The organism is Enterococcus sp. 3G1_DIV0629, from assembly GCF_002141285.1.
GTDB lineage: Bacteria > Bacillota > Bacilli > Lactobacillales > Enterococcaceae > Enterococcus_B > Enterococcus_B lactis.
The window spans coordinates 240,683-288,964 of the sequence record NZ_NGLI01000002.1; the positions used below are offsets into that span (position 1 = coordinate 240,683).

At 39.9% G+C, this 48,282-nt stretch carries 42 protein-coding genes and 1 riboswitch (1 of these 43 running past the window's edge); of the genes, 16 read left to right on the forward strand and 26 right to left on the reverse strand.

Annotated features, from left to right (window positions below; genetic code table 11):
* The 4 genes in view from A5816_RS09925 to A5816_RS09940 are tightly spaced (at most 3 nt apart) and all read left to right on the forward strand, a layout consistent with a single transcriptional unit that may run on beyond the window.
* On the forward strand, positions 1-177 hold the end of the coding sequence (locus tag A5816_RS09925; RefSeq protein ID WP_086311257.1) for a betaine/proline/choline family ABC transporter ATP-binding protein. Its footprint begins 999 nt before the window's first position; 177 of the gene's 1,176 nt are visible here — the last part of the coding sequence; its start codon lies off the left edge, out of view; it ends in the stop codon at positions 175-177.
* Positions 178-180: 3 nt separating this feature from the next.
* Positions 181-822, forward strand: a complete 642-nt coding sequence (locus A5816_RS09930; RefSeq protein ID WP_002293405.1) for an ABC transporter permease — start codon at positions 181-183, stop codon at positions 820-822.
* Complete coding sequence (locus A5816_RS09935; RefSeq protein ID WP_086311258.1) at positions 819-1,736, forward strand: osmoprotectant ABC transporter substrate-binding protein; 918 nt, start codon at positions 819-821, stop codon at positions 1,734-1,736. Before A5816_RS09930 ends, A5816_RS09935 begins: the two co-directional genes overlap by 4 nt.
* Positions 1,733-2,410, forward strand: a complete 678-nt coding sequence (locus A5816_RS09940; protein WP_086311259.1) for an ABC transporter permease — start codon at positions 1,733-1,735, stop codon at positions 2,408-2,410. Before A5816_RS09935 ends, A5816_RS09940 begins: the two co-directional genes overlap by 4 nt.
* Before the next feature lie 97 nt (positions 2,411-2,507).
* Here A5816_RS09940 and A5816_RS09945 read toward each other — a convergent pair whose 3' ends face one another.
* From A5816_RS09945 to A5816_RS09955, 3 genes are all read right to left on the reverse strand, one after another.
* Positions 2,508-4,331 carry an APC family permease gene (locus tag A5816_RS09945; RefSeq protein ID WP_002294202.1) on the reverse strand — a complete coding sequence of 608 codons (1,824 nt, stop codon included), beginning with the start codon at positions 4,329-4,331 and terminating at the stop codon, positions 2,508-2,510.
* 414 nt (positions 4,332-4,745) lie between these two features.
* Entirely contained in the window at positions 4,746-7,451 is a 2,706-nt protein-coding gene (locus A5816_RS09950) for a YhgE/Pip domain-containing protein (RefSeq protein ID WP_086311260.1), read from the reverse strand.
* Positions 7,452-7,760: 309 nt separating this feature from the next.
* On the reverse strand, positions 7,761-8,708 hold the full coding sequence (locus A5816_RS09955) for an NADP-dependent oxidoreductase (protein ID WP_086311261.1): 948 nt from the start codon (positions 8,706-8,708) through the stop codon (positions 7,761-7,763).
* A gap of 187 nt (positions 8,709-8,895) precedes the next feature.
* On the opposite strand from A5816_RS09955, the gene rpsN reads away from it, so the two are divergent.
* Positions 8,896-9,165 (forward strand): 30S ribosomal protein S14, encoded by a 270-nt coding sequence (gene rpsN / locus A5816_RS09960; RefSeq protein WP_002293413.1) that lies wholly within the window; start codon positions 8,896-8,898, stop codon positions 9,163-9,165.
* 171 nt (positions 9,166-9,336) lie between these two features.
* Here the strand turns inward: rpsN and A5816_RS09965 are convergent, their stop codons facing one another.
* From A5816_RS09965 to A5816_RS09990, 6 genes are all read right to left on the reverse strand, one after another.
* Entirely contained in the window at positions 9,337-9,699 is a 363-nt protein-coding gene (locus A5816_RS09965) for a type II toxin-antitoxin system PemK/MazF family toxin (protein ID WP_002289874.1), read from the reverse strand.
* A gap of 10 nt (positions 9,700-9,709) precedes the next feature.
* A complete protein-coding gene (gene alr / locus A5816_RS09970; protein WP_024635695.1) occupies positions 9,710-10,831 on the reverse strand; it encodes an alanine racemase in 1,122 nt (373 codons plus the stop codon).
* Between the two features lie 15 nt (positions 10,832-10,846).
* Entirely contained in the window at positions 10,847-11,197 is a 351-nt protein-coding gene (gene acpS / locus A5816_RS09975) for a holo-ACP synthase (protein WP_086311263.1), read from the reverse strand.
* A gap of 129 nt (positions 11,198-11,326) precedes the next feature.
* Positions 11,327-12,838: a DEAD/DEAH box helicase gene (locus A5816_RS09980; RefSeq protein WP_179189712.1), complete on the reverse strand. Its 1,512-nt coding sequence runs from the start codon at positions 12,836-12,838 to the stop codon at positions 11,327-11,329.
* 321 nt (positions 12,839-13,159) lie between these two features.
* A complete protein-coding gene (gene murF, locus A5816_RS09985; protein WP_010731771.1) occupies positions 13,160-14,512 on the reverse strand; it encodes a UDP-N-acetylmuramoyl-tripeptide--D-alanyl-D-alanine ligase in 1,353 nt (450 codons plus the stop codon).
* A 152-nt stretch (positions 14,513-14,664) separates the two neighbouring features.
* Complete coding sequence (locus A5816_RS09990; protein WP_002293424.1) at positions 14,665-15,741, reverse strand: D-alanine--D-alanine ligase; 1,077 nt, start codon at positions 15,739-15,741, stop codon at positions 14,665-14,667.
* 195 nt (positions 15,742-15,936) lie between these two features.
* Here A5816_RS09990 and A5816_RS09995 point away from each other — a divergent pair, with 195 nt between their 5' ends.
* Complete coding sequence (locus A5816_RS09995) at positions 15,937-17,682, forward strand: AarF/ABC1/UbiB kinase family protein (RefSeq protein ID WP_086311265.1); 1,746 nt, start codon at positions 15,937-15,939, stop codon at positions 17,680-17,682.
* 182 nt (positions 17,683-17,864) lie between these two features.
* Here A5816_RS09995 and A5816_RS10000 read toward each other — a convergent pair whose 3' ends face one another.
* From A5816_RS10000 to A5816_RS10030, 7 genes are all read right to left on the reverse strand, one after another.
* Positions 17,865-18,332 (reverse strand): YaiI/YqxD family protein, encoded by a 468-nt coding sequence (locus A5816_RS10000; RefSeq protein WP_086311267.1) that lies wholly within the window; start codon positions 18,330-18,332, stop codon positions 17,865-17,867.
* On the reverse strand, positions 18,316-19,689 hold the full coding sequence (locus A5816_RS10005) for a hypothetical protein (protein ID WP_086311269.1): 1,374 nt from the start codon (positions 19,687-19,689) through the stop codon (positions 18,316-18,318). The genes A5816_RS10000 and A5816_RS10005 overlap by 17 nt, the downstream gene beginning before the upstream one ends.
* Positions 19,690-20,010: 321 nt before the next feature.
* Positions 20,011-20,499 (reverse strand): N-acetyltransferase, encoded by a 489-nt coding sequence (locus A5816_RS10010; RefSeq protein WP_002293430.1) that lies wholly within the window; start codon positions 20,497-20,499, stop codon positions 20,011-20,013.
* Positions 20,500-20,520: 21 nt separating this feature from the next.
* The gene (locus tag A5816_RS10015) at positions 20,521-21,123 is read right to left on the reverse strand and encodes a TVP38/TMEM64 family protein (protein WP_086311270.1); all 603 of its coding nucleotides are present in this window, start codon (positions 21,121-21,123) and stop codon (positions 20,521-20,523) included.
* Positions 21,124-21,585: 462 nt separating this feature from the next.
* On the reverse strand, positions 21,586-22,215 hold the full coding sequence (udk, locus tag A5816_RS10020) for a uridine kinase (protein ID WP_002374207.1): 630 nt from the start codon (positions 22,213-22,215) through the stop codon (positions 21,586-21,588).
* An 83-nt stretch (positions 22,216-22,298) separates the two neighbouring features.
* Positions 22,299-22,994, reverse strand: a complete 696-nt coding sequence (locus tag A5816_RS10025; protein ID WP_086311272.1) for a YjjG family noncanonical pyrimidine nucleotidase — start codon at positions 22,992-22,994, stop codon at positions 22,299-22,301.
* Positions 22,995-23,006: 12 nt separating this feature from the next.
* Entirely contained in the window at positions 23,007-23,723 is a 717-nt protein-coding gene (locus A5816_RS10030) for a 16S rRNA pseudouridine(516) synthase (protein ID WP_086311273.1), read from the reverse strand.
* Positions 23,724-24,051: 328 nt separating this feature from the next.
* Here A5816_RS10030 and A5816_RS10035 point away from each other — a divergent pair, with 328 nt between their 5' ends.
* The 3 genes from A5816_RS10035 (at position 24,052) to A5816_RS10045 (ending at position 26,861) form a co-directional block, all read left to right on the forward strand.
* A complete protein-coding gene (locus A5816_RS10035) occupies positions 24,052-24,660 on the forward strand; it encodes a 50S ribosomal protein L25/general stress protein Ctc (protein ID WP_002374201.1) in 609 nt (202 codons plus the stop codon).
* A 325-nt stretch (positions 24,661-24,985) separates the two neighbouring features.
* Entirely contained in the window at positions 24,986-25,309 is a 324-nt protein-coding gene (locus A5816_RS10040; RefSeq protein WP_002289744.1) for a DUF960 domain-containing protein, read from the forward strand.
* A gap of 181 nt (positions 25,310-25,490) precedes the next feature.
* Positions 25,491-26,861, forward strand: coding sequence for an MATE family efflux transporter (locus A5816_RS10045; RefSeq protein ID WP_086311274.1), 1,371 nt, complete (start codon positions 25,491-25,493; stop codon positions 26,859-26,861).
* 127 nt (positions 26,862-26,988) lie between these two features.
* Here the strand turns inward: A5816_RS10045 and A5816_RS10050 are convergent, their stop codons facing one another.
* From A5816_RS10050 to rpsO, 5 genes are all read right to left on the reverse strand, one after another.
* Positions 26,989-28,290 (reverse strand): hemolysin family protein, encoded by a 1,302-nt coding sequence (locus A5816_RS10050; RefSeq protein ID WP_038398355.1) that lies wholly within the window; start codon positions 28,288-28,290, stop codon positions 26,989-26,991.
* Positions 28,291-28,506: 216 nt separating this feature from the next.
* Entirely contained in the window at positions 28,507-30,498 is a 1,992-nt protein-coding gene (locus tag A5816_RS10055) for a KUP/HAK/KT family potassium transporter (protein ID WP_002315557.1), read from the reverse strand.
* A 143-nt stretch (positions 30,499-30,641) separates the two neighbouring features.
* Positions 30,642-30,908: a GlsB/YeaQ/YmgE family stress response membrane protein gene (locus tag A5816_RS10060; protein ID WP_002293441.1), complete on the reverse strand. Its 267-nt coding sequence runs from the start codon at positions 30,906-30,908 to the stop codon at positions 30,642-30,644.
* Positions 30,909-31,101: 193 nt separating this feature from the next.
* Entirely contained in the window at positions 31,102-33,228 is a 2,127-nt protein-coding gene (gene pnp, locus A5816_RS10065; RefSeq protein WP_002309766.1) for a polyribonucleotide nucleotidyltransferase, read from the reverse strand.
* Between the two features lie 187 nt (positions 33,229-33,415).
* The gene (gene rpsO / locus A5816_RS10070) at positions 33,416-33,685 is read right to left on the reverse strand and encodes a 30S ribosomal protein S15 (RefSeq protein WP_002289282.1); all 270 of its coding nucleotides are present in this window, start codon (positions 33,683-33,685) and stop codon (positions 33,416-33,418) included.
* Positions 33,686-33,934: 249 nt separating this feature from the next.
* On the opposite strand from rpsO, the gene def reads away from it, so the two are divergent.
* Positions 33,935-34,498: a peptide deformylase gene (def, locus tag A5816_RS10075; RefSeq protein WP_002293455.1), complete on the forward strand. Its 564-nt coding sequence runs from the start codon at positions 33,935-33,937 to the stop codon at positions 34,496-34,498.
* Positions 34,499-34,619: 121 nt separating this feature from the next.
* Here def and A5816_RS10080 read toward each other — a convergent pair whose 3' ends face one another.
* From A5816_RS10080 to A5816_RS10095, 4 genes are all read right to left on the reverse strand, one after another.
* Positions 34,620-36,143: a hypothetical protein gene (locus tag A5816_RS10080; protein ID WP_086311275.1), complete on the reverse strand. Its 1,524-nt coding sequence runs from the start codon at positions 36,141-36,143 to the stop codon at positions 34,620-34,622.
* Between the two features lie 140 nt (positions 36,144-36,283).
* On the reverse strand, positions 36,284-36,805 hold the full coding sequence (locus A5816_RS10085; RefSeq protein ID WP_086311276.1) for a transcription repressor NadR: 522 nt from the start codon (positions 36,803-36,805) through the stop codon (positions 36,284-36,286).
* 2 nt (positions 36,806-36,807) lie between these two features.
* The gene (locus tag A5816_RS10090; RefSeq protein WP_002293450.1) at positions 36,808-37,650 is read right to left on the reverse strand and encodes a chorismate mutase; all 843 of its coding nucleotides are present in this window, start codon (positions 37,648-37,650) and stop codon (positions 36,808-36,810) included.
* A complete protein-coding gene (locus A5816_RS10095) occupies positions 37,643-38,368 on the reverse strand; it encodes an NAD-dependent protein deacylase (protein ID WP_002315553.1) in 726 nt (241 codons plus the stop codon). Before A5816_RS10095 ends, A5816_RS10090 begins: the two co-directional genes overlap by 8 nt.
* Before the next feature lie 175 nt (positions 38,369-38,543).
* Here A5816_RS10095 and A5816_RS10100 point away from each other — a divergent pair, with 175 nt between their 5' ends.
* The 4 genes from A5816_RS10100 to A5816_RS10120 all read left to right on the forward strand — a co-directional run bounded on the left by A5816_RS10100 (position 38,544) and on the right by A5816_RS10120 (position 43,270).
* A complete protein-coding gene (locus A5816_RS10100; RefSeq protein ID WP_002293448.1) occupies positions 38,544-38,840 on the forward strand; it encodes a hypothetical protein in 297 nt (98 codons plus the stop codon).
* Between the two features lie 255 nt (positions 38,841-39,095).
* Positions 39,096-39,270: riboswitch (Lysine riboswitch) on the forward strand.
* A 137-nt stretch (positions 39,271-39,407) separates the two neighbouring features.
* The gene (locus A5816_RS10110) at positions 39,408-41,000 is read left to right on the forward strand and encodes an ABC transporter permease subunit (protein WP_002373390.1); all 1,593 of its coding nucleotides are present in this window, start codon (positions 39,408-39,410) and stop codon (positions 40,998-41,000) included.
* Positions 41,001-41,012: 12 nt separating this feature from the next.
* Positions 41,013-41,753 (forward strand): amino acid ABC transporter ATP-binding protein, encoded by a 741-nt coding sequence (locus tag A5816_RS10115; protein ID WP_002293446.1) that lies wholly within the window; start codon positions 41,013-41,015, stop codon positions 41,751-41,753.
* Between the two features lie 167 nt (positions 41,754-41,920).
* Positions 41,921-43,270 (forward strand): amino acid permease, encoded by a 1,350-nt coding sequence (locus tag A5816_RS10120; protein WP_002293445.1) that lies wholly within the window; start codon positions 41,921-41,923, stop codon positions 43,268-43,270.
* Positions 43,271-43,555: 285 nt separating this feature from the next.
* Here A5816_RS10120 and A5816_RS10125 read toward each other — a convergent pair whose 3' ends face one another.
* Positions 43,556-44,146, reverse strand: a complete 591-nt coding sequence (locus A5816_RS10125; RefSeq protein WP_002315551.1) for a TMEM175 family protein — start codon at positions 44,144-44,146, stop codon at positions 43,556-43,558.
* Between the two features lie 146 nt (positions 44,147-44,292).
* Here A5816_RS10125 and brnQ point away from each other — a divergent pair, with 146 nt between their 5' ends.
* Both brnQ and A5816_RS10135 read left to right on the forward strand, forming a co-directional pair.
* Positions 44,293-45,645: a branched-chain amino acid transport system II carrier protein gene (gene brnQ / locus A5816_RS10130; RefSeq protein ID WP_086311278.1), complete on the forward strand. Its 1,353-nt coding sequence runs from the start codon at positions 44,293-44,295 to the stop codon at positions 45,643-45,645.
* Positions 45,646-46,182: 537 nt separating this feature from the next.
* Positions 46,183-48,204 carry an RNase A-like domain-containing protein gene (locus tag A5816_RS10135; protein WP_086311279.1) on the forward strand — a complete coding sequence of 674 codons (2,022 nt, stop codon included), beginning with the start codon at positions 46,183-46,185 and terminating at the stop codon, positions 48,202-48,204.
* Positions 48,205-48,282 lie beyond the last annotated feature (78 nt).

Sequence of the window (48,282 nt, forward strand, 5' to 3'; positions counted from 1 at the left end):
CGTATTTTAAAACGCGGTCTGAAATACGTGCCGGTCGTTGATGAACAGAACAAAGTCGTAGGTATCTTGACTCGCGCATCATTAGTGGATATTGTCTACGATGTGATTTGGGGAGAAGACCCTGCAACTACTGATGCTGCAGAGTCAGCTACTCCTGAAGAATCTAAGGAGGTCTGACCTATGCAGCAGTTTTTTCATCAGCACGGTTCAGAAATTCTCTCAAAAGGTTTTGAACATCTTTATATTTCGGGACTTGCTTTGATCATTGGTATCATCATTGCTGTACCGCTTGGTGTCTTACTGACACGTTTTCCGAAAGCTGCTACGATTGTGATTGGCTTAACCAGTGCCTTGCAGACAATCCCTTCTCTTGCTTTATTGGCATTGATGATCCCGCTATTTGGCGTAGGTAAATTACCTGCGATCATCGCTCTCTTTATTTATTCATTATTGCCAATTCTACGAAATACGTATATCGGGATGAAAAATGTCGATTGGAATTATCGGGATGTGGCAAAAGGGATGGGAATGACTGAGTTCCAATCCATTTTTTCCGTCGAACTGCCTATTGCTATGCCAACGATCATGGCCGGCATTCGTTTAGCTGCCGTTTACGTGATTGCATGGGCTACCCTTGCCTCTTATATCGGGGCTGGTGGTTTAGGTGATTTGATTTTTAGTGGACTGAATAATTACCAACCAGATCTCATTTTGGCAGGTACGATCCCTGTAACGATTTTAGCACTGTTGGCTGATTGGCTTCTAGGTCTCTTGGAACACCGGCTGACACCGATCGCACTTAGAGAGGAGAATGAAGAATGAAACGTATACTAAAAATGGCCATGGTTCTTTTCTCTCTTCTTATACTTGCGAGTTGTTCCTTCCCTGGACTTGCCAGCAATACAGATGAAGACACCATCTCGATCACAGGTGGGATCACTTCTGAAGCTCAGATCTTAGCAAGCCTAGTTGCCGGGATGGTTGAACATTATACAGATAAAAACACAGCGATCATCAACAATCTGGCTACTACAACTATCAACCACCAAGCGATGATGAACGGAGATGCTTCGATTTCAGCAGCTCGCTACACAGGAACAGATTTAACAACTACATTGAATCTTCCTCCTGAAAAAGATCCGAAAAAAGCTTTTGAAATCGTGAAAGATGAATTTGAGAAAAGATATGACCAAACGTGGTTCCCATCCTATGGTTTTGAAAATACGTATGTCTTTCTTGTTCGAAAAGACACCGCAAAAAAATACCATCTATCTAAAGTCAGCGATTTGAAAAATGTAGCGGATGAATTAGTAGCTGGTGTAGATACTTCTTGGATCAATCGTAAAGGAGACGGTTACGACGGCTTCCAGGAAACTTATGGCTTCTCTTTTAATTCGATATTACCCATGCAGATTGGACTTGTTTACGATGCAGTCGAAGCAGGTAAAATGGATATTGTTCTTGGCTACTCTACGGATGGACGGATTGCCAGTTATGATTTAGTCATGTTGGAAGATGATCGTCAATTCTTCCCACCATATGATGCTGCTCCAGTTGTAGACAACAAGGTATTAGCTGATACACCTCATTTAAAAGAAGCCTTAAATAAGTTAGGTCATACCATCAGTACGGAAAAAATGCAGGAATTGAACTACGAAGCAGATAATAATCTAGTGGAACCATCAGTAGTAGCACAACGTTTCTTACAAGAAAACCACTATTTTGAAGGGAAGTGAAGCAATTGGATAAAATGAATGTCTTTCAACAATTTTTCTATTATTTCCAGGAAAATGGCTCCTATATCTTTGCACAATTTATCCGTCACTTCCTGATTTCTATCTATGGTGTCCTCTTTGCAGCAGCTGTCGGGATTCCGGTCGGGATCATGATTTCTAGGAGACGTAAATTAGCAAACTGGGTGATTCGTTTGGCGAATATCATCCAGACGATTCCTTCCTTAGCCATGATCTCCATTCTGATCATTGGATTAGGTCTAGGAGTCAATGTCGTGATTGTTACTGTATTTTTATATTCCCTGTTACCCATTATCAAGAATACGTACACCGGGATGATCCAAGTAGACAAAAATATCCTTGATGTCGGCAAAGGCATGGGGATGACTGCTAGACAACGACTATTCATGGTAGAGTTACCACTCTCTGTTTCTGTTATCATGGCAGGCATAAGAAACGCGTTAGTTGTTGCCATCGGGATAACCGCGATCGGTGCATTCGTCGGTGCTGGTGGTCTTGGAGATATCATTATCCGAGGAACCAATGCAACAGATGGCACATCGATTATTTTAGCCGGTGCATTGCCAACTGCATTAATGGCGATCATCACAGACTGGCTTTTAGGTATTTTGGAAAGACGGCTAGATCCTGCTTCAAAAAAATCGCAGACAGAATGAATCAAGACAAAAAAAGGTCGTGGCGCTTGAGCGCTACGACCTTTTTTATTTAAATGATATTCAATAAACTACTTCGTGTCCCAGATTCTTGATGGACTTATTTCTTCAAATGGTAGCTATAGGTGCTGACAACGATATTTTCACGCCAAGACAATCGCAATCTTAACCGCAAACTTGTTTGGTTATGGAGAATATTCTGCCAACGTCTGTTTGGTACAAATTGAGGAATCAGCACAGTAGTTGTATAGTTTTGTTTCGCTGCATTTTTACTTACGATATCTACATACCGGATAATCGGATTTTCAATCGAGCGATAAGAAGAATGGACGATTGAGAAACGGACATCTGGGAAATGCTTTTTAAATTCTGCTTCGATTTCTTTTTCTTTTTCGACATCTTCGTCTAGCGAAACATGCATCGCAACGACATAATCACCGATCGAACGCGCGTAATTCAATGCACCGATATTTACCCGTGTCACATTCCCAACTAATACAAGAACGGTATTTCCGTCATAATCATGTAGTTTTGCATCATTTTCTAAACGAAGCTGTTCTGCCACTTTTTTATAATGATCATGAATCTTATAAAAAATGAACATAACGATTGGCATGATGATGAAGAAAGGCCAAATGTCCCCTAACCGATAGACGAACAAAATCGCAATGATTGCATATGAGATGAACGCACCTGTAATATTGGCAATCGATTTGCTTAACCATCTTTTTCCTTCTTTTTTCCATTTGACGACCATCCCTGTTTGAGATAAAGCAAATGGAATGAACACGCCGATAGAGTATAAAGGAATCAAGCGTTCTGTTGAGCCATGGAAAATAAACAGCAACACGATCGAACCTAGCGCTAGTGTGATAATCCCATTGGAATAGCCTAGTCGATCCCCACGATCTTGATACATGTGGGGCATGAATTTATCTTTTGCCAAATTGTATGCAAGAACTGGAAAAGCAGAAAAACCGGTATTGGCAGCAACGGCTAAAATCAGCGCTGTAGCAAATTGAAGGACGTAATACAAAATACCATGTCCAAAGACAGCTTTACCGATTTGAGACAAAACAGTGACTTCTTTTTCTGGAACGATTCCATACCAATAATTGATAAATGTGATTCCAACGAAGAAGAAACCTAAGATCAATGCCATCATCGTCAATGTGGCAGCGGCATTTTTGGCTCTTGGCTTTTTGAAGAATGGTACGGCATTACTGATAGCCTCAACCCCAGTTAAAGAGGAGGAACCAGAAGAAAATGCTCGTAAAATCAAGGCGATAGAAACCCCTGGAACAGCCGCCCCTGGAAGCGCAGTAGCTTGCAATGGCACAGCACCTGTCACGATATTATATAACCCAACAACGATTAGCAACGAGATCACAAGGATAAATGTGTACACCGGAAATAACAGGAACGATGCAGATTCTCTCAGACCACGAAGATTCAGCATCATCAGTAGTAAAACGATTGTCACAGAAATAGCAACTTGATGCCCGTATAATGCTGGCACCGCTGATGTGATTGCTTCAGCACCTGCTGAGACAGATACTGCTACCGTCAACATGTAGTCGATCAATAAAGAACCACCGGAAATCAAGCCCGCATTCTTCCCAAGATTCTCACTGCTGACGACATATGCTCCACCGCCATGAGGATAAGCATGGATGATTTGACGATATGATAGCGTTAAGGAAATCAATAAAATAATAACAAAAGCGGCAATGGGCAGCGAATACCAGATAGCTGCAGCAGACAAAGCGACTAAAACAACAACGATTTGTTCCGTACCATATGCAATAGATGATAACGCATCAGACGACAATAATGCCAAAGCAGCAAAACGGGTTAATTTGTGCTCATCATTTTCAGCAGATTTTAAAGGCTTACCTACTAACAACCTTTTTAAGTAATCCAATTTTTAAACTCCTTTACACGCAATTTTACTTCAAGTATTATAGTCGAAAATTTATAGTAAACAAGATGTTATAGTACGCTCACTGACCTTAAAAGTCAATAAACTTTAAGAAAATAATTGGAAAAAAACAGAAAAATATCAAGCGCTTTTTCAAACGCTTTAATACAGCAAAAATCTAACATTTTTTTATGGGCTTTTTCTTTGAATTCTATAATAAAAGGATAGAACTTGACTTAGAAAATCAGGTTCTATCCTTTTTTATATCTTAACTTTTGAAAGAGAAATGTGAAGCTGTTTTTTTGTTTGGTCATTCTTATTACTGCAGAACAGCTTTTTCACAACCTCTTGGTACACGGTGTTCCATCAGCTGATCCTCGGTATTAGCTCAAAACGCTGATTTCACAACCTCTTTTTTTAATGAAAAATATGGCTCTCATGCGCCGCTTCTTTGAATTTCGTCATTTTTTCTTCGATGAACGGATAGACTGCCGTTCCTACGACTCCAAAGACAACAAACAAACCGACCATGATCCAGATTGCATTCGTAGCATTTGGCCAGTAAATGCCTCCTGCAGATTCCCGCAACAAGTTTACCGCATGCGTAAATGGCAAGAACGGATTGATCATTTGGAAGAATTTTCCTGAGACTTGGATCGGATAGTTCCCGCCTCCACCAGAGATCGACAGTACTAAAATGATGATAGCGATCCCTTTACCGACATTATCGAATAATGCAGCCAAGACGTAAACGATCATCATGAACGCTAAGGCGATCAAGACAGCAAATGACACGCTGTAGACTGGATTTTGGACATCTACTCCTAGTAAGAAAATATTTCCTAATGTAACAATCAAGCTTTGCGCGATCGCCATTGTCAAGAATGTCAGCATACGAGCAACGAATTGTTCTCGTTTCGTAAAATTGTTTCGGTCTTTCTTTCCTAAATAGTATTCTGTCGTAGCAACACTTGAAAGAAGAACAGCGCCGACCCACAGACATAGTGCAGTATAAAATGGGGTGCTAGCTGAACCGTTATTTGCGATTGGATAGAGCGCATTGGTTTGCAGCTCAACAGGTTGTGTAAAGAAGTCACTTTCTTTTGTTGCATCTAGTTTCAATAATTTGATGACTTCGCCTAGATCAACTTCCTGTTCGCCTTTTCGGATCGCATCTGCTGCTTTTTGGATACCAGCTTTGATATTTGGCCAGTCATTGTTGATCAAGTCCGCAGCAGCATTCACAGCTGTTTCGACTTCTGGCATTTTTTCATTTACTGTTGTCAATGTACCGGTGATTTCATTTTTTAGTGCGGGCCAATCATTTTGGATAAAATCAGCGGCCAACCCTAATTTTTGCTGAAGGATCGGTAATTCATTGTTGTATAGGTCTGCCCCTTCATTGATGCCATTGACGATGGTCTCCATATTGCCATTCAACATTGTATTGGCATCGTGGATTTCTTGTCCAATTGCAGGCATTTCTTTTTGATATTTTTCTAAGATTGCCACTGCATTTGTTACAGTTGCTTTCGTTGAGCTGAGAAGCGAATCAAAGTCGATCTGGTCCGCTTTGCTCAGTGCGCCTTGTGCAGTCCCAATCGTATCGATGACTTGGTCTAGTAGAGAAGTGACAGTGGAACTGATTTGACCTGTATTGATACCAGCAATGATGCCATTGATATTATTAGCAACGGCATCAATTTGATCTAGCAATTCATCAATAGCCTTCGTGTCTTCATTTTGAACAGCTGTGTTCAAAGCAGATAGGCGGTTTTGCAGATTGCTTAGCAACGGTTTTAATTGATTTAGCTGATCAATAATTGGCTGCAATTTCGTATTTCCAGCACTTGTTTGCAATTTAGTCAGGAACTCGACCAGTTTATCGATTGCATTTTGTTGTTGAGATATTCCGTCAATAAAGCCGTTCAATACATTGCTGATGTTTTTCTTTTCATCATCAGTCAGCTTACCATCTTCAATAGCTGTTCTTACAGTATCTATTAACGAACTAGTCGTTGTTGCTACTTGTCCAATTGACTTCAATGTAACATCTACACTGTTTGTGATGCTTGGTATCGCATCTTTCAGCTGAGAGGCCCCTGATTTTGTTTGGTTTGCTAGATCACTTGCCTGGTTTTCTAAATTTTTCACATCTGGCAAGATATCTTGTACTTGTTGGATGATCGTCAAGCCTTGTTTTGCTTCGTCAATTCCTTGATTCATTGTCTCTTGGATCGAAGCAAAATCACCGTCGATCTCTGCTAGTTGTTTACCGGCATTTTGGATCTCTGGGATTTTTTCTTGCAAATCAAGGATGATTTTTGCTTGGTCTTTCAACTCAGGCATTTTGTCATTCAATGCAACGACTTTTTCGCCCATCTCATCTACTTTAGGGATGTAATCCACGAATTCATTTGCTTTATTCAGTTTCTCCTTGATGTCAGGTAGTTGACTTTGTAATTCGAGGACTTGCTTTGTGTAGCCGTCGATCGTGTCCAGATTTTCATCTGTTGATAAAATCATATCTTTGACTTTATTGATACTTACTAGGTTCGTATCGATATCGTAACCTATTTCATTGAATACTTTCAATAAAGTCGAACTGGCTGTTTTGATAAATTCATTTGTGATTTGCGATTGGATCGAACTTGCTCCTTTATCAGTGATTTTCGGTGCAATCGCATTGATTTTTTCATTTACCGTATATTCGATTTTTGGTTTCTTGATGTCACCACTAGTAAAACTCAGCAGATCTTCTGAGAAATCCTTTGGCAGGTAAATACCTGCGTAATACTTTCCGGAACGGACTCCGTCTTCTAATTGTTCTTTTGAATCAACGAATTGCCATCCTAATTGTTTATTTTTATGAAGCGATTCGATGACTTGCTCCCCAATGGCCACTTCTTTACCTTGAAACTCTGCTGGCTTGTCTGCACTGTAAACAGCAATTGGCAGCTCTCCAGTATTTCCATATGGATCCCATAGTGCTTTAATGTTAAACCACGCATATAGCGAAGGGATGATCATGATCGCAATGATCAAAAGTGTAGCAATCGGGTTTTTGAAAATCCGTTTCCAGTCAAGCAAATATAAACGAAGTGTATTTTTGATTGACTGCATAGTTCTCCCCCTTCTTCTTTTTTCAGCTGAATTACTTTACCATGTATTTCATACTTTTTTCAATCGGCTTTTTTCAAAAAAGTCGAATTTTTGGACATATCACGGCAATTGTCTCATTGTAATCTCTTACATATTGAGAAATAATTAAGGATTACAGCCTTTACTTTATCATGAAATAAAAGGGAAAGATAATTTTATGCCAAAATTTTTATCTATTATACGTATACGCAAAAAAAGCTAAAACACTTTTTTTGGTCTTTGCCCCTACAAAAATGTTTCAGCTTTTTTCATTTTTTATTCCTATATTTCTTACTTTTCGAATGACAAAATGATTTTCCCAGCAGGAGGATGCCCTTCAACTTGCTGATGTGCTTGGATGACATGTTCAAGGGAAGCAGACAGATTCATTGAAATAAAAATATGAAAGGCACCTTTTTGATAGGCTTTGATTATGCCAGCAAAGGCTTCTGCATCTTGATATTCCTTTCTTGGAACAAATGATTCATAAAAGCCTTCCTTTTTTTGCCGCAAATCTAGGTCTGGGAGGTCATTTAATGCAACATATCTCCCACCTGGTTTCAGGATCTGGATGCCGGTTTCTCCTTTGATGCTTCCTTTCGTGGCATCAATCACAAGGTCTGCTTGATCAGCAAATTGCATACCTGGGTCTGTTTTATCATAAGCAGCAAATGCTGAAGCTCCTAGTTTCCTTACTTTTTCTTCGTTTTTACTAGAGGCACTGGTTAAGACTCGGATGCCCTTTTCGTGGAGAAGCTGGATCAGACTAGACCCGACCGCACCTGATGCACCTAGAATCATCACTGTATCTGTCGGCTGGATTTCCGTCAAATGATTGATTAGATTGTACGCCGTAATCCCTGGTGTGACCATTCCGGCTGCTTCTTCCCAACTCATTTCATCTGGAATTTTTGCTGCTTTTGCTGATGGCAGTACGACTTCTTCTCCGTAAGTCCCGCCGACTGCATGGACAGCTACTCGATCACCTACATGAACAGTTGTGACATCTGAACCAATCTCTGTCACGATACCAGCACCATCATTACCTAGTACATAAGGGAAATTCAATGTTCTTATCTCTTTCATCTCTCCTGAACGCAAGGCAATATCATACGGATTCACGCTGAATGCTTTTATTTCTACACGAATATGTCCGGAATCGACTTCTCTGGGATGAGCATCGATTTCTTCAAAAACATCTTGCGCTTCTCCGTAACCGTTAATTGCAAATCTTCGCATGGTTACCATCTCCCTTTTTCTTTAAGTTTACGTTGATGCCTTTATTTTGACAAAAAAAATGTCTTTTCAATTTGGAACATGATCCAAAACAAAATAGTTGTTTTTTTTCGCGTATCATGTTAAATTATTCATCTAAAAGCGTAAAGATTACGATTTACGCTAATAAAAAAATTGGAGGAATTTGTTGATGGCTAAAAAATCAAAGATTGCCAAAGCAAAAAAACAGCAAGAAACGATTGAACGCTATGCTGCTTTACGTCAGGAATTAAAAGCGCAAAAAGATTATGAAGGCTTGCGTAAACTTCCTTTAGATGCTCGTCCAGAACGGTTGAAAAATCGTGATCTAATCGATGGACGACCTCGCGGATACATGCGTAAATTCGGGATGTCCCGTATAAAATTCCGTGAGTTAGCACATAAAGGTTTGATTCCAGGAGTAAAAAAAGCCAGCTGGTAGTCCAAGTCTGGCTGTAAAGGAGGAGGGCGCATGGACCACTCCTTGGATCATCAAAAAAGATACGTTCGCTTCTTCTAGCAGAAATGCTGGTACTAGAAGCGGACGTATCTTTTTTTACGCACAGTTGGTCCTTTTTTTATATGTAAAGGCTGCATGGTTACTTCGCTATACTTATTTAGTAACAGGAGTCAGTGCCTCAATGCCCACACTAATTTTTAATGCTCGGTCAACTTCTGCCATAATTGGTCGATCCAAATGGCAGACTTTTTCTTTCAATCTTGATTTATCGATCGTTCTGATCTGCTCCAACAGGATAACGGAGTCTCTTTCTATTCCTGTTCCAGTAGCTTTGATCCCAATGTGAGTCGGAAGCTTAGGCTTAGCCATTTTTGCCGTTATAGCCGCAACAATGATCGTCGGGCTGAAATGGTTACCTAGATTATTTTGAATAACCAAAACTGGACGTGTTCCGCCTTGCTCCGATCCCACGACTGGAGAAAGATCAGCAAAATAAATATCTCCTCTTTTTACCATAGGATCCTCCTTATTCTTGATATTCTCTTGGTATCCGCTGTCCTAATCCGCATGCCACTTCATAGTGGATCGTACCTAATTGATCTGCTACATCTTGCATAGTGATTTCTTTGTCTGCATTTTTGCCGATAAGTGTCACTTTTGTTCCGACCGGAAATTCTTGAGGCAATCGGATCATCAGTTGATCCATACATACACGTCCAATCGTTTCACAATAGTTTCCTTCTACCAATAAAGAAAAACCTTGCATCTTTCGTAGCCAGCCATCTGCATAACCGATCGGTATCGTTCCGATCCATTCTGCTTCAGGAGTGATATATGTTTCCCCGTAGCCGATTCCTTCACCTGCTGGGAGTTTTTTGACTTGGATCAATTCAGAAACCAGTTCAAGCGCTGGCTGTAACGGATAAACTTCCGGAAGTGCATGTCCAGATGGGTTCAGTCCGTACATTGCTACTCCATAACGAATCATATTGCCGATTGTTTCATCATGCCATAAAGCCGTTGCACTGTTACTGACATGTACATATCGAGGAAGTTCAGGAAGTTTTTTTAGCACTTCCATAAAGCGTTCCTTTTGCAGATTCCAATACGTATCATCTGCTTGATCTGCTGTAGAAAAATGGGTAAATAATCCTTCCCATTCTAATACACGACTTTCTCTGATGAATGCAGCTGCCTCTTTTACTTCTTCGGGTGTATAAAAACCGATACGTCCCATCCCAGTATCTGCTTTTAAATGGATCGAAAGAGGCATCTCTAGCTTACTTTCCTCTAAAATAGCAGCTGCTGCCTGCAACCATTCCCGTGTACCTGCAGTTACTGACAAATCATGAGCAACAGCTAAAGCCAGTGCGTCGTAAGGAACCATGTTCAAGATAAGGATAGGCTGAGTAAATCCAGCTTCTCTCAACTCGACTCCTTCATCTAAATTTGAAACACAAAAGCCCGAAGCTCCACCAGCAACTGCTGCTTCAGCTGTCTCAACAGCTCCATGACCGTATCCGTTTGCTTTTACTACTGCAAACAATTCTTTCCCTTGCGGAAGTCTTGCCACTTCATTTGCTACATTTTCAGTTATAGCTTTTTTATGTATCACTGCTTTCGTTGGGCGGTGCCAAGCGACAACCATCATTTTTCCTTCTTTCTAGTCTTCCAAAATAATTTGTGCAAAAGCTGTTTCATTTGTGTGAGTAATACTGACCCATACATTGCCTTCATGAGGTGAACGCGTAACAACGGGCTGACCGTTTTCATTTTTTAAAATCTCGATATCTTGAAAGGTAACTTTCCCGATCCCCGTTCCCCAAGCTTTAGAGAAAGCTTCTTTACAAGCGTAACGCCCGCCTAAAAATTCTACTTGGCGATGAAAAGGCAAGGACTGGAACAGTTTCATTTCATCAAAGGTCAAGATTCGTGCAATGAATTTTGGTTTTTCTTCGATCAGCCGAGTGATCCTAGACAATTCGACTGCATCGATCCCAATTCCTTTTATCATATGCTTTTCTCTTTTCAATAAATTTAGAACACTCTCATTCTACCAAATTATAACCATTTTGCCACAAATAAGTCCACAAATAACAAAAATGAAAGTTTCTCTTAAAACAGAGAAACTTTCATTTTAGGTTTAATCGTTATTTGAACGGATCACAAATCCGCGTTTTTTATCATTGTGACGTTTACCGCCATCTTTTTGGCTGTTATTGTTTTTGCTATAACCGCCTTTTGATTTGTTTCCACGATAATTCCCGCCATCACGACGATTACGGTTGTTTCCGCCGCCACGTTTGCCATTTTTGTTGTATCCTTTTTTCTGCATTGGCAATGGACGTTCTGGTGTGATCTTCACTGGTACTGCATCAGCTGGATCTTTTGCTGTCGTTTTCAGCAGTAATGCAACCAAATCTTGTGCAGAATATTCTTCTAACAATTTATCTGCTGTTTGCAGATATTTATCTAGACCGTTTTCTGCAAGTTTTGTTTCGATTTGTTCAACTGCAGCACCTAATTGCCCTTTGAATGCTTCTTTTTCGGTTGGTGGACGTAAAGTCGTCATCCGTTTTTTCGTCAAGTTTTCAATCACATGCAAGTAGTCCATTTCATTTGGTGTAACGAAAGTCACAGACATACCGCCTTTTCCGGCACGGCCTGTACGTCCGATACGGTGAACGTAGCTTTCTGGATCTTGAGGGATATCATAGTTGTACACATGAGTGACACCAGAGATATCTAATCCACGTGCGGCAACGTCTGTCGCTACAAGGATATCTAAATGACCGCTCTTGAATGAACGCAATACGCTCATCCGTTTTTGTTGAGACAAATCACCATGGATTCCTTCTGCGCGATAACCGCGTGCTTCTAATCCGCGTGCCAATTCGTCTACACGGCGTTTTGTACGTCCGAAGACGATTGTTAGTTCTGGTGTTTGAACATCAAACAAGCGAGTCATGATATCGAATTTTTCGTATTCTTTTGCGCGGACATAGTATTGATCGATCAAGTCAGCTGTCATTTCTTTTGCTTTGATCTTCACATGATGTGGACTTTTCATGAATTTAACGCCGATGTTCTTGATGGCTGGCGGCATTGTTGCTGAGAAAAGTAATGTTTGTCTTTGATCAGGAACTTGGGAAATAATTTTTTCGATATCTTCCAAGAAGCCCATATTCAACATTTCATCTGCTTCATCCAAGACTAATGTTTGAACAGTTCCAAGTTTCAACGTGTGGCGGTTGATGTGGTCAAGCATACGTCCTGGTGTACCCACAACGATATGTGGACGATCTTTCAAACCACGGATCTGACGGCCAATATCTGCTCCACCGTAGACGGCTTGCACACGCACTTTTTTGTCGCGCCCTAAACGATATAGCTCTTCTTGTGTTTGGATAGCTAATTCACGTGTTGGTGCGATAACCAGTCCTTGTAACTCATGACGATCTGGATCGATTTTTTCTAACATTGGTAATCCAAATGCAGCTGTTTTCCCTGTACCTGTCTGTGCTTGTCCAATAACGTCTTTTCCAGCTAATGCTAGCGGAATTGTTTCTGCTTGGATAGGTGTTGCTTCTTCAAAACCAGCGCGTTCGACTGATTTCAACAATTCTGGTGATAATTCTAGTTCTTTAAATTTCAAATGAATCCTCCTATATGGTTGTTAACTGAGGATGTAGCTTTTTTGCTACCCCGTCGATTTGTTCGGTCAAAGTGTATTGTTTCTTTTTGACAGTGGCCACGCACGTTTTTACCCATTCTTAGCCCCTGTGGCACCACCGAAAAATCACTTTGCGAAGTTTAGGCATTAGAAAAGCCAAACGGGTCGCGTTCAGCTTTATCATGATTATGACATCTGGTTTCGACAAGTTGCTTCCATGGCAAAACCAGTCCAATTTCTCTTCATCTTTCGGCAATAGGTTATTCTAACATAGCTTTTCATTTTCTGCAAGTTTACAGATTTTTATTTCATTTGCTGAAGCTGTTCTACTACTTCGAATAAGCCCATGCTATTGCTGCCTTTCAGCATAATGCTGTCTGTGGATTCAAGATTTTGTTTGACAGCCTCAATCAATTTATTCTTTTCTTTTTCAAAATAGAACACAGGCAGTTGCGGATATTTTTGATTCAAGTCTTCTTTTAATGCATGCATTTGTTCCCCGTACAAGAAAATCATGGCAAATTTCTCAGGATCGATATGTTCACTCATTTGCGCATGCATGCTTAAAGAATCTTTCCCTAATTCCAGCATATCTGCTAACACAGCGATTCTGCGTCCTTTTGTTGGCAGATTTTTAAAAGTATCTAATACCAGTCCCATGGCTGTTGGATTTGCATTGTAGACATCGCTCAAAATAGCTGCACCATTTCCTGCCGTTAGCCATTCAGTTCTGTTTTGAGTGATAGAAACATGAGCGAGCCCTTGGCGTATCTCAGGTATGGACAGTCCAAAGAAGCGCCCAATCGTATACGCAATCAAAGCATTCGTTACATTATAACTTCCAGGCAGCGGGATCGTAAATGTTTCTCCTTCTACTACAAAATCGGTTTGTGCTTTTCCTTCTGCTGTCACTTCCGCATGAACATCGCCATTTCCAATACCGAATGTTGTGACTGTTTGTACTAATGTTGCCGTTAAAGGTGTCAGCAACGGTTCATCTGCGGGCACAACGAGTAATCCGTCTGGTACAAGTCCGTCAGTGATTTCCATTTTGGCTTTAGCGATTCCTTCTCGCGACCCAAGATTTTCTATGTGCGCTTCACCGATCATTGTGATTGCTGCAGCTTTTGGTTGAGCCATAAGTGAAAGTTCCGTGATTTCATTGGCGTGATCCATGCCCATTTCCAAAACGATCTTTTCTGTATCTTGGGGCATGTGCAAAATCGTGTAAGGAAGACCAATATTATTATTGTAATTTCCTTGCGTCTTATATGTTTTGTATTTTTCAGACAAGACAGACGCGGTTAGATCTTTCGTGGTGGTTTTACCATTGCTTCCTGTAATTGCAACGACTTCTGCGCCTACTTTTTCCAAGTAATAGGTTGCCAATTGCTGCATGGCTTTCAAAGGATCTGCTACAGGGATAACTGGAAAATCTTTTGGTGCTTGTTCAACAGGCAAGCTCCAAAATGAAGCAGATGCGCCGTTTGTGATCGCTTGCTGGATAAATTCATGTCCATCTCGCGTACCAGCAAGAGGAACGAATAAACTTCCTTCGGTTATCTTCCGGCTGTCAAATTCGACATTGGTAATCTTTGTCAGTGCAGAGCATTCGCTGCCCACGGCTTGTGCAATTTCTTGTATTGTTAGATTCATTGAGATCTCTCCTAAAAAAGGTTGTGAAAAAAGCGTTTGGCCTAAACGGCGGGTTCGCATGACTCTCACTTCCAAGTAAATTTCTCTATTCGTATTTAGAAGCTAGAATGAACGCGGTTACGCAATCACTCCAGCTTCTTCTTTATTTCTCTTTATTCATTTTTTTCAAAAAAAGATTGACGCTGATGGTATCGATTCATTCCTAATTGAATCAGTTCTTCAATCAAATCACCGTATTTCAAGCCCATATTTTCCCATAATAGTGGGTACATACTGAACTCCGTAAATCCTGGCATAGAGTTTAATTCATTCAGGAATAATTCATTTTTATTTGTCAAAAAGAAATCACACCGGCTCAATCCGCTTCCGCCTAACATCGTGTAAGCTAACTTCGCGTACTCTTGCGCTTTTTGATAAACTTCTTCCGGCACTTCGGCTGGAATCTGCATTTCGATTTTATTATTGATATATTTGGCTTCATAATCATAGAATGCTACGTCTTTTACGACTTCACCAGGCAAAGTCGTCCGAACATCTTCATTTCCTAATACAGCAACTTCGATTTCGCGCGCTTCAATTCCTTGTTCAACGATTGCTCGAGAATCATACTGATAGGCTGTTGCTAAAGCATTTTGCAATTCTTCGCGGTTTTCTGCTTTTGTAATGCCGACACTAGAACCCATATTCGCCGGTTTGACAAACATCGGATAAAGCAAAGAACCTTCACATTGATCAAATACTTTCTTAGGATTTTCTTTCCATTGATTCTTAAGTACTGGTACATAAGGAACTTGTGGCACACCAGCAGCTTGTAAAATATATTTGGTCATGATTTTATCCATGGCACATGCACTGGTCAATACGCCTGCGCCGACATAAGGCATATTCAATGTCTCTAAGAAGCCTTGGATCGTTCCATCTTCCCCGTTTGGCCCATGTAAAACTGGAAAAACGATGGCTCCTTCTTCTTTGATTTCGCCCGGATTGATCACTTTTCCTGTAAAGCCTTCCTCTGTCTGTCCACTTGGGTCCCATGAAAGATGCAAGACATCTTTGCTAGCAGGTTTTTCTGTTAGTAATGGACCTTTGACCCATTGTCCTTCTTTTGTAATAAATACGAGTTGAACTTGGTAATAATTATAATAAATGGCATTTAAAACTGAAAATGCGGAAAGAATGGACACTTCATGCTCTGCGCTGCGTCCGCCATATAGTAAAGTAATCTTCAAAAGATTGTCCTCCTGTATTCTAAATCGTTCAGTGATTTACTCTCATATTTTAGCACAAAACAAAAATAAACGAATAACTTATTTATAAAAAAACGAGTTGGTTTCTAAAAGAACAAACGTCATTTATTTTTTGTCAGCTAGATTATTTGTCCCGTTTTTTATAAAAAGTTATGATAAAGAAAAGGAGGGATGATGATGGCGCAAACAAATCCACGCAGCCGCTTGGCAGAAATCATTCGAGTGTTCATCAACTACAATGTAGTGCCAAACTTTGTACAGCAAAAAAATCCCGAACAGGTAAAAAAAGCCTTTGAAGAATTAGGCCCCACTTTCATCAAGATAGGACAGATGCTTTCTGTTCGAGAGGACTTGCTTTCCTCTGCCTTCACTCAGACATTCAAAACATTACAAGACAGTGTACCTAGCGACACATTTTCAACGGTCAAAAAGACGATCGAAACGGAACTTTCTCTTTCAGTATCAGATATATTCGATGATTTTTCCAAATCGCCTTTTGCCTCCGCTTCTATGGGACAGGCTCACCGTGCCAAGCTGAAAAGCGGTGACGCGGTAGTTGTTAAGATCCAACACCCTAACATTGCCGAAGAGATCCGCCTTGATCTTCAACTATTTGAGCGTGCGATCCCTTTGATCAAATACATTCCTGAAACTAGCGTAGTTGATCTAAAAGGGGTACTCCAAGAAGTAAAACGTTCCTTGATCAATGAAATGGACTTCTTAAAAGAAAGTCAAAATGGCGAACAATTCTATCAAAAGAACAATGGCTGGAAAGAGATCCGCAGCCCCAAAATTTATGACGCTTTTTGTTCGAAAAAAGTGATCGTGATGGAAGAAATGTCTGGTAAAAACTTGAATCATTTGATGAATGCCGAAAACGGAACAGAAACTTTTATCACTGGTATTCAAAACAAGCAGCTGAAACAAGAAGTTGCAAAGCTTTTAGTTGAGAACTTTATGAAACAGGTGTTTGATGATGGTTTTTTCCATGCTGATCCTCATCCGGGGAATTTGCTGTTCCATGTGCTAACAAAAGAAGAGCAGACACAAGCTCGCCGAACAGCTGAAACAGTTCATGAAAAAGAGTTCGGTCCCTTTGCTTTTCGAGCTTCTACTTCTATAGAAGACCCTGTTGCGCCATATACGGTCAACTACATTGATTTTGGCATGATGGGGCATCTTTCTGCAGGTCTTAGGCAAAAGCTCACACAAGCCGTTTTAGCGCTGTATACGAAAGATGCTTATCGAATCGAAAAAGCGGTCCTTCGACTTTGTCAGCAGGAAGGCTTATTTGATGAAAGTCGGTTTCACCAAGAACTGACAAGTTTTCTTGAACAATATTATGATTCCCCTATTGATGAAATCAACTTGCAAGAAGTATTCGCACAAGTCGTGATGATCTGTCATCAAAATAATCTGCAGTTCGACCGTGATATCACGCTTTTGCTGAAAGCATTCGGGACATTAGAAGGGGTGATCCGTGTCCTTGACCCTGAAGTTTCCCTCATGGAAGTTGCTTCGCCTTTTGCCCAACATTACTTTCTCACCCATCTGGATGTAGAAGATACATTGAAACAAAGTGGGTTAGATCTATTAGAAGGAATGAAGGCTGCGCCTAAGATTCCACAACAGCTCCATCATCTATTAGAAATGTGGACTTCGGGACAAGGAAAAGTCAATTTGGAATTAAAAAAGCAAGACAAATTATTGAGCAGGATCGAAAGTATGATCAATCGGCTTGTTTTCGGTATGATTTTAGCTGCATTGATCGTAGGATCTTCCCTGCTTGTCCAAGCTGCACCTGTAGAAAACGCAGAGGTCGTTTCCTTATTAGGGATATTTACGTATGCTATTGCAGCATTTGTCATTATTTTTTTAGCAATCGATGCATTGATCCAAATGTATAAGAAGAGGAAGAAGTAGAAAAAAGTTGGGAGAAAGCTGTTCTGTCTCAAGCAATAAAAACGACCAAATAAAAATTGCTCCTCCTATTTTACCGTTTTTTGAGCGAGTACCGAAGAACAACAAAAAAAGGAACAAGGAATCCATTTATCCTGTTTCCCTGTTCCTTTTTGGTGTATTCGCGCACAAGTAAACTACCTTCGTTACCTATTATCTTCTGTACTTGGTAAACCTTGGTCAATTGCCTTTTTCAACGCTTGACGAAAAGACATATGATCTTTCTCCGTAAAGGGTTTTGGACCCTTTGTCCTTATACCAGCTTTTCTTAATTTCCCACTATGGTAACGTTGTTCGAGAAGCGTGCCGATATTCGCTTCGTCAAATTCTTTTCCAGAGTGATGGAACACTCGCACACCCTTTGGCAATACAAGTGAAGCTAAACCATAATCTTGCGTGATCAAAAAGTCATTCTTCTTAACCATACCGACGATTTTATAATCTGCACTATCAGCTCCACGGTCTACGTAAACGATTTGGACATGATTAGCGTATTCTTTGGTCGTATAATGATCTACACTGGTTACGATAATCACGTCGAGATCATAGGATTCTCCTAACTTTATGACATCTTCTTTTACTGGAGAACCGTCCCCATCAATGAATAGCCTCATTCTTTTTCGCCTTCTTCCATAAATGATATACAGTCACCAATCCGCTCATTAAGAGACCGACATTGATCCATTTGGCTAAAATAAGCAGTTGCGTACTCGCTGTCGGCACTGCTCCATGGTTCAGCATGATCAGTAGTAGATGGATTGGCTCTCCCATTTCTTTTGCTAAAATAAACAAAAGCGTCATCAATAAAAACTGGTGGATCACACTTCCTTTATTTTGAGTAGTGTATTTGGCAATAATCCGACGATCCATTGGAATAGCTACATCGGTTTGATAGTATTCCTTATTTAGCCAACTGCCTGTTACTACGTGCCAGAAACTAAGCAGAAAGACACCTATCGCAAAACCATTCGGAATCAAGAGGACCAGCAAAGAAGAACTCAGTCCAAGCAATTGCGTAGCCAATGGAGACCATGATAAACGTTTCAAAATCAATGGTCCGACTATTTTTGCTGCAATCAAACCGGCAGCATAAGGAAAATACATATAAAACGGAAGTTTCTCTAATCCGTACAGTATGCCAACATAAAAACTGCTAAACAAAAAAAGAAAATTCCCTAGCATTCCATTTAGAAAAGTAAACAGATTCAGCCAACTTGGCAACTTCCATTCCTTCTTCTGGTGGCCTAAGACGAACACGAACACAATGAACAACACCAAGAAACCATAAACAGCAAGATCAAAAAGCCTTTCATCGAATAACAATCGGGCATTTCTCAAAAGAAACAATAAGCCAAAGAACACCAAAAATAAAACAAGCTCCCGCGTAGCCACTAAATTTCTTTTAATATCTTTGAAATCCAGTTCATAACGCGGATAATGACTGACCGTATGGTAGGCCATGACGTAAAAAAGTGTATAAATCGTAAAGCTTGCTGCAATCTGAGTCGGTGCAGGCAGTCCGATTGCTTGGTACAGGAGAAATAGCCAGATAGCTGCAAATAAGTACTTTTTCCCATCCATATTGATAAAGCCTTGCGTCTTCTCATGGAAATTGACCGTGATATTAGCAGGTACAAGCCATGCTGCACTTAGCCCTAGAAGAACACTTGAAAAATAAAACAAAGGAAAATAAAATACGCCTAGTATTCCAAGTAATGAACCAGTACCACCTATCAGCAGAGCGATCATCAGCAACGTGTAACTATCTAGACCAAATCGTAGACTATTGACTAAAAACAGCCCAGTCATCCGAAAGGCATAAAACAGCGTAAATGGTAAAATCGTCAGCCAATTATGCGAATCTGTTATTCCCAAAAATAAAAGATAAGGAATCAAAATAACCGTATTGCTTAAGATAAAGGGCGTTGTTTGCGTAAAATTGCGCCCAAATCGTTTGAGTTTTTCGAACATGACAATGGCTCCCTTAAACAGTCTTATAACTAATCTGCTCTTCGATTTTAGCATTAAAGGGGAAATAAACCAATTTTACAGAATATATTCTTGTAAAAAAAATGCAGAAAGAAGCATAAGCTTCTTTCTGCATTTTTACGGTACTTGATTACTCAAGCAGACAAGCCCTTCTCCACAAAAGTCTTGCCCGACACCCCTGCATCCGGCAGGTGATAAAGATAGAAATCAATTATCCTGTGCCTCCAAAATCAATTAGGAACTCTGTAAACCAGAGTCCTTCTCGACCCGTCGCATGAAGTTACTTTAACACAGTTCCTAAGATTATGCGAGAGCTTTTTTCATTTTATAATCGACCATTTGAAATCCTTGACCGATATCTGAAACAAGTTCTTCTGTAATCTCAAACCCTTCATGCTTATAAACCTCGATTGCTTGATGATTTCCCTGGTTCACTCGTAAAAAAATCTCTTTTTCCTTTGTTTGCGCAGCAAGTTCTTCATACCAGCGAAAAACCGAAGAAGTCAATCCTTGGCCACGGGCTTTATTCAGCAAATATAATTTACTTAAATAGATTTTACCTTTTATCTCTTCATAAGCAGTGTAACCGACAGTCTTCCCTTCACTTTTTAATAAAAAATAAGAAACGCCTTCTGCCAGTTCTTTTTGGATCTGCTTTTTTGACTGATAAGTTTTCAGCATATAATCGACTTGCTTTTGACCAATAATTGGTACAAAAGCTTCCGGCCATACTTCTTGAATGACTGCCATCAGCTCATCCAGTTCATTTTCTGTTACTTTTATTTTTTCCATACACCCACGTCCTTTTTTACATTATAAATGACCTTGCGCTTGATGGAATAAAAAGAGCATGATCATACTGTACACACCTACCGACCACGGCTTCAAGAAAATCACGATCTGCATAAACTCTCTAAAAGATAATTTCGTCAAACCAGCTACTAGACAGATCAAGTCGTCTGGCGCAAAGGGAAGCAGCAAGGTAACGACTAATACTTTTTTGATATCTTTCGTTTTTCTTGTCAGCAATTCATCAAATTTTTGATACTTTTTTGGCGATAAAATAAGCTGGACAAAGGCTAAGCCATAGTAACGGACAAGCAGAAATCCGATTGCTTCTCCAATCACTAGACCAATACAACTATATAAAAGCCCAAATCCATTGCCAAACATCAGCATGCCAGCTACCGAAGAGATCCCTCCCGGCAAAATAGGAATGATCACTTGAATCACTTGCAGCAGAACAAATACTATCACTGCATACTTGCCGAATTCCTGGATAAACGCTTGCAAAGACGTGCTTGAACGAAAAATCCCATGATGATAAGCATAGAGAATCAACACAAAGAAAAACAACAGACCGATGATTGGCATGATCTGAAGACATTTTTGTAAAACTGATGCTTTTTTAGACATCTTTCTTCCTCATATCTTTTTTCATTTGCTAAAACTGCCTCCTTAGGGGGTGATGCAAAAGTAGCTTCTTCGGAAAATTCCTTCTTATTTATTGAAGCTGACTACTTCTGTCACAACCTCTTGTTAAACGGTGTTCAAAAGCTTGCATCTGCGATAATAAACCCAACCAAACGAAAAACACGAGAAGCTGTTTTTGTTTGATTTGTTCTTATTACTGGATGCAGGGCAGCTTTTTCACAACCTCTGATTCACGGTGCTCAATCAGCTGACCTTCGGTATTAGCTCAAAAAACGGTAAAATATAAGTAGCTATTTTTCCGTTTTTTCTCTCTAATACTCAAGTCAAGACGCTGATTTCACAACCTCTTGTTATAAATAAAAAAACAGTTGACTGGTGACTGTTCAAAAAGCAGGATCCTTGCTTTTCAAACGGTCGCAGTCCGTTCAACTGTTTCACTGCGCACTATTTATGGTTTAAGAAACTAGCCACTTTTGTTGTAATCAAATCAATAGCAACGTGGTTTTCTCCGCCTTCTGGAACAATGATATCCGCATAGCGCTTCGTTGGTTCGATAAATTGATGATACATCGGTTTAACAACTGTCAAATATTGCTCGATCACGGAGTCCAATGTGCGTCCCCGTTCTTCCATATCCCGTTTGATACGACGAATAATACGAATATCATCGTCTGTATCTACGTATACCTTGATATCCATCAAGTCACGCAGACGTTCATCTTCTAAGATCAGGATTCCTTCTAGAATGATCACTTCTTTTGGTTCCTGAATGATCGTTGCCTGACTTCTTGTATGCGCTACATAGTCATACACGGGTTTTTCAATGGCTTTATAGTCCAGTAAGTCGCCTACATGCTGAATCAGCAGATCATTATCAAAGGCAAAAGGGTGATCGTAATTTGTGTTCAATCGTTCTTCAAAACTCAAATGGCTCTGATCCTTATAATAAGAATCTTGTTCAAGCATCATGATGGAATGGTCCGGGAAGTTGTTGAAAATCGCACGGCTGACACTTGTCTTTCCGCTTCCTGACCCACCCGTCACACCAATGATAATTGGCTTGCTTTTTGTCATTGACTAAAACCTCTTTCGTATCCGTTTTTTCATTCTAATCTATTATAGCGAAAAAACACGAAAATGCTATATTTTTCTGAAAATTAATCCTTTTCAATTTCCAATAATGAGTAAAGTTCTTCTAAAGAATCGATTCGATAAGTGGGTTGGATCTCTTCGATTTCCGGCAATTTGTTTTTATTGAACCAAATCGTATCGATCCCTGCCATGTTCCCTCCTTTGATATCAGAAGTCAGTGAATCACCAATGATCACAGTCTGTTTTTTATCAAGATCAGGAATGCGGGAAAATACATGATCAAAAAATTCTTTCATCGGCTTTTGCGCTCCGACAGCTTCTGAGACAAATATATCCTTAAAATAATCAAGCATTCCTGCATCTGTTAAACGCTGATATTGCGTGTGCGACACACCGTTCGTTACAATATAAAGTTCGGCGTGAGGATGGACCTTTTTCAGAAGTTCTAGACTCCCCGGAACAAGTTCATGTCCTTGGTTCAAGTAGTGACGATAGCGTTTCTCCATTTGGCGACTATCTACTGTTTTCCCAAATTGCTGGAAGAGTAATCCAAAGCGACTGCCTGTTACTTCTTCTCGTGATAGTCTGCCCTTTTCAAATTCCTGCCATAAATGATGATTCAAAGCCTTATAGCTCGTTTTGATTTCTGGTGTCAACGTGATTCCTTGCTCTGCGAACAAAGCACTTAAAGCATTTGCTTCAGTTTGTTGAAAGTCTAGCAATGTATCGTCAACATCAAACAATAAAGTGTTATATCTCATCTTTTTGATCTCCTATTTAAAATAAATACTTAACTTTTTCATCTCTGCTAGCGTCAACGATCGGTACTCGCCTACTGCCAACTGTTCATCTAATTCCAATGGTCCCATGCTTAACCGCTTCAATGCGATCACTTTCTTTCCTTGGGCTAAAAACATCTTTTTGACTTGATGGAATTTTCCTTCTTGGATCGTCAATAAAACAGTACTTTGGTGCTTGTCTGCTTTGAGTATTTTTAGATTAGCCGGCTGGCACTGGTACTCATCAGCGAATACGATTCCTTTTTCAAATGCTGCTACGTCTGCTGATGTCACCCTTTCGTTCACCACTGCTCGATAAGTCTTTGAGACCTTTTTTTCAGGAAGGAGCATTTCATATCCCAATTGGCCATTCGAAGTAATCAGCAATAGTCCTGTTGTATCTCTATCCAGTCTTCCCACCGGATAGAGCGGCTGAAAACGATCGGCACTTGCAATCAGATCGATTACTGTCGTCTTTTCTGGATCTGACACAGCAGTCACAGCTTTTTTAGGCTTGTTGAGAAGATAGTAGGACTCATTTGTTTCTAAATGTTCACCTGCTACTTCAATCCGATGCAGCAAACTGTCTACATTTCGATTTTGTCGAAATTCGACTGTGCCATCGACCATCACTTGCTTCAAAGCAAACAGCCGCTTCATTTCCTTACGTGTCGTTTCTAATTTTTCTTCTATTAATTTATCTAAGCGCATACCGTTTCCTTTCTTATTACTAATAAGAATTATACCTTGAATATGTTTGCTTGCAAATAAATCATCAGCGTTATTCCTTGACTTAACTAGCAGTTCGCGTTACGGTTAAAGAGTAAAGTGAATTGGATTTCTCATACACAGCGTAATGACCTGGTGGAGAAAAGTTGAATCCTGACTTTCTAAGGGGAGATGCGCACATCTCTCCTTTTGCGTTTTTTTAAGCGCCCTGCCTTCGATGATGTGCACGAGATTAGCCTTTAGAATTCACTTAAATAAAATCTGTCCGTTACCAAAGCAGACAGTCACATTTTAAGGAGGAATTTTGGTTATGTCAGTATCATTAGAAGTAAGTAAAAGAGAAGTACGTCCCCGTTCATTAAGAAATAAACTTCGTCACGAAGGGAAAGTTCCAGCTGTTGTTTATGGGTATAAAGTAGAAAGTACCCCTATCTCATTCGATGGTTTGACACTAAGCAAATTGTTGCGTGAACATGGAGCGAACACAGTTATCACGATGGACATTGACGGACAAAAAGTCAATACATTGGTTCATAAGATCCAAACGAACACTTTTACTAATCATTTCGAACATGCAGAATTTCTATCTGTCAACATGTCGGAAGAAACAGAAGTCGAAACAGAAGTCGTTCTTGTTGGCGAATCAGTTGGTGCTAAATCGGGTGGAGTGTTAGCTCAAAACTTGTATACAGTAGTCGTATCTGCTACACCAGACAAATTGCCTGAACGAATTGAAGTCGACGTGACAAACTTGGAATTAGGCGATTCTATTACAGTAGCCGATCTTCCAAAAAACGACGATTACAAGTTCGTGACCGACAGTGAAGAACAAATTGCTGCTGTAGTCGCTCAAAGTGAAGAAGAAGAAAGCACAGGTGAAGGCGGCGAACCAGAAGTAATCGGTTCAAAAGAAGAATAATACTGAAACAAACAGGTGGTGTTAGAAGCGGCGGGTCAGCAGCTTTTAACACGCCTTTTTTATTTCTAATCGTTTATTTTCATATGGGGCTTCCACTTTTGTAAATAGCTTTGCAAACGAAAAACGCTGATTTACCAAGCTTTCCCTCGCATACTTTTATCGTACCTTTATAAAAATTTATACTTTGAAAAAAAGTATTCAATTATTGTTGCATTTTTCCTGATTCTTTATTAGAATGAACCCTCGTTAAAGTAAGTATTTCTAGTTTATCCTATGATTGATTATAAAAATAAAAACATTCGTTGATTCGAAGGAGGTTAACCAAATGTTTGAAAGTTTTGATAGCAGCCGCAACCGTTACGCTTCAGTTGGTGTAGTATCAAGTTTGCCAGATGAATTGATTGACAGTATATGGTTTATTATTGACCTAGATCTTAAGGGAGTCATTCCATTAGAAAATATATTAACCTTTGATTTGATTGAAAATCGTGGAAAAGTGACGATGCATTTTTCTCAAGCAGGAAGCAATGTGGAAATGGATATTGATTTGCCGTTTGCCTATTCGAACCAATTTCCTGCTCAAGTATACGCCTATGATGACGGTACGAGAGAAACGATCCTTTTACCAAGTGAGATCAGACAATATTAAGGTGATAGATAAACGTGGATGTCCCTTATTTTACAGACCAGGCCAAGTTGTTGATTCTTTGACTCAATTCTTGGCTTCTTTTTATGGAATTTCATCAATTATCATTGATTTCTAATTGGTATTCTCAGGATAAACGCTATATACTACTAACTAAATTTTAAAGATATAAGGAGTTTAAAAGATGCGCGATTTAACAAAAGGAAGCCCCGCTAAACTGATTTTGCTGTTCACTGTTCCTTTACTGATCGGAAACGTTTTTCAGCAGTTTTATAATATGATCGATATGATCATCGTGGGTCAGACACTAGGTAAAAATGCGCTGGCAGCGGTTGGTGCAACTGGAAGCCTGACATTTTTGATCATTGGTTTTGCCCAAGGGTTAACAGCTGGTTTAGCCATTATTACTGCACAACGTTACGGTGCAAAAGATTATCGGGGTCTGAAGAAAAGTTTTGCTGCTAGTGTTGTTATTAGTCTTGTCGTCACTGTGATTTTAACTGTCCTGAGTCTCCTGTTTATTCGTCCGATGCTTCAGTTGATGCAAACTCCTCCTGAAATAATTGATCAAGCACAAACGTTTATTTCAATTATTTTGTTAGGGATCTTTGCATCCGTCAGTTTCAATTTGCTTTCTAATGTCATTCGCGCACTTGGTGACAGCCGCACACCATTATTCTTTCTGATCATTGCGGTCATCATCAATGTCGTACTTGATTTGATTTTTATTATCTATTTTGGTATGGGTGTGGAAGGTGCAGCTATTGCTACCGTAATCGCACAAGTTTCTTCTAGCGTACTGTGTCTTGTGTATATCAAGAAAAAGATGCCTTTGTTACAGTTACGCAAAAAAGATTTCAATTTTGATAAAGAAGAGTTTCGTGTACATCTAAATGCAGCTTTGCCAATGGCGTTCCAGTCTTCAATCATCGCTGTCGGTGCTATCGTATTACAAGCGGCACTAAATAGCTTAGGGACAGATGTTGTGGCTGCTCAAGCCGCTGCTGGTCGTATTGATCAATTTGCCAATCAACCGATGATGTCATTTGGTATCGCAATGGCGACTTTCACTGCACAAAACTATGGTGCAAAAGAATATGGCCGAATCTTGCAAGGTGTACGACAAACTTTATTGATGAGTGTCGGATTTAGTCTTTTAGCAGGTGCTATCGTCATTTTCTTTGGACATTTCTTTGTTCAACTGTTTGTTAGCCCATCAGAAACACGTGTATTTGAATTAGCACAAACCTACTTCAATATCAATGGGTCTCTTTACTGGATCTTAGCAGTCCTGTTCATTTTACGCTACACGCTTCAAGGTCTTGGACAAAGCAAGATTCCTACGATCGCCGGTATGATGGAATTGCTTATGCGTTCTTTTGCAGCTATCGTTCTTACAGGAATGTGGGGGTATCCAGGAGCCGCAGCAGCTTCTCCTCTAGCTTGGTTCGGTTCTGTTGCTGTGTTGCTTTACTCTTATATGCGTTCGATGAAACAATTGAAACACATGGGTGAAGAGGAGCATTTCACGTTAGAACATGCCGAAGCAAGGTAACCTTGATTAAAAGAAATCGGTGCGGCTAAAAATGAAAACTTTTATTGAAAATATCTTCTTCGTTTACTGAAAACAGGTTTTTTAGATAACAAAAGGCTGTGACAAAAAATGTCACAGCCTTTTTTCTTTATTCTGTTTTTCTTTCCATAGTCTCTACTTTGAAATAATCGATATGTGCATGCTGGTATTCTAATACCGTGAAACGGAATGAGCCAATCTCAATGATCGTTCCTGCGTTTATTTCTTTATATCGGCTAGAAGCAAATCCCGCAAGTGTAGTAAAATTCGTTTCTTCAAACTCTGGAATCTCTACATGAAAATAACGTTGGAAATCATCTAATGTTAGTTTGCCGGAGACGATATAAGAGCCATCTGACTGTTCCGCTATCAATGCTTCGTCCAAATCTGTCTCATCCCGGATTTCCCCGACGATTTCTTCTAAAATATCTTCAATCGTCACTAAGCCGCTTGTCCCTCCATATTCATCTTTTAAGATAGCAATATGTTTTCCTTTTTTTCGCATGATCGTCAATAATTTTTTTATAGGGATCGTTTCAGTTGTTACGATTGGCTCTTCAATCAAATGTTCTACTGTCAGTTGGTCATCTTTATAAGATTGCTTGATCAAATCTGGTAAGGTAACATAACCTAGAACATTGTCTTTGGATTCTAAAATCACTGGATAGCGAGTATGCCCTTGCTCGATCGAAGCTTTTATCGCTTCTTTTACTGTTTCTGAAGCTTCGAATACTTGCATAGAGGTACGGTCTACTTGTATATCTTTTGCCAAGGTATCATCAAATTCAAACACGTTTTCCAAATAATGATATTCTTCTTTGGTTAACTCTCCTTTTTCATAAGAATTCAATGCGACTAATGTCAGCTCTTCTTGAGACAAGGTTTCTTCTCCTTCAGATACGAGGCGCACACCTAAAAGCTTTCCTAGACCCGCTGCCGAATGATTCAATACCCAAATAAAAGGAAACATAACTTTATAAAAATAATGAAGCGGTTTGACTACGAACAAGACGACCTTCTCCGTATTGACGATACTATAGCTCTTAGGAAGCAGTTCGCCAATAACCACATCGATATACGTAACTAAAATAAATCCTAGCGCCACAGAGATTGTACTGCTGATAGCCGAACTGAAAGGTAGTTTACCGATCACTGGTTCCAGTAGAGCCGCGACAGAGCCTTCACCGACCCACCCGATGATCAAACCGGTTAGCGTAATTCCTAATTGACTAGCTGATAAATAGTTATCTAAATGGTGTGTAACATGAAGAGCTAGCTTGGCGTTCTTCACGTTTTCCTTTTCTAGTTGTTCCAATTTTGATCGTCTGATTTTCACTAAAGCAAATTCACTTGCTACAAAAAATGAAGTAATTGCGATCATCAAAAATAAAATAATGAAATTGATAACCATATTCTCCCGCCTTTCTCTTTTTCTATTGTACCCTTTTTCTACAAAAAGATTGAAAATAATGCGTATTTATATGAGGAGTAAAAAAAGAGATGTGGCTGAAAAATGCCACATCTCCTTCTTACTCAAAAGCATTGCGTTACTTGTTGCTAAACAGCTTTTTCATGATCTCTGATAAAAAAGGTATTCAAAAGCTGAATTCAGATCAAAGCGCTGCTTTCACAATCGCTCTTTCAACCATGTTTTCCGAGTATTTCCAATGATAAGCGGAACAGTTTCATGTTTTACTTCACTGTACTCTAGCCCAAACCATGTTTCTGGCGAGGTAGCGATTTTTTTGATTGCCAGTTTTGCCTGCATGATTTGACGCTGCCATTTTCCTAGAGTTGTCACATTGGAGACTACTTCATCAATCAGGACAAATTGGAAATCGCCAACTTCCCGTCCTGGTGTCAGAGAGTATCTTTGTGGCTGTTTTGGCAAACGGCCTTGTTTCATCAAATCATGGATGACTTGGCGAACATATACGTTGATTTCCTGTTGGACCCTGAAACCTAAGAACAGATTCACTTGGACAATAAAGTCGGTGCCCATCATATCTACTTGATATTCTTTCGTATATGGCTCATCCGTCACTTCCACATGAACAAACCAATAGACTCGTGCTCTTTTAGGTCGCTTATCTAAAATCGAATAGATGAACTGTCGTCCCACTTTATCTTCAGCCATATCAGGAACCAGGAAGACCACATTCGTCTGATAGATTGGTAAAGAAGTATCATCACGTAATTCTTTAAGCTGTGGGATATAATCCCTCAAAGACACATCCTCTGTTGACGATTCGCGGATGATGTTTCCTTGTTCCCAAATGAACATCACAACTAAGATGATCAAACCAATCAGAACGGCTACAAAACCGCCACGGAAGAATTTGACGACACTTGAGATAAAGAAAACGACTTCTATTGCACCAAAGAAAAAGGTAACTAAATATGCAAACCAACGAGAATGCCCATTTTGGATAAGATAAAAGTAAAGCAGTGCCGTCGTCATCAACATGGTCACCGTGATCGACAGACCATAAGCAGCTTCCATATGATGGGAAGTTCGGAATGTGACGACCACTAGAGAACAGGCGATCCATAGAATCAGATTGACTGCTGGAATATACATTTGCCCGATACTGTTCCCAGGATACATGATCTTTAATCGAGGCAGCAGTTTCAACTTGATGGCTTCCGAAACCAGCGTAAACGAGCCTGTAATCAATGCTTGCGAAGCAATCACCGCAGCAACTGTTGCAAAAGCAACGCCAATCACGATCCAACTTTGAGGCATCATTTGGAAGAATGGATTCAGGTTCTTGATTTGCTGTGCTTCAGGGTTTTGATAAACATTCAATAACCATGCAGCCTGCCCAAAATAATTGATGACCAAACAAATTTTGACGTAAGGCCAGCTCAAACGAATATTTCGTTTGCCGACATGTCCAAGATCGGAATAAAGCGCCTCTGCACCTGTCGTAGCCAAGAAAATATTTCCAAGAATGAACAAGCCTAATTTGTTATCTGCACTAAAAAGCAGCTGGATTGCGTAATAAGGGTTCAATGCACGGATAACTGTCCAATCCTGGCTAAAATTCAGCAACCCCATTACTCCTAAAAAAGTAAACCAAGCGAACATGATTGGTCCGAATGCTTTCCCGACAATATCTGTCCCAAAGCGTTGGACCATGAATAAGACAAAAATAATAACTAAAGTGATAATGACGATCACGTTCTGGTTATTACCGAACCGGTCAAAAAACTGCGGAATTCCCCGCAATCCTTCAATCGCAGTCGTTACCGTCACAGCAGGGGTCAATACCCCATCTGCTAGTAAGGCAGCTCCTCCGATCATTGCAGGAATGATCAAATATTTCCCACCTTTTCGGACAAGTGTGTAGAGTGAGAAAATTCCACCTTCCCCATGGTTATCTGCATTCAGTGCAATCACGACATATTTGATCGTTGTCAGTAGAGTCAATGTCCAAAAAATCAATGAGACTGAACCGATAACAAAATCAGGATTGATTCCTGTCAATCCGCCATTATCTTCAACAATCGATTTCATCACGTAAAGCGGACTTGTCCCGATGTCTCCGTAGACGACTCCCATCGCTACAAGCAGGCCAGCCATTGATATCTTTTTGGTATTGTGCGTTGTTGCCACGTTTTCCCCTCATTTCTTGTTATATGGATATCCTTTAGGTAAGCTTGAATGATAGACGATCTTCTTATCCATGACACCCGCTTTCCTAAATTGCTTCTAATTATCCAAGTAACACACTGAAGTGTCAACTTATTTGAATAAAATTATTCTTTCTTTGGTCGTTCCCTGATGCGTCTTGCCACAAATGAATAAAGAGCAAGGCAAAAAATTGCACCCAATAATGCTGGGATCAAATAAAAACCGCCAAGTTCCGGTCCAAGCGGTCCTAGTAAAAATTCGCCAAGCCAGCTACCTAAAAAGCCGATAATGATATTTCCAGATACACCACCTGGGACTTCCTTTCCCAAAATGGCACCAGCTATCAAACCTAACACACCGCCGATAAACAACGACCATAAAAAGTTCAGCATAGCCTTCCCCTCCTTCGTCCCTTTATCTCACTTTTATTTTACGCTTTATTTAGAAGGACTCCAAAAATATGCACCAAGAAACTTCTGTGAAAAAAGAGAGATGACAAAAATCGTCACCTCCCTTTTTTTCGAATAATTGTTGTTCTCCTGCCAACTACTTGATCACAAGACACAATATTCATAAGAATTAAAATTATTTTGCTTCGTTTTTCGTTGAACCATCTTCATTCAACATTGCTTTTCTTGACAGATTTACGCGTCCTTGTTTATCGATTTCAGTTACTTTCACAAGGATCTCATCACCTAGTTTAACAACATCTTCGACTTTATTGACACGATCGTTTGCCAATTGAGAAATATGGACAAGTCCATCTTTTCCTTTGATCAAGTTGACGAATGCACCGAATTTTTCGATACGGACAACTTTCCCTAGATAAACTTCACCGACTTTGACTTCTTTTGTCAGATCTTCGATGATCTTGATGGCTTTTTTGATCATTTCTGCATCAGCAGAAGCAATACTTACTTTTCCATCTTGATCGATATCGATTTTTACACCCGTTTCATCGATGATTCCATTGATCGTGTCTCCGCCTTTACCGATGACATCTTTGATTTTAGCAGGTTCGATCTGGATCATTTCGATTTTTGGTGCATATTGGCTTAATTCTTCACGTGGAGCAGCAATCGTTGAAGTCAATTCTTCTAAGATTTCCATACGTGCTTGTTTTGCTTGAGTCAATGCTTCAGTTAGGATTTGTTCTGTGATTCCTTGGATCTTGATATCCATCTGCAAAGCAGTGATACCATCTTTTGTACCGGCAACCTTAAAGTCCATATCGCCAAGATGATCTTCCAGCCCTTGGATATCTGTTAAGATCGTATAGTTCTCACCATCAGAAACAAGTCCCATCGCAATACCGGCAACAGGTGCTTTGATTGGTACCCCTGCATCCATCAATGCTAACGTGCCAGCACAGATACTTGCTTGGGAAGAAGAACCATTTGATTCCAATACTTCTGCTACCAAGCGGATCGTATAAGGAAATTCTTCTTCTGAAGGGATTACTTGTGCCAATGCTCGTTCTCCTAATGCGCCATGTCCGATTTCCCGACGTCCTGGAGATCCTGCACGTCCTGTAGAACCAACAGAAAATTGAGGGAAATTGTAGTGGTGGATGAATCGTTTGCTGACTTCAACCCCTAAACCATCAATGATTTGGTGTTCTCCTAAAGGTGCGAGTGTACAAGCAGATAAAGCTTGTGTTTGTCCTCGTGTGAACAATCCTGATCCATGTACACGTGGCAATAAGCTGACTTCTGATGACAATGGACGGATTTCATCTAATTTACGCCCGTCAGGACGGATTTTATCGATGGTAATCAATTCACGTACGACATCTTTTTCCAGATCTTCCGTGATTTGTTTGACTTCTTTCAATAAGTGATCTTCATCTTCGTGACCTGCAAATTTCTCAGCGTAAGCTTCACGAATATCGAGTTTCACTTGCTCAATGTTCTCTTCGCGAGCAAGTTTTTCTTCGGTCATTACTGCTGCTTTCATTGTAGCGTAAGAAGCATCAAAGATTTCTTTTTTCAATACTTCATCAACTTGCAGTAAAGTGACTTCCATTTTTTCTTTTCCTACTGCTTGAACGATTTCTTCTTGGAAAGCAACTAATTCTTTGATAGCGTCAAAACCAAACAGCAATGCACCAAGCATGTCTTCTTCTGAAACTTCTTTCGCGCCACTTTCAACCATGTTGATCGCTTGTTTCGTACCAGCAACAGTCAATTCGATATCTGTTTGTTCTGCTTGCTCTACCGTTGGATTCAAGACATACTCACCATTTACACGACCAACTTCTACACCTGCGATTGGACCATCAAATGGAATATCTGAGATCGATAGTGCTAAAGAAGAACCTAACATCGCTGCCATAGCTGGTGAACAGTCAGTTTCTACACTCATCACGATGTTCGTTACTTGGACTTCATTACGGAAGCCTTCCGCAAACATCGGGCGAATCGGACGGTCGATCAAACGAGCAGTCAATGTTGCTTCTGTACTTGGACGACCTTCTCGTTTGATGAAACCTCCAGGGATTTTCCCTGCTGCATACATTTTTTCTTCATAATTGATCGTTAATGGGAAAAAGTCTGTATCTTTTGCTTCTTTAGAGGCCACAGCTGCACTTAAGACCACTGTATCTCCATAACGGACTAAAACGGCTCCGTTTGCTTGTTTTGCTAGCTGACCGACTTCGATTTGTAAGGGACGGCCGCCCCATGTCGTTTTGAATACTTGTTTTTCTGACATAACTTCTCCTTTTCCTTCTCGTGAAAGCAAGACGCTACTAAACAAATGAAAACTGCTGAAAGCCGTTTTTTGAGCAGCTTTCATTTGGTTAGTAGGAGTCCATCTAGCTTGATCACGGAATTTTGCTTAATTGATATACGAGTAAAAAAAGTGAGATTCATGTGAATCCCACTCTTTTTGACTAAAATTAACGACGCAAACCTAAACGTTTGATCAATTCGCGGTAACGTTGAACGTCAGTTTTACGTAAGTAAGCTAACAAGTTACGACGGTGACCAACTTTTTTCATTAGGCCGCGGTATGAATGATGGTCTTTTTTGTGCACGCGTGCATGTTCATTCAAGTGGTTGATTTCTTCAGTTAATACAGCGATTTGTACTTCTGGAGAACCAGTATCCCCTTCATGGCGAGCATATTCGTTGATGATTTCATTCTTGCGTTCTTTTGAAATTGCCATTTCTTTCACCTCTTTCGATTATTCCCCTGCGACTGAGTAAAACGTTGGTGATTCGCTTAACCAAGTGGCAGGCCGTGCGCCTAGAGCACACAGCTATACTTTACCTGAAACCGGGCTGGAAATCAAGTGGTTAATCATTAAGAAAAAGTAGTTTTCAAACAATCTTACTACTACTTTTCCATTTTTGTGGTAAACTATAATGCGAAAATAGACTTGAATATAGTCTTTTAAGAAAGGGGTACATATTCCATGATTACAATGGATGATATCATTCGTGAAGGAAATCCGACCTTACGCGAAGTGGCAGAAGAAGTTTCTCTTCCATTAAGCGAAGAAGATATCTCTTTAGGAAAAGAGATGCTTGAGTTCTTAAAAAACAGCCAAGATCCAATCAAAGCTGAAGAATTGCATTTACGAGGCGGTGTTGGCTTAGCTGCGCCTCAATTAGATATTTCTAAAAGAATCATTGCTGTTCACGTACCAAGTGCAGACCCAGAGGTAGATGAACCTTCTCTAAGTACTGTTATGTATAATCCTAAAATTTTGAGCCATTCTGTTCAAGATGCTTGTTTAGGGGAAGGTGAAGGCTGTTTATCTGTTGACCGAGAAGTACCAGGATATGTCGTTCGCCACGCCAAAATCACTGTGTCTTATTATGATATGAATGGTGAAAAACACAAGATTCGTTTGAAGAATTATGAATCGATCGTCGTTCAACATGAAATCGACCATATCAACGGTGTGATGTTCTATGACCACATCAACGATCAAAATCCATTTGCATTAAAAGAAGGCGTATTGGTAATCGAATAGAGACATGGATCGATCCTTCGATTCTATGGCATAAGAAAGCTTTATAAAAAAGGGAAGTGACAGAAAATCGTCACTTCCCTTTTTTATGTTTCGTCACTGACTGAAATCAAAACTACTAAAATCAATATTCAGCATACGGCTGTGTCTTGGATAGAGATAAATTTTTATTGGGGATTATATGTTTTTTATCTCCTGAAAGATAGCTTTTATGTTTCGTTGCGCCTTCTTGGAGTTGGTTTAACCTCTGTTTTCTTGGATTTAGTGTTGCTATGCCCGTTGTTTGGGTGCGATTGTCTAGAACCTGTCCTGAGTTACTGTCTTGCCGATTTTCCCATGACTTTATTAACTGTCCCACTCGCTTCTTCCCTTGATTTTTATCTGTCTCTTGCTTCAATCCCTCTCTATTTTCCCAAGAATCTACTTTTACCAACGGTTTTTCTGTTCGTGTATTCATACTCACGTTTTGTTTTGTTGGACTATTTGGTTGCCGATTGTTTAATTGATCATCCGCTTTATGTTGTACATTAGCTGCTGTTATGAAATCTGACAGCGACTTTTGGTGATGGCGAGAAGCTAAATCAGTTAGTTGCGCTGACTTGTCTGGATGTAACCCTTTTGGCTGAGTCAACTGTTCCACTGGTCTTAGGTCCATGCCAAAGTTTTTGACACATGTTTTCCATAATTCAGGGTTTCTATCCATATACATCTTTTTATCATCTTTTTTTTCTATGCTTTCATCTCTTTCTTTCGAAAAAGACTTTGTCTGTTCTGATGGAACAAAATCGATGTTTTCCAGTGACTTCTCACGTTCTGCCTTTGTATCAGAATCCTCTTGTTGCCGAGTGATCACTGACTGTTTTTGTTCATTAGATGGATCTTTTAGTTGTTGGGTGGGTTCCTTCTTAGCTACTTGAGTTGGAGCTAGTGTAAGAGACATTTTTTGACATTCCTTTTGCCACACTGTAGCAAGATCTTCGTCTCTTTCCCAAGGCATCTTTTCAACAAACTCATTGTTTTCTTTATATAAATGAATTTTACCCTCTAGTCCTTCATTATTGTGATATACATATCGGAGTACTTGACTAGAGTAGCTTCCTTCCACTCCATTAGCAATATTACATTCCATCTTATACACACTTTCTTGCCATTCTCCTACGATGCTTATTAATTCAGTAGCACCCACACTACCGTCAACTGCCTCCATTGCATGTAAAAATTCTGGATCATAGTAAAGGTTCAGCTCAACCACCGGACTTGTTTTCGCTACTTCCGCGGCTATTTGTCCTCTCAAGTTGTACAAATAATCATCGAATTTTTTCTTTTCAGAATCGATTGATGCACTATCAAAAGTTATATTCAGATTTTTACAGATATTCTCTAATTTAAGTTCTTCATACTTTCTGCTGACCTTTTGGAAATCATCCCATAAAGCCCATTCTTTTGTTTCAGGGGAAAGATATGCCGTAAAGTTTTCAAAAAATTGCTGTTGAATGTTCTTATCAGAAATCTGTGGTGCATGTTTAAACACAGTATCTGTTATAACAGTTAAATATTTAGTGTAATGTTTTTCTTTGTACTGATCAAATTTCAATCCTTTGTCAATATATAAGCTGATTTTTTGTTCTTTTGGTTTATCAGTGTCCATCTTGAACATCTCCTTTTTTCTGACTTGTTAAAAAGTATAGAACAGTTTACTTAAACAAAAAGAACTGCTTTTTCTTGAAAATAAAAAAACTGGCGTTTGAATTTCGCCAGTTCTTCGGTGTTATTTTTTTATGGAGCTTGTTATCCTTCGTACAAGATACCTGCTTCAGCTAGTTTTTGCTTGATTGTTTTCAGCATATGCTTTTCTGGGTAGCGGATCGTATGCAGATGGATTCCTCCTGTGAGTTCGGATAATAAAGAAGCATTGCTTTTTTGATAACGTCTCATAAATGAATCGATGTCTTGTGGCGTTTTAATGTGCAACGTACCTGTTAATTCACCGTAAAGCGGATGTTCTACGATCACATCAATGATTTCACCGCCATTTTCAACGATGAGTCTCAACTCTTCTTCTGTTTGATCTTTTCCATGCTGGACAGCGATTTTACTGATATGTCCAGTATTGGTTTCTTCTGTTTCAAGGATATAACCTCTTGCTGTTGCCACGATACTTTTACCTGCTGCTCGTAGTAAAGCAATATCACCGACAATAATCTGACGGCTGACTCCAAAAGTTTTCGCAAACTTGCTAGCACTCACTGGTTTTTCTGTATTTGCCAAGGTTTGCATGATTTTTTTTCGCCGTGCCTCTCCTTCGATCACACTTATTCCTCCTTCATTTTGTTTTGGTATTCGCGCGAGTGTTTCATCAAATCAACATATGTGTCTGTTATTGTTTCTTTGTATCCCTTATTTTTCAGCAGTTTAGCAACTTTATCCAATACTTGCTGCTCTCTTTTTTCATCATAAACTGCCTGGTTTCCTTCTTTTTTTACTTGTCCTATTTTAGTTACTGTATCCATTCTTTTTTCTAATAAAGCAACTAATTCTCGATCGATCGTATCGATCTTTTGACGTAATGTTTCAAGAGACTCTTCTAACGGTTCTTCCTCTACTGTCTTGATGATACGAGCAGGATTTCCTGCAATCACTACATTGTCGGGGAAAGATTTGGTCACAACAGAACCTGCGCCGACCACTACATTGTTTCCTAGTGTGACACCCGGCGTGACGATAACGCCTCCGCCTAACCAAACATTATCACCGATTTTTATGGGTTTTGCGTACTCCAAACCACTGTTACGTTTCACTGGATGTAATGGATGTGTTGCCGTATACAGCTGGACATTGGGAGCGAACATGCAGTTATCACCGATTTCGATTGTGCTGACATCTAAAAATGTACAGTTGAAATTTGCATAAAAATTCTCACCGACAAATATATTATATCCGTAATCAAAATTGATAACTGGTTCCATATAGATTTTTTTTCCTGTACGACCAAATGTCTCTTTCAACAATTGGGATCGCAGTTCCGCTGATTCGGCTTGGTTGATGATTTGGCTTTGACTTCTTGCAAACATACGGTCGGCAACCAGCTCAGGATCATTGGCAAAATAAAGCTCGCCTGCAATCATTTTTTCTTTTTCTGTTTTGAATTCAGTCATAGTCTACTCCTAATTCTTGTATTTTTTTGAAAACAACCGCTCCATCTTCCTGAATAAACGTATAAGGTTCCGCTAAATAAACAGGCGTTTGATTGATTACTAAAATTTTGGCTGACGGTTGGCGAAATTGTACCAGATCACAAAATGGATGAACTTGAAAACTCGTTCCAACAATGACGACTAGCTCTGCTTGGCTGACGGCATAAGCCGCCTGCTCAATGACTTCATCTTGGAATCCTTCACCATATAACACGATATTTGGGCGTATTTGTCCGCCGCATGCTTGATGTTTGTCGCTGTGAAGATATTCTTTCCAGTCTACTGTTTGCTTACATTTTCGACAATGACATTGATACAAACTTCCATGAAAATTGACGAGTTGCGGGCTTTTAGCTTTTGCGTGCAACCCATCGATATTTTGCGAAACGACCCAGACATTTTTTTCTTTCGCTAGACGTGCCATTTCTAAATGAATAATATTGGGTTTTGCTTCAGGATGATAAATCTTTTTGACAAATTGATAGAATTTATCTGGTTCATTCACCATTGCTTGATGACTCAGCAAGTATTCCGGCTGTTCCATTCCGTGGTAGATTCCTGTCAGTGATCGATAATCTGGCACTCCAGAAGGTGTGGATACCCCAGCACCGGTCAAAAACGTGATTTTCTGATGAGTCAATATCTCTTTTGCTGCTTCGTCTACTGTTCCTTGTTTCATGTTTTGTCACCTCACTTTCCATTATAGCCCATACTCAAACAAATTTATTGTTGAAAAGTGTGAAAAATAGGAATAAAAAAGCGTGAGGTACATTTGAACAATTTATCACAATCCTCACTGACAAAAGAATGAAAACGTGTTACAATACTGCTGTATAAAAGTGAGGTGAATCGATATGTTACCATTCTTTATTTACTGGGGCGTTATTCTGGCTTGCATCGCCTGGTTAGCGTTAAGTGTTTATTTCTCTGTTTTTTACCTTGTACGCAAAGAAAACGGAAATCTTTGGGCTTTTGCTTTATTCAATGTGATTGCCGCAATTGTTTTAGCCATTACATTAGCCGTTTATCGAACATGGGGCTGGGGAATCACTCAATACTCAAGTTTGATTTATCTAATATTAGCCATTTACGGTGTCGTTGTTCTTTTGCAAGCGATCCTAGGACGCGAGCCAAAGAAAGCGGCTGCTTAAATAATCGAGGTGGAACTGGATGCAGGAAATTTTCTGTTTCAGTTCTTTTTTTATTGTGTTACATACATTTTTGTGTATAATTATACTATCGTTTGCAATGGATAGATGATTCACATTTTGATTGTTTTTTCGGTAAAAGTAAAGATTTCTATATTTATCAGTATTTTTTCAAAAAACAGCAGTTATAGATTGACAAAGCCTCTCGAGTATCGTAAACTTTTTTTGTATAAATAACTGAATACGAGATGCCTCAATCAATGAGGTAGAGGTCGCGAGAATCATTAACCCTGTGGAGTGAAGCAAACATGGAGAAGCAGGAATAGGGAGGATCGCCGAAATGTACACTTTTTTGCTTGAAGTGTATGTTGGGACGCAAGTTAAGAGCTTGCGGACTGTCTTAGCAGTGATGCTAAGTTGCGCTATGTTTTGTGAGAGGTTTATCACCTTATGGAATTTTAGCGGCCTTTTTATATCTATAAATTGGTCGCTTTTTATTTTTTCAGATAAAGCTTTACCGCATTTCATCTAGACCGCTCGTGTATCATATAATCAGAAAGGGAGAAAAAAATGAAAAAAAATATGGTTTCAGTTGCCGTACTATTTGCTTTTGTCTTCTCACTATTCAGTGTGGGATCTCTGGCAAATGCAGATGAAAAAACACCGAGCGATGAGTTTCGCGTAGGTATGGAGGCTGGGTATGCACCCTTCAACTGGTCTCAACAAACAGATGAGAATAACGCCTTGCCAATCCAAGGCCAAAATAGTTACGCCGGCGGTTATGATGTTCAAATCGCTAAAAAAGTAGCAGATGGTTTAGGGAAAAAATTAGTCATCGTCCAAACAAAATGGGATGGTCTGGCTCCTGCCCTTCAATCAGGCAAGATTGATGCGATCATCGCCGGAATGAGCCCTACTGCTGAACGACGAAAAGAAATTGATTTTACCGACCCTTATTATGAATCACAATTAGTAGTAGTAGTCCAAAAAGATAGCAAATACGCAAAGGCAAAAAGTTTAGCAGATCTTTCTGGAGCAAAGATCACTGCTCAGCTAAATACCTTCCATTATACTGTGATCGATCAGATACCGGATGTTCAGAAACAACAAGCAATGGATAATTTCTCAGCCATGAGAACAGCGTTAGCTTCTGGAATGATCGATGGTTATGTCAGCGAACGTCCGGAAGGTGTAACGGCAACTAGTGTGAACAAAGACCTGGAAATGCTCGAATTCAGCGGTGCAGATGGCTTCCAGACCAACCCGGAAGATGTTCAGATTTCTGTTGGTATGCGTAAAGGCGACCCGGATATCCAAAAAGTAAACCAGATTCTTTCTGGCATCTCTAACGATGAACGAACAAAAATCATGGACCAAGCAGTCAAAGATCAGCCTGCTGCAACTGATAGCGAAGAAAAACCCGGCATCATTTCTGACTTCACTACGATTTGGAAACAATACGGCAATATGTTCTTACGAGGTGCTGGACTTACCTTGTTCATCGCATTGATCGGGACAGTTGTCGGTACCACACTTGGATTACTGATTGGAGTCTTCCGTTCGGTACCTGAATCAGGAAATGCACTGACTCGCTTCTTCCAAAAAATCGGAAATGCACTTCTTTCTATCTATGTCGAAATATTCCGCGGAACACCGATGATGGTACAAGCAATGGTCATCTTCTACGGTCTGGCACTCGCTTTTGGTATTTCGTTGAATCGAACGATTGCCGCTTTGTTTATCGTCTCTCTCAATACTGGAGCTTACATGACAGAGATCGTCCGTGGGGGAATTTTTGCAGTAGATGAAGGACAGTTCGAAGCTGCGCAAGCCATTGGTATGACCCATGGCCAAACGATGAGAAAAGTTGTTATTCCACAAGTTTTACGGAATATCTTGCCGGCAACGGGGAATGAATTTGTTATCAATATCAAAGATACAGCCGTTTTAAGTGTAATCGGCGTAGCTGACTTGTTCTTCCAAGGGAACTCTGCTTCCGGTGCGAATTTCCAATTCTTCCAAACATTTACGATCGTCGGGATCATCTACTTAGTCATGACCTTTACGATCACCAGAATCCTGCGTGCGGTAGAAAAGAAAATCGATGGACCTTCTGCTTACACAAAGCTTGAAGAAATCGACAATTCAAATTTGCAGGAATAAGGAGGAAGAATCATGAGTGAAAAAATTATTGAAATCAACCATCTAAGAAAAAGCTTCGGTGAAAATGAAGTATTGAAAGATATCAGCGTGACAGTCAACAAAGGTGAAGTTGTGACGATCATCGGTTCTTCTGGTTCTGGTAAATCTACTTTCTTGCGCTGTATCAATTTACTAGAAAAACCGACAGGCGGCGAGATCATTTATAATGGAGAAAATGTATTAGCTCCTAAATATAATTTACCTAAATATCGAACGAATCTAGGTATGGTTTTCCAATCCTTCAATCTCTTCAATAATATGAACGTCTTGGAAAACTGTATGTCTGGACAAACAACTGTCCTGAAACGAGATAAAGAAACTGCCAAAAAAGTAGCAATCGAAAATCTGGAAAAAGTTGGTATGGATCGTTATGTCGAAGCTAAACCAGCACAATTGTCTGGCGGGCAGAAGCAGCGTGTCGCAATTGCTCGGGCATTATCGATGAATCCAGATGTATTGTTATTCGATGAACCTACTTCGGCGTTAGACCCTGAAATGGTTGGCGAAGTGCTTAATACGATCAAAGACTTAGCACATACTGGCTTGACGATGCTTATCGTGACGCATGAGATGGAATTTGCAAAAGATGTATCTGACCGTGTCATTTTTATGGATAAAGGTGTGATTGCAGAAGAAGGTACACCAGAAGATATCTTTGTCCATCCGAAAGAAGAACGTACAAAAGAATTCCTTTCACGTATTTTAAATGCTTAGGATCAATAGCTGATTGGGACAGAGAGCTGCGGTATTTACCGCAGTTCTTTTTTTGCGCCTACTCATAAAAGGTAAATTTCTGAAAATTATGGAATCTTAGTTGTGTTTTTCAGAAAACTCTCTTAATATGGAAGTAATTAAACTTTTTTAGTTAGGATGATTTAAAAATGAATGAAGAGCAAGAACTGCAGCGTGGACTGAAAAATAGACATGTCCAACTGATTTCTATTGGTGGAGCGATTGGAACGGGGCTGTTTTTAGGTTCCGGAAAGTCTATCCAGCTAGCTGGCCCTTCGATATTGCTCGCCTATCTCATCACTGGATGCATCTGTTTTTTCATTATGCGTGCGTTAGGCGAACTTCTGTTATCAAATACTAATAACCATTCTTTTCTGGATTTTGTTGCAGAATATCTTGGCAAAAAAGCGGCTTTCATCACTGGTTGGACGTATTGGTTCTGCTGGGTATCGATTGCAATGGCAGATTTAACAGCCATTGGGATGTATGTACGCTACTGGGCACCTGGTGTTCCTCAGTGGCTTCCTGAACTGATTGCATTAGGTCTTCTTCTTTGCTTGAATATGGTGGCTGTCTCGTTGTTTGGTGAGTTAGAGTTCTGGTTTGCCTTGATCAAGGTTGTAGCGATCATCGCCTTTATCCTCGTAGGTGCTTATATGATCCTCACCCACTATACGACAGATATCGGCACAGCCAGCATCACGAATCTATGGTCTCATGGCGGATTCTTTCCGACTGGTGCCAAAGGATTCATCTTGGCTTTCCAAATGGTGACCTTTGCTTTTGCTGGGATTGAATTAGTTGGATTAGTCGCTGGGGAAACAGAAAATCCTGAAAAAGTATTGCCGGAAGCTATCAATAATATTCCTATCAGGATCATCTTATTTTACTTAGGTTCTCTTTTTGTCATTATGGCGATCTATCCATGGAATAGCTTGAACCCAGATAATAGTCCATTTGTAGAGGTATTTTCGGAAATTGGGATCACAATTGCTGCATCCTTGATCAATCTAGTCGTATTAAGTGCAGCAGCTTCTGCCTGCAACAGCGCAATATACAGTACAGGACGTATGCTTCGTTCTTTAGCACAAGAAGGAAGTGCTCCTAAAAAATTCAAAAAGTTAACAACACATCATGTTCCAGGGAATGCTTTGACATTTTCTACGATTGTCATTTTCATTTCGGTTATCTTGAATTACGTGATGCCTAGTGAAGTATTCACACTCGTAAGCAGTATTGCCACTACTTGTTTCTTGTTTATTTGGAGTATGCTTGTCTACACGCATATGAAATATCGTAAAAGTATCATCGGCAAAAAAGCACATTCATTTAAAATGCCACTGTATCCATTAAGTAATTATTTGGTCTTTCTTTATATGGCCTTTGTGTGTGTCGTCTTGTTCCTAGGAAAAGATACGAGAATCGCTTTATTACTGACACCTGTGTGGTTCTTGCTTCTATTACTGATCTATCATATGAAATATGAACGTAAGAAGTAAGAAAGAGGTTGTGACAGAAGTGGTCAGCTTCAAGAAATAAGAAGGAATTGACGAAAATTGCTTCTCAAATTTTTGTGAAATTTCGGCTTATTTCAAAGAAGCTACTTCTGGAACACCGTGAATCAGAGGTTGTGAAAAAGCTGTCCTGCATCAAGTAATAAGAATAGTCAAATAAAAAATAGCTCTCCATATGTTTTGTTTGGCTAGACTTATTACCGAGGAGTTGGCAGGAGAACACCGTTTATTCGGAAAAAGGGCTGTGACAAGATTTTTGTCACAGCCTTTTTATTTCCCCGGAAACAACCGCTGATAATAGGCATCTGCTTTTTTATAGGAAAAAATCCAAATACCAGATACGAAAAAACGTCCGAATAACCCAATCATCGGTACAAAAAAGATACCGGCAATCAAACATAAGTTAATAAACATCGAGATAAAACTTCGATGGTCCTTTGACAAAACTCTCACGACATGGGAATCTGGTTTATTTGCTTTCATGATTTGCCTCATCAATATACCAAAAGAAAAACTCCACATCGTGTATACTAAGACATAAGCCATCTCAGGCCAAAAAGCTTCAGGGTTACGCCCGACCCAACTAGTAACGGAAGGACATAAGGTCAGCCAGAAGAGCCAAAAGATATTCGACCAGACCACTCGGTAATTGATGCGTTCTGCCATCTGGAATATACGATGATGGTTCACCCAAATTACCGCAACAAATATAAAACTGATTGCATAAGCTAATAATGTATTTCGGATGACCCACAAAGAATGAAAACCAGATGGATCAGGAATCTTGATGTCTAATACAAGAACTGTCAAAACGATGGCCACTACTCCATCAGTAAATGCTTCTAATCTCGACTTTGTCACGATGATTCCTCCTCAGATGATTCAGCGCTTTTATTTTATCACTTATGTTATTAAATAACCATCGTTTTATATAGGAAATTTTCTGAAAATTGTTGCATATTTTTCGAAATTTTGTTACTTTTAAAAAAACCGTAAAGGAGTTATGTATGACAAAAAAATTATCATTTAAAGACTATCTTTTTATAGGCTCCATGCTTTTCGGTCTATTTTTTGGTGCTGGAAATCTTATCTTTCCCGTTCATTTGGGTCAAGAAGCAGGCGCTGCTACCTTTTGGGCGAATCTAGGTTTCTTGGTTACCGGTATCGGTCTTCCCTTCTTAGGGGTGATTGCCATTGGTGTATCGAAAAGCTCAGGTGTATATGAATTAGCAAAACGGATAAATCAAACATATGCGATGGTTTTTACCATCTTGCTTTACTTAGTTATCGGACCGTTTTTTGCTTTACCTCGCCTTGCAACCACATCTTTCGAGATTGGTTTAGCACCATTTATCGATCCTAGCAGACAGACGCTATATCTAGCAATTTTCAGTATTGTATTTTTTGGGCTGGCTTGGTGGTTTTCAAGAAAACCGACAAAGATATTAGATTATGTTGGAAAATTCCTGAATCCTGCATTTTTGGTTTTATTAGGGGCATTGCTTCTCCTTGCTTTTTTGAATCCATTAGGCTCTGTCAATCAAGCGCCTATTCAGCCAAATTACCAAGACCATGCTTTTTTCACAGGATTTACTCAAGGATATAACACATTAGATGCGCTTGCTGCTTTAGCATTTGGGATTATCATCGTTACGACGATCCAAAACATGGGTGTAACAAAACCTGCTGAAATTGCTAAAGACACGATCAAATCTGGTGCGATCAGCATTATATTGATGGGAATCATTTATACTTTGCTCGCTTATTTAGGTGCTATGAGCTTAGGTAGCTTTGCTCTAAGTGAAAATGGCGGAATCACGCTGGCTCAGATTGCTGATCATTATTTAGGCACTTATGGTAGTATCTTATTAGCATTCATCGTTATATTAGCTTGTTTGAAGACTGGTATTGGTTTGATTACAGCTTTTGCAGAAACATTCACGGATTTGTTTCCGCAAAGAAATTACGCCTTTTTTGTTGCACTTGCCAGTGTCCTTCCCTGTTTAGCGGCAAATGTAGGCTTGACGAATATCATTCAATTTTCGTTGCCTGTTTTGATGTTCATCTATCCATTAGCAATGACATTGATTCTGTTAGTGTTGGTTGGTCCTTTGTTTAAGCAGCGTACAGCTGTTTATCGGATGACTACCTATTTTACATTGATTGCTTCGATTTTTGATGGGTTGAATGCCTGCCCAGAATCTATTAAGCAAACCCCTATCGTTCAAAATCTTTTACATGCTGCGGAAAGCTACTTGCCGTTTTTCAAATTGGGGATGGGATGGATCGTGCCAGCAGTTATCGGTTTCGTTATCGGCCTGATTTGGAGTTTCGCTAAGAAAGAAGAAGTATTGGATTGATAAAAGAGGTTGTCTCTTGAACACTTTTTAAGAAAGAGTTTGCGAAAAAGCTCTCACAAAAATTGCGGCGAGTAATCGCAGGATCAATAAAAAGCAAAAGGTCTGTGACAAAAGTCTTGTCACAGACCTTTTTTTCCGAATAAACGGTGTTCCAGAAGTAGCTTCTTCGAAAAATAAGCCGAAATTTTACAAAAATTTGAGAAGCAATTTTCGTCAATTCCTTCTTATTTCTTGAAGCGGACCACTTCAGTCACAACCTCTTTTTTATAAATAAAGTTATTTTTACATAATAAAAAAGCAAACATTAAATAACGTTAATATTAAAATAGATAAATCTATCCCTTCTTTTTCTTTATCAGTTGTTTGAACGATTATGCGTCCAAAACAAACGATTATTTGACATAACTACTGTCTTCCATGAGAATACACAAAGGAAACACCAATAATATAAAAAACATTTTTTTAAATTGATTTTTTCTATTACGCCTTGTATTCTTTTGTTTTTTCAAGAATAATTAAATGTGTAAGTGAATAGGAATGAATGGAGGTGCAAAAGACCCCCTTGTCGATCAGCCGCACGTGTTCTTGAAAGGAGAAAACATGAAAAAACTCACTCATTTGTTTTTTGTTGTGTTGACACTTCTGCCATTTGCTGCCACGCCTGTCCAAACGCACGCCCAAGAAACGTATACGATTAAAGCAGAACAACATGCGACGACCGAAGTTGTTCCTGAACTCCCGTCTATCTCTCGTATCCCTGTCACTACCCAAGAACCAGATCCGCACAACGCAGCATTGGTTCCTTTAACCGGTGGCGTCAGTTTCTCCTCTTTTCTCTCTCCTTTTTCTGCTGTTGGTGCTACATTAAGTTCTGCATTGGTTTCCCTCCCTGCTTCTGCTGCAGTAGTTTCTGCTATCCTAGGAGCAGGACTTGGTTATAGTTTTTACCAATTAGGTTCCTCCTTAGGCGTCGCCACTGCAGACTTACTCAAAACGAATGCGAGCTTGTATGAATTATCTTCCAATAATCCTGCCCTGCAACAAGAATTGGCCACTTTTGCCACTTCGGGGATCGATTCTACTACTAGTACCTATAATTTCTCGCAAGGTCTGCAAAAAAGATACGCGCAAGACGTGACCAGTCATGCATTGATGCGGGAATATTTGACAGGAACAACGGATCATGGTGCTTATCGCTTTTCGATCAATGACCATCCGGCATTCCGTAAACTGATCTCTTATGGTTCGCTTTTTACTGAAAGCGCTCGAACTGGCGTAATCGGACGTGATGCCTCGGTAGCTGATCGAATGTTCATCGAAGATCAATTCTTCTTACTGGAAATGGTTCGTGTCATGGAAACTCGAGTCGGCAGTGATACAACATTACTAACGATCTCCGGTCACAATTATGGCCATCGGGGTAGCAACGGTTCCTTCGTCCATGAAGTCGAATTAAGTGTCCCGATGTCTGTCTTGATGAGCCAGATTGCGACTCAAGAAGACTTTCTGGAATATATCCAGCAAAACACCACTTTTGAATTTGGGGTGATCGAAACACCCTCAAGAGAAGTCGCTGTCCAGACGGCTCAGCAAATGGCGCAAGCCTATCATACACGCACTGCCGATATACAAAAGAACTTAGCGGAAGTCTTGGCACCGACTGAAAACGGATTGAGCTTCGATCCTTCTGGTATAATCGCTACCTTATACGGACAAACGGTTGTCCTTGATGCAACAGGAAAGTTCGTGTACGCTGACACTCGAGTAGCCGTTCCAGAATACCAGTGGGGAGCGATCGATTTTGCTTACAGTGAAGCAGCCATCCCAATAGATGACTCGATCACGATCGGTGGACGAAGAGGTGTATTAGATGAAGAAACTGGAGACATCGTAGAAGATGGTACAGGTAAAACATTAGTCGAAGGCGCAATGGGCGCTGCATGGAATGCGTTGAGTCTAGCTCGAGTCCTTGAAGCAATCAAAAACTTCAAAGGGGATGACGGTGATGACGATGAATTCGAATGGTATTCCCCTCTTGATTTGTACTATGACGAATGGTATGCAGACGGCGGGAAAGGACATACGATGGAACGGCATGTGGGACAGTCTGAGGATGCCCTACGAGCCCGATTGGAGGACATAACCTATTCCGCTGCCTTCCATACTACGGAACAAGCTTTGATATTTATTAACTGCGCGATCTATACTGCCAATAAAAAATACTTAGAGGGTACGATCAAGTTACCTCTAGGTGATTGTTCTTTACAAGATGGTAATCGTGTAATCTATCGATCGTATAAATCAATCGCTCTTGGGAAAACATTAGGGTGGGGGTTTTATAGATTAAATCAGGACACTCATATTCAATACGACTCGATCTATTACGCCAAAGTGATTATTCAAAGAATGCCCAACATCGTATGGAAAAAACGAAAGTATTATATCCTAACCGCTTATCCTGACTTACGAAGAACTGTAAAAGAGGAGCCGCCAAGGGCGGCTCCTTCCTCTTCAAAATTTTTATTTATTTTTAGTCTGAAAAAATCAAATCATCACTAACCTAGCATCGAAAACAGTGAATCGCTTTCTCTTTTCGTCATACACTGACCACACATAAGCGCCATCCCAATAACGACC

Bases quoted from the DNA above. Each gene is read 5' to 3' on its own strand.
- A5816_RS09930 (WP_002293405.1), top strand. From the start codon at position 181: ATGCAGCAGTTTTTTCATCAGCACGGTTCAGAAATTCTCTCAAAAGGT.
- A5816_RS09935 (WP_086311258.1), top strand. From the start codon at position 819: ATGAAACGTATACTAAAAATGGCCATGGTTCTTTTCTCTCTTCTTATA.
- A5816_RS09950 (WP_086311260.1), bottom strand. From the start codon at position 7,451: ATGCAGTCAATCAAAAATACACTTCGTTTATATTTGCTTGACTGGAAA.
- A5816_RS09955 (WP_086311261.1), bottom strand. From the start codon at position 8,708: ATGCGAAGATTTGCAATTAACGGTTACGGAGAAGCGCAAGATGTTTTT.
- rpsN (WP_002293413.1), top strand. From the start codon at position 8,896: ATGGCTAAAAAATCAAAGATTGCCAAAGCAAAAAAACAGCAAGAAACG.
- A5816_RS09965 (WP_002289874.1), bottom strand. From the start codon at position 9,699: ATGGTAAAAAGAGGAGATATTTATTTTGCTGATCTTTCTCCAGTCGTG.
- alr (WP_024635695.1), bottom strand. From the start codon at position 10,831: ATGGTTGTCGCTTGGCACCGCCCAACGAAAGCAGTGATACATAAAAAA.
- acpS (WP_086311263.1), bottom strand. From the start codon at position 11,197: ATGATAAAAGGAATTGGGATCGATGCAGTCGAATTGTCTAGGATCACT.
- murF (WP_010731771.1), bottom strand. From the start codon at position 14,512: ATGAATCTAACAATACAAGAAATTGCACAAGCCGTGGGCAGCGAATGC.
- A5816_RS09995 (WP_086311265.1), top strand. From the start codon at position 15,937: ATGGCGCAAACAAATCCACGCAGCCGCTTGGCAGAAATCATTCGAGTG.
- A5816_RS10000 (WP_086311267.1), bottom strand. From the start codon at position 18,332: ATGAGGCTATTCATTGATGGGGACGGTTCTCCAGTAAAAGAAGATGTC.
- A5816_RS10005 (WP_086311269.1), bottom strand. From the start codon at position 19,689: ATGTTCGAAAAACTCAAACGATTTGGGCGCAATTTTACGCAAACAACG.
- A5816_RS10010 (WP_002293430.1), bottom strand. From the start codon at position 20,499: ATGGAAAAAATAAAAGTAACAGAAAATGAACTGGATGAGCTGATGGCA.
- A5816_RS10015 (WP_086311270.1), bottom strand. From the start codon at position 21,123: ATGTCTAAAAAAGCATCAGTTTTACAAAAATGTCTTCAGATCATGCCA.
- udk (WP_002374207.1), bottom strand. From the start codon at position 22,215: ATGACAAAAAGCAAGCCAATTATCATTGGTGTGACGGGTGGGTCAGGA.
- A5816_RS10025 (WP_086311272.1), bottom strand. From the start codon at position 22,994: ATGAGATATAACACTTTATTGTTTGATGTTGACGATACATTGCTAGAC.
- A5816_RS10030 (WP_086311273.1), bottom strand. From the start codon at position 23,723: ATGCGCTTAGATAAATTAATAGAAGAAAAATTAGAAACGACACGTAAG.
- A5816_RS10035 (WP_002374201.1), top strand. From the start codon at position 24,052: ATGTCAGTATCATTAGAAGTAAGTAAAAGAGAAGTACGTCCCCGTTCA.
- A5816_RS10040 (WP_002289744.1), top strand. From the start codon at position 24,986: ATGTTTGAAAGTTTTGATAGCAGCCGCAACCGTTACGCTTCAGTTGGT.
- A5816_RS10045 (WP_086311274.1), top strand. From the start codon at position 25,491: ATGCGCGATTTAACAAAAGGAAGCCCCGCTAAACTGATTTTGCTGTTC.
- A5816_RS10050 (WP_038398355.1), bottom strand. From the start codon at position 28,290: ATGGTTATCAATTTCATTATTTTATTTTTGATGATCGCAATTACTTCA.
- A5816_RS10060 (WP_002293441.1), bottom strand. From the start codon at position 30,908: ATGCTGAACTTTTTATGGTCGTTGTTTATCGGCGGTGTGTTAGGTTTG.
- pnp (WP_002309766.1), bottom strand. From the start codon at position 33,228: ATGTCAGAAAAACAAGTATTCAAAACGACATGGGGCGGCCGTCCCTTA.
- rpsO (WP_002289282.1), bottom strand. From the start codon at position 33,685: ATGGCAATTTCAAAAGAACGCAAGAATGAAATCATCAACGAATATGCT.
- def (WP_002293455.1), top strand. From the start codon at position 33,935: ATGATTACAATGGATGATATCATTCGTGAAGGAAATCCGACCTTACGC.
- A5816_RS10080 (WP_086311275.1), bottom strand. From the start codon at position 36,143: ATGGACACTGATAAACCAAAAGAACAAAAAATCAGCTTATATATTGAC.
- A5816_RS10090 (WP_002293450.1), bottom strand. From the start codon at position 37,650: ATGACTGAATTCAAAACAGAAAAAGAAAAAATGATTGCAGGCGAGCTT.
- A5816_RS10095 (WP_002315553.1), bottom strand. From the start codon at position 38,368: ATGAAACAAGGAACAGTAGACGAAGCAGCAAAAGAGATATTGACTCAT.
- A5816_RS10100 (WP_002293448.1), top strand. From the start codon at position 38,544: ATGTTACCATTCTTTATTTACTGGGGCGTTATTCTGGCTTGCATCGCC.
- A5816_RS10110 (WP_002373390.1), top strand. From the start codon at position 39,408: ATGAAAAAAAATATGGTTTCAGTTGCCGTACTATTTGCTTTTGTCTTC.
- A5816_RS10115 (WP_002293446.1), top strand. From the start codon at position 41,013: ATGAGTGAAAAAATTATTGAAATCAACCATCTAAGAAAAAGCTTCGGT.
- A5816_RS10120 (WP_002293445.1), top strand. From the start codon at position 41,921: ATGAATGAAGAGCAAGAACTGCAGCGTGGACTGAAAAATAGACATGTC.
- brnQ (WP_086311278.1), top strand. From the start codon at position 44,293: ATGACAAAAAAATTATCATTTAAAGACTATCTTTTTATAGGCTCCATG.
- A5816_RS10135 (WP_086311279.1), top strand. From the start codon at position 46,183: ATGAATGGAGGTGCAAAAGACCCCCTTGTCGATCAGCCGCACGTGTTC.